Annotated in this window: 51 protein-coding genes and 2 pseudogenes (1 of these 53 running past the window's edge); 22 read left to right on the top strand and 31 right to left on the bottom strand. The window is 72.3% G+C overall.

Going from position 1 to position 52,420, the window contains the following annotated elements:
- Window positions 1–150: 150 nt before the first annotated feature.
- A complete protein-coding gene (gene ssuE, locus ACZ55U_RS01640) occupies window positions 151–705 on the bottom strand; it encodes an NADPH-dependent FMN reductase (protein WP_465521237.1) in 555 nt (184 codons plus the stop codon).
- 744 nt (window positions 706–1,449) lie between these two features.
- Here ssuE and ACZ55U_RS01635 point away from each other — a divergent pair.
- Both ACZ55U_RS01635 and ACZ55U_RS01630 read left to right on the top strand, forming a co-directional pair.
- A complete protein-coding gene (locus ACZ55U_RS01635; protein ID WP_465521235.1) occupies window positions 1,450–2,418 on the top strand; it encodes an LCP family protein in 969 nt (322 codons plus the stop codon).
- Between the two features lie 40 nt (window positions 2,419–2,458).
- A complete protein-coding gene (locus ACZ55U_RS01630; protein WP_465521233.1) occupies window positions 2,459–2,944 on the top strand; it encodes an LbetaH domain-containing protein in 486 nt (161 codons plus the stop codon).
- Window positions 2,945–2,972: 28 nt separating this feature from the next.
- Here the strand turns inward: ACZ55U_RS01630 and ACZ55U_RS01625 are convergent, their stop codons facing one another.
- The 3 genes from ACZ55U_RS01625 to ACZ55U_RS01615 all read right to left on the bottom strand — a co-directional run bounded on the left by ACZ55U_RS01625 (window position 2,973) and on the right by ACZ55U_RS01615 (window position 5,088).
- Window positions 2,973–3,548: a hypothetical protein gene (locus ACZ55U_RS01625; protein WP_465521231.1), complete on the bottom strand. Its 576-nt coding sequence runs from the start codon at window positions 3,546–3,548 to the stop codon at window positions 2,973–2,975.
- 313 nt (window positions 3,549–3,861) lie between these two features.
- On the bottom strand, window positions 3,862–4,365 hold the full coding sequence (locus tag ACZ55U_RS01620; RefSeq protein ID WP_465521229.1) for a peptidylprolyl isomerase: 504 nt from the start codon (window positions 4,363–4,365) through the stop codon (window positions 3,862–3,864).
- Window positions 4,366–4,434: 69 nt separating this feature from the next.
- Window positions 4,435–5,088 (bottom strand): class I SAM-dependent methyltransferase, encoded by a 654-nt coding sequence (locus ACZ55U_RS01615; protein WP_465521227.1) that lies wholly within the window; start codon window positions 5,086–5,088, stop codon window positions 4,435–4,437.
- Between the two features lie 70 nt (window positions 5,089–5,158).
- Here ACZ55U_RS01615 and ACZ55U_RS01610 point away from each other — a divergent pair, with 70 nt between their 5' ends.
- Window positions 5,159–5,755, top strand: a complete 597-nt coding sequence (locus tag ACZ55U_RS01610; protein WP_465521225.1) for an NAD(P)H-dependent oxidoreductase — start codon at window positions 5,159–5,161, stop codon at window positions 5,753–5,755.
- Here ACZ55U_RS01610 and ACZ55U_RS01605 read toward each other — a convergent pair.
- Both ACZ55U_RS01605 and ACZ55U_RS01600 read right to left on the bottom strand, forming a co-directional pair.
- Window positions 5,748–6,236, bottom strand: a complete 489-nt coding sequence (locus ACZ55U_RS01605) for a GNAT family N-acetyltransferase (RefSeq protein WP_465521223.1) — start codon at window positions 6,234–6,236, stop codon at window positions 5,748–5,750. The two genes, ACZ55U_RS01610 and ACZ55U_RS01605, sit on opposite strands and share 8 nt — an antisense overlap.
- A gap of 233 nt (window positions 6,237–6,469) precedes the next feature.
- Window positions 6,470–7,636 (bottom strand): acyl-CoA dehydrogenase family protein, encoded by a 1,167-nt coding sequence (locus tag ACZ55U_RS01600; protein WP_465521221.1) that lies wholly within the window; start codon window positions 7,634–7,636, stop codon window positions 6,470–6,472.
- A gap of 218 nt (window positions 7,637–7,854) precedes the next feature.
- Here ACZ55U_RS01600 and ACZ55U_RS01595 point away from each other — a divergent pair, with 218 nt between their 5' ends.
- Both ACZ55U_RS01595 and ACZ55U_RS01590 read left to right on the top strand, forming a co-directional pair.
- Complete coding sequence (locus ACZ55U_RS01595; RefSeq protein ID WP_465521219.1) at window positions 7,855–9,192, top strand: UDP-glucose dehydrogenase family protein; 1,338 nt, start codon at window positions 7,855–7,857, stop codon at window positions 9,190–9,192.
- Window positions 9,193–9,325: 133 nt separating this feature from the next.
- Window positions 9,326–9,745: a CoA-binding protein gene (locus ACZ55U_RS01590; RefSeq protein ID WP_465521217.1), complete on the top strand. Its 420-nt coding sequence runs from the start codon at window positions 9,326–9,328 to the stop codon at window positions 9,743–9,745.
- Here the strand turns inward: ACZ55U_RS01590 and ACZ55U_RS01585 are convergent.
- From ACZ55U_RS01585 to ACZ55U_RS01575, 3 genes are read right to left on the bottom strand one after another with little or no spacing between them, the layout of a single operon-like run.
- Window positions 9,742–10,950: a dipeptidase gene (locus tag ACZ55U_RS01585; RefSeq protein WP_465521215.1), complete on the bottom strand. Its 1,209-nt coding sequence runs from the start codon at window positions 10,948–10,950 to the stop codon at window positions 9,742–9,744. The genes ACZ55U_RS01590 and ACZ55U_RS01585 overlap by 4 nt on opposite strands.
- Before the next feature lie 31 nt (window positions 10,951–10,981).
- On the bottom strand, window positions 10,982–11,512 hold the full coding sequence (gene purE / locus ACZ55U_RS01580) for a 5-(carboxyamino)imidazole ribonucleotide mutase (RefSeq protein ID WP_465521213.1): 531 nt from the start codon (window positions 11,510–11,512) through the stop codon (window positions 10,982–10,984).
- Window positions 11,509–12,648: a 5-(carboxyamino)imidazole ribonucleotide synthase gene (locus ACZ55U_RS01575; protein WP_465521273.1), complete on the bottom strand. Its 1,140-nt coding sequence runs from the start codon at window positions 12,646–12,648 to the stop codon at window positions 11,509–11,511. The genes purE and ACZ55U_RS01575 overlap by 4 nt, the downstream gene beginning before the upstream one ends.
- A 259-nt stretch (window positions 12,649–12,907) precedes the next feature.
- Here ACZ55U_RS01575 and ACZ55U_RS01570 point away from each other — a divergent pair, with 259 nt between their 5' ends.
- Window positions 12,908–13,498 (top strand): GtrA family protein, encoded by a 591-nt coding sequence (locus ACZ55U_RS01570; protein ID WP_465521211.1) that lies wholly within the window; start codon window positions 12,908–12,910, stop codon window positions 13,496–13,498.
- 113 nt (window positions 13,499–13,611) lie between these two features.
- Here the strand turns inward: ACZ55U_RS01570 and ACZ55U_RS01565 are convergent, their stop codons facing one another.
- Window positions 13,612–14,856, bottom strand: a complete 1,245-nt coding sequence (locus ACZ55U_RS01565; protein ID WP_465521209.1) for an ATP-binding protein — start codon at window positions 14,854–14,856, stop codon at window positions 13,612–13,614.
- A 93-nt stretch (window positions 14,857–14,949) separates the two neighbouring features.
- Window positions 14,950–15,624: a response regulator transcription factor gene (locus tag ACZ55U_RS01560; protein WP_030058577.1), complete on the bottom strand. Its 675-nt coding sequence runs from the start codon at window positions 15,622–15,624 to the stop codon at window positions 14,950–14,952.
- A gap of 329 nt (window positions 15,625–15,953) precedes the next feature.
- On the opposite strand from ACZ55U_RS01560, the gene ACZ55U_RS01555 reads away from it, so the two are divergent.
- The 3 genes and pseudogenes from ACZ55U_RS01555 to ACZ55U_RS01545 all read left to right on the top strand — a co-directional run bounded on the left by ACZ55U_RS01555 (window position 15,954) and on the right by ACZ55U_RS01545 (window position 20,452).
- Window positions 15,954–17,477: a peptide MFS transporter gene (locus ACZ55U_RS01555; protein WP_465521207.1), complete on the top strand. Its 1,524-nt coding sequence runs from the start codon at window positions 15,954–15,956 to the stop codon at window positions 17,475–17,477.
- A gap of 104 nt (window positions 17,478–17,581) precedes the next feature.
- Window positions 17,582–19,609, top strand: coding sequence for a prolyl oligopeptidase family serine peptidase (locus tag ACZ55U_RS01550; protein ID WP_465521205.1), 2,028 nt, complete (start codon window positions 17,582–17,584; stop codon window positions 19,607–19,609).
- Between the two features lie 308 nt (window positions 19,610–19,917).
- Window positions 19,918–20,452 (top strand): annotated as a pseudogene (locus ACZ55U_RS01545) (NUDIX domain-containing protein).
- Here the strand turns inward: ACZ55U_RS01545 and ACZ55U_RS01540 are convergent.
- From ACZ55U_RS01540 to ACZ55U_RS01525, 4 genes are all read right to left on the bottom strand, one after another.
- Window positions 20,453–20,797, bottom strand: coding sequence for a hypothetical protein (locus ACZ55U_RS01540; protein ID WP_465521203.1), 345 nt, complete (start codon window positions 20,795–20,797; stop codon window positions 20,453–20,455).
- A 156-nt stretch (window positions 20,798–20,953) separates the two neighbouring features.
- The gene (locus tag ACZ55U_RS01535) at window positions 20,954–22,132 is read right to left on the bottom strand and encodes a methyltransferase domain-containing protein (protein ID WP_465521201.1); all 1,179 of its coding nucleotides are present in this window, start codon (window positions 22,130–22,132) and stop codon (window positions 20,954–20,956) included.
- Entirely contained in the window at window positions 22,129–22,272 is a 144-nt protein-coding gene (locus ACZ55U_RS01530; RefSeq protein ID WP_380703748.1) for a hypothetical protein, read from the bottom strand. Before ACZ55U_RS01530 ends, ACZ55U_RS01535 begins: the two co-directional genes overlap by 4 nt.
- Window positions 22,273–22,746: 474 nt before the next feature.
- Complete coding sequence (locus tag ACZ55U_RS01525; protein WP_465521199.1) at window positions 22,747–23,634, bottom strand: helix-turn-helix domain-containing protein; 888 nt, start codon at window positions 23,632–23,634, stop codon at window positions 22,747–22,749.
- 278 nt (window positions 23,635–23,912) lie between these two features.
- Here ACZ55U_RS01525 and ACZ55U_RS01520 point away from each other — a divergent pair, with 278 nt between their 5' ends.
- On the top strand, window positions 23,913–24,572 hold the full coding sequence (locus ACZ55U_RS01520; protein ID WP_465521197.1) for a pentapeptide repeat-containing protein: 660 nt from the start codon (window positions 23,913–23,915) through the stop codon (window positions 24,570–24,572).
- Here ACZ55U_RS01520 and ACZ55U_RS01515 read toward each other — a convergent pair.
- Window positions 24,569–25,435 (bottom strand): aKG-HExxH-type peptide beta-hydroxylase, encoded by an 867-nt coding sequence (locus tag ACZ55U_RS01515; RefSeq protein WP_465521195.1) that lies wholly within the window; start codon window positions 25,433–25,435, stop codon window positions 24,569–24,571. The genes ACZ55U_RS01520 and ACZ55U_RS01515 overlap by 4 nt on opposite strands.
- A gap of 98 nt (window positions 25,436–25,533) precedes the next feature.
- On the bottom strand, window positions 25,534–25,680 hold the full coding sequence (locus ACZ55U_RS01510) for a hypothetical protein (protein ID WP_465521193.1): 147 nt from the start codon (window positions 25,678–25,680) through the stop codon (window positions 25,534–25,536).
- 183 nt (window positions 25,681–25,863) lie between these two features.
- On the opposite strand from ACZ55U_RS01510, the gene ACZ55U_RS01505 reads away from it, so the two are divergent.
- The gene (locus ACZ55U_RS01505) at window positions 25,864–27,186 is read left to right on the top strand and encodes a helix-turn-helix domain-containing protein (RefSeq protein WP_465521191.1); all 1,323 of its coding nucleotides are present in this window, start codon (window positions 25,864–25,866) and stop codon (window positions 27,184–27,186) included.
- Here the strand turns inward: ACZ55U_RS01505 and ACZ55U_RS01500 are convergent.
- The 3 genes from ACZ55U_RS01500 to ACZ55U_RS01490 all read right to left on the bottom strand — a co-directional run bounded on the left by ACZ55U_RS01500 (window position 27,183) and on the right by ACZ55U_RS01490 (window position 28,892).
- Complete coding sequence (locus ACZ55U_RS01500; RefSeq protein WP_465521189.1) at window positions 27,183–27,995, bottom strand: alpha/beta hydrolase; 813 nt, start codon at window positions 27,993–27,995, stop codon at window positions 27,183–27,185. The genes ACZ55U_RS01505 and ACZ55U_RS01500 overlap by 4 nt on opposite strands.
- A gap of 271 nt (window positions 27,996–28,266) precedes the next feature.
- On the bottom strand, window positions 28,267–28,533 hold the full coding sequence (locus tag ACZ55U_RS01495) for a hypothetical protein (protein WP_465521187.1): 267 nt from the start codon (window positions 28,531–28,533) through the stop codon (window positions 28,267–28,269).
- Complete coding sequence (locus tag ACZ55U_RS01490) at window positions 28,530–28,892, bottom strand: ATP-binding protein (protein WP_465521185.1); 363 nt, start codon at window positions 28,890–28,892, stop codon at window positions 28,530–28,532. Before ACZ55U_RS01490 ends, ACZ55U_RS01495 begins: the two co-directional genes overlap by 4 nt.
- A gap of 283 nt (window positions 28,893–29,175) precedes the next feature.
- Here ACZ55U_RS01490 and ACZ55U_RS01485 point away from each other — a divergent pair, with 283 nt between their 5' ends.
- Window positions 29,176–30,036 (top strand): helix-turn-helix domain-containing protein, encoded by an 861-nt coding sequence (locus ACZ55U_RS01485; RefSeq protein ID WP_465521183.1) that lies wholly within the window; start codon window positions 29,176–29,178, stop codon window positions 30,034–30,036.
- Window positions 30,029–30,211 carry a DUF397 domain-containing protein gene (locus ACZ55U_RS01480; protein WP_465521181.1) on the top strand — a complete coding sequence of 61 codons (183 nt, stop codon included), beginning with the start codon at window positions 30,029–30,031 and terminating at the stop codon, window positions 30,209–30,211. Before ACZ55U_RS01485 ends, ACZ55U_RS01480 begins: the two co-directional genes overlap by 8 nt.
- A 59-nt stretch (window positions 30,212–30,270) precedes the next feature.
- Here the strand turns inward: ACZ55U_RS01480 and hutI are convergent, their stop codons facing one another.
- From hutI to hutU, 4 genes are read right to left on the bottom strand one after another with little or no spacing between them, the layout of a single operon-like run.
- Complete coding sequence (gene hutI / locus ACZ55U_RS01475) at window positions 30,271–31,437, bottom strand: imidazolonepropionase (protein WP_465521179.1); 1,167 nt, start codon at window positions 31,435–31,437, stop codon at window positions 30,271–30,273.
- A gap of 34 nt (window positions 31,438–31,471) precedes the next feature.
- The gene (locus ACZ55U_RS01470; RefSeq protein WP_465521271.1) at window positions 31,472–32,824 is read right to left on the bottom strand and encodes a formimidoylglutamate deiminase; all 1,353 of its coding nucleotides are present in this window, start codon (window positions 32,822–32,824) and stop codon (window positions 31,472–31,474) included.
- Window positions 32,821–34,002: an allantoate amidohydrolase gene (locus tag ACZ55U_RS01465; RefSeq protein ID WP_465521269.1), complete on the bottom strand. Its 1,182-nt coding sequence runs from the start codon at window positions 34,000–34,002 to the stop codon at window positions 32,821–32,823. Before ACZ55U_RS01465 ends, ACZ55U_RS01470 begins: the two co-directional genes overlap by 4 nt.
- Before the next feature lie 20 nt (window positions 34,003–34,022).
- Complete coding sequence (gene hutU, locus ACZ55U_RS01460) at window positions 34,023–35,708, bottom strand: urocanate hydratase (RefSeq protein WP_465521267.1); 1,686 nt, start codon at window positions 35,706–35,708, stop codon at window positions 34,023–34,025.
- 182 nt (window positions 35,709–35,890) lie between these two features.
- Here hutU and ACZ55U_RS01455 point away from each other — a divergent pair, with 182 nt between their 5' ends.
- Window positions 35,891–36,463: a Uma2 family endonuclease gene (locus ACZ55U_RS01455; RefSeq protein ID WP_465521177.1), complete on the top strand. Its 573-nt coding sequence runs from the start codon at window positions 35,891–35,893 to the stop codon at window positions 36,461–36,463.
- Between the two features lies 1 nt (window position 36,464).
- Here ACZ55U_RS01455 and ACZ55U_RS01450 read toward each other — a convergent pair whose 3' ends face one another.
- Together ACZ55U_RS01450 and ACZ55U_RS01445 are read right to left on the bottom strand one after the other, a co-directional pair.
- Window positions 36,465–36,788, bottom strand: coding sequence for a hypothetical protein (locus tag ACZ55U_RS01450; protein WP_465521175.1), 324 nt, complete (start codon window positions 36,786–36,788; stop codon window positions 36,465–36,467).
- An 88-nt stretch (window positions 36,789–36,876) separates the two neighbouring features.
- The gene (locus tag ACZ55U_RS01445; protein WP_465521173.1) at window positions 36,877–37,746 is read right to left on the bottom strand and encodes a MurR/RpiR family transcriptional regulator; all 870 of its coding nucleotides are present in this window, start codon (window positions 37,744–37,746) and stop codon (window positions 36,877–36,879) included.
- A 272-nt stretch (window positions 37,747–38,018) separates the two neighbouring features.
- Here ACZ55U_RS01445 and ACZ55U_RS01440 point away from each other — a divergent pair, with 272 nt between their 5' ends.
- Window positions 38,019–38,432, top strand: coding sequence for a hypothetical protein (locus ACZ55U_RS01440; RefSeq protein ID WP_465521171.1), 414 nt, complete (start codon window positions 38,019–38,021; stop codon window positions 38,430–38,432).
- A 58-nt stretch (window positions 38,433–38,490) separates the two neighbouring features.
- On the opposite strand, the gene hutH is transcribed toward ACZ55U_RS01440, so the two are convergent.
- Both hutH and ACZ55U_RS01430 read right to left on the bottom strand, forming a co-directional pair.
- Window positions 38,491–40,068, bottom strand: coding sequence for a histidine ammonia-lyase (gene hutH / locus ACZ55U_RS01435; protein ID WP_465521169.1), 1,578 nt, complete (start codon window positions 40,066–40,068; stop codon window positions 38,491–38,493).
- Window positions 40,069–40,176: 108 nt separating this feature from the next.
- Entirely contained in the window at window positions 40,177–41,343 is a 1,167-nt protein-coding gene (locus ACZ55U_RS01430; RefSeq protein WP_465521265.1) for a macrolide family glycosyltransferase, read from the bottom strand.
- A gap of 123 nt (window positions 41,344–41,466) precedes the next feature.
- Here ACZ55U_RS01430 and ACZ55U_RS01425 point away from each other — a divergent pair, with 123 nt between their 5' ends.
- Complete coding sequence (locus ACZ55U_RS01425) at window positions 41,467–42,087, top strand: TetR/AcrR family transcriptional regulator (RefSeq protein WP_465521167.1); 621 nt, start codon at window positions 41,467–41,469, stop codon at window positions 42,085–42,087.
- Window positions 42,088–42,922: 835 nt separating this feature from the next.
- On the opposite strand, the pseudogene ACZ55U_RS01420 reads toward ACZ55U_RS01425, so the two are convergent.
- The 3 genes and pseudogenes from ACZ55U_RS01420 to ACZ55U_RS01410 form a co-directional block, all read right to left on the bottom strand.
- A pseudogene (locus ACZ55U_RS01420) lies at window positions 42,923–44,056 on the bottom strand (GGDEF domain-containing protein); the annotation flags it as partial.
- 467 nt (window positions 44,057–44,523) lie between these two features.
- Window positions 44,524–45,648, bottom strand: a complete 1,125-nt coding sequence (locus tag ACZ55U_RS01415) for an adenylate/guanylate cyclase domain-containing protein (protein ID WP_465521165.1) — start codon at window positions 45,646–45,648, stop codon at window positions 44,524–44,526.
- 173 nt (window positions 45,649–45,821) lie between these two features.
- Window positions 45,822–46,715, bottom strand: a complete 894-nt coding sequence (locus ACZ55U_RS01410; RefSeq protein ID WP_465521163.1) for a biotin--[acetyl-CoA-carboxylase] ligase — start codon at window positions 46,713–46,715, stop codon at window positions 45,822–45,824.
- A gap of 247 nt (window positions 46,716–46,962) precedes the next feature.
- On the opposite strand from ACZ55U_RS01410, the gene ACZ55U_RS01405 reads away from it, so the two are divergent.
- The 6 genes from ACZ55U_RS01405 to ACZ55U_RS01380 form a co-directional block, all read left to right on the top strand.
- Window positions 46,963–48,552: an acyl-CoA carboxylase subunit beta gene (locus ACZ55U_RS01405; RefSeq protein WP_465521161.1), complete on the top strand. Its 1,590-nt coding sequence runs from the start codon at window positions 46,963–46,965 to the stop codon at window positions 48,550–48,552.
- 29 nt (window positions 48,553–48,581) lie between these two features.
- Complete coding sequence (locus ACZ55U_RS01400) at window positions 48,582–48,803, top strand: acyl-CoA carboxylase subunit epsilon (protein WP_465521159.1); 222 nt, start codon at window positions 48,582–48,584, stop codon at window positions 48,801–48,803.
- Between the two features lie 128 nt (window positions 48,804–48,931).
- Window positions 48,932–49,072, top strand: a complete 141-nt coding sequence (gene mmpB / locus ACZ55U_RS01395) for a morphogenic membrane protein MmpB (protein ID WP_380700291.1) — start codon at window positions 48,932–48,934, stop codon at window positions 49,070–49,072.
- A 60-nt stretch (window positions 49,073–49,132) separates the two neighbouring features.
- Window positions 49,133–49,735 carry a nucleoside triphosphate pyrophosphatase gene (locus tag ACZ55U_RS01390; RefSeq protein WP_465521157.1) on the top strand — a complete coding sequence of 201 codons (603 nt, stop codon included), beginning with the start codon at window positions 49,133–49,135 and terminating at the stop codon, window positions 49,733–49,735.
- 64 nt (window positions 49,736–49,799) lie between these two features.
- Window positions 49,800–50,534: a hypothetical protein gene (locus ACZ55U_RS01385; RefSeq protein WP_465521155.1), complete on the top strand. Its 735-nt coding sequence runs from the start codon at window positions 49,800–49,802 to the stop codon at window positions 50,532–50,534.
- 236 nt (window positions 50,535–50,770) lie between these two features.
- A protein-coding gene (locus tag ACZ55U_RS01380; RefSeq protein WP_465521153.1) for an acetyl/propionyl/methylcrotonyl-CoA carboxylase subunit alpha crosses the window boundary here: on the top strand, window positions 50,771–52,420 show its 5' portion. The gene runs 123 nt beyond the window's last position; 1,650 of the gene's 1,773 nt are visible here — the first part of the coding sequence; it begins with the start codon at window positions 50,771–50,773; the stop codon falls past the right edge of the window.

The following is a 52,420-nucleotide window of genomic DNA, read 5'->3' as shown; positions in this document are numbered from 1 at the left end:
TGGCGAGGGAGTCCAGATCAGGCGTCACAACCGATCTTTGGACTCCCTCGCTTCATGTCATGCGCGCAGGCGAGCCCTTGGCATCAGTCATCTAGGGGTCGCCGCGGCCCGTCTCGGGGACGCCCCGTACGGGCCCGCGGCGACGGTGCGTCAGCTCGCCAGCGCGGATGCGGCCAGCCGCTCCAGGGCGGTGGCGAAGCCCGTCACGACCGGGTCCAGCGCGGCCTCGGTCTCGCGCTCCACCAGGGTCGTCCCGTCCTCCCGGGCGGTGATGTGGCGGTCGAGGACGAACCAGCCCTGGGTGACGTGGCCGGCGCCCATCGAGCTGAGCACCGGGCGCAGCGCGTAGTCCACCGCGAGGACGTGGGCGGGCGAGCCGCCGGTGGCGAGCGGCAGGACGGCCTTGCCGGCCAGCGCGTACTGCGGGAGCACGTCCAGCAGGGCCTTCAGCAGGCCCGAGTAGGCGGCCTTGTAGACGGGGGTGCCGATGACCACGCCGTCGGCGCGGTCGAACAGCTCGGTGAGGGCGACGATCTCGGGGTGGCCGAAGTCGCCCGACAGCAGCGCGTGCGCGGGCAGGCTGCGGGCCTCGAAGGGGACGACGTGGTGGCCGCGATCCGCGAGCCGCGCGTCGACGTGGCGCAGCAGGCGGGTGGTGCGGGAGGTCGGGGACGGGGAGCCGGAAACGGACAGGACGACGGCCATGGGTTCACCTCTGGCAGGAAGCGGGGCGGCGCGGCGCGGCGGAGCGGGGGCGCCACGGTGGGGCCGGTGCCGGGCGTGGGACGGGAAGGGGCCCGGGCCGGGCGTGGGGGAAGGAGGTTCGGCGGGCGCGTGTCAGCCGCGACAGAGCGAGCAGGCCACACCGCGCCGCAGGTCGACGTGCCGCCGACGCGTGAGTGCCCGAAGCTGGTCCATGTCCGGAATGCAAACACGCTGCGTTCGAGCTGGTCAAGAAACGTTTCAGCAGGCGGAACGCCGGATGTCCGGACGTTACGGCGGAACGATCCGGTACGTGCATCAAAACTGCTACAAGAGGCCCGGTGGGCACCCCGGGGGGAGTCAGCCCGGGCGGGGTCGGGCATCCTCGTCGGCATGAACACGTGGCAGGAGGGCCGCCCGGGGGGCGGCGGGAACCCGTACGGCGGCAGCGGTGGGGGCGGTTCGGCCGAGCCGCCGCTGCCGGCCTCGCTGAACCCGCGCGGGCCGGGGGCGCCCGCGCCGCGGCAGCCGGGGCGGCCGGGGGCGTCCCGGTCCGGCGGCGTCCCGCCGCAGGGGGCCGGCGCACCCGGCGCGCGGCCCGGCGGCCCGGGGCGGAGCGGTGGCCCCGGGGGACCCGGGGGACCCGGCCGACCGGGCGGTCCTGGCGGGCCCGGGGGTGCCGGCGGGCCCGGGGGTGCCGCCCGCCCAGCCGCGGCCCGAGCCCGGCGCTGGCCGCGGGGGCGGATCGTGAAGTGGTCGGTCTTCGGCGTGCTGATCGCCGTCATGGCGACCGCCGTCTCCACCTGGTTCTGGGCGGACTCCAAGCTCAACCACGAGGACGTGCTCGCCGACTACCCCGGCCGCCCGGCCGCGGGCAAGGGCACCAACTGGCTGATCGTCGGCTCCGACAGCCGCCAGGGCCTCACCGACGCCGAGCAGGACGACCTGCACACCGGGCACGACACCGAGGGCAAGCGCAGCGACTCGATGATGATCCTGCACGTCGGGGACCACGGGAACACCCTGATGAGCATCCCGCGCGACTCCTGGGTGCCGATCCCCGAGCACCCGGGCGGCAACGGCAAGCCGGTCAAGGGCACCACCGCGAAGATCAACTCCGCCTTCGGCAGCGGCGGCGGCCGGCTGCTGGTCCAGACCGTCGAGCAGAACACCGGCCTCCGGATCGACCACTACGCCGAGATCGGCTTCGGCGGCTTCGTCGGCGTCGTCGACTCGATCGGCGGCGTGGAGATGCACATCGACCAGGACGTCAAGGACAAGGACTCCGGCCTCGACCTCAAGGCCGGCGACCAGACCCTGACCGGCAAGCAGGCCCTGGCCTTCGTCCGCCAGCGCCACCAGATGGCCGACCAGGACCTCGGCCGGATGCGCAACCAGCAGAAGTTCCTCGGCGCCCTGGCCCACCAGGCCGCTTCCCCGGGCAACCTGCTGAACCCCTTCACCTTCTACCCGCTGGTCGACTCCGCGCTCGGCACCCTGATCGTCGACGAGGACTGCGGGCTGACCGACCTCGGCTCCTTCTTCCTCGCCATGAAGGACGTCAACGGCGGCAGCGGCAAGTCGCTGACCGTGCCGATCGGCAACCCGGACTACCACACCAAGACCGGCGAGTCCGCCGTGCTCTGGGACACCGGCAAGTCCAAGCAGCTCTTCGACGCCTTCAAGAACGACACCGCCGTGCCGGAGTTCAAGTGAGCGCACCCACCCAGGGTGACCGTTCCGCCACAATGGGTGGATGCCACTCGTCACCGCGCTGATCCGCCACCGCCGCCACCGCCTCCTGGGCCGCCTGGTCCAGGAGGCGCTCGCGCTCTACGGGATGGAGGTGCCCGCCGCCTGCGAGATCGGGCCCGGGCTGCTCGTCTTCCACCGCGGCTTCGGCACGGTGCTGCACCCCTACACCACCCTCGGCGCCGGCGTGACGCTCTACAACGGCGTGACCATCGGCCGGGCCGACCCGTGGGTGCCGCAGGAGGAGAGCGCGATGCGGCGGGTGGTGGTCGGGGACGGCGCGGTGCTGTGCGCGGGCGCCAAGGTGGTGTGCAAGGAGGGCGTGCTGACCGTCGGCGCGGGCACCGTCGTCGGGGCCAACGCGGTGCTCACCCGCTCGACCGGGCCCGGGGAGATCTGGGCCGGCGTGCCGGCGCGGAGGGTCGGCACGCGGGCGGGCGACTGGGGGGCCTCGCCGCTACCGGTCCAGCCCGCGCCGAGCACCCCCTGAGCAGTACCCCTGAGCCGCCCGGCGGGCCCTACACGTACGGCAGCAGGCCGGTGCCGCACTCCGGGAAGCGGACCAGCCACTCCCCCTCGCCGCCGGCCTCCTCGACGGCGCCCGAGAAGCCGTAGTGGATCGGCTGCCGGACGCCGGTCAGCCACCGGGCGTGGGTCAGCTGCACCGACACCGAGGCCGGGCGGTACGGGCCGGCCCCCGGCCCGGCCGGGGCGGGCTGCTCCAGCACCAGCTCGTGCTCGGTCTCGCCGGGCCGGAAGGTCACCACGGTCTCGGTGCTCGGGCGGCGCGGGAAGGCGCCCGCCGGGTCCGTCCAGTACGCGGCGACCATCACCGCGAGGGTGCCGTCCAGGCTGCCGGCGTCCGGCCGCACGTACTCCTCGTCCGCGACCCAGCGGGCGTGGTGGCGGACCTCGTCCGCTCCCCACCGCTCGTCCCAGCGCACCCAGTAGCCCGCCACCCGCTTGACGGTCATGCCCTCGCGGGCGACCCGGACGGCGAACCGCGCCGGGCCGACCGGCTCGCAGCCGGCCAGGGAGACCACCGTCACCTCTTCGTAGGTCACCTCGCCGTCGTCGGCGCCCTGCTCCATCATCGGTCAACCACCTTGCCGCAGAGTCGAGTTCGGACGCGGCTGGGACCGCGTCCGAGTCGAGCGTATGGCCTGCGCCACAGTGGGTGCCGCGATTGCCCGGTTCCGGCCCGGAGGGCGGCGCTCCGGGCTACCCTGCCCGCCGCACGTCCGCACGTCCGCACGTCCGCACGTCCGCCGGTGAGCTGCCCGTGCCGCCGGTGCCGTCGTGCTGCCGTGCCGTCGTCCGGGGACGGAACCGCCCCGGAGCGGGAGGCCGGAAGCTCCGACGTCCCGCTCCGGGGCGGTGGGTGTGCCAGGCGGCCGCTCGGCCTGGTTACTCGGCCGCCTCGACCACGCCGGACTTGGCGATGGTGATCTTGGCCGAGGTGCGGCCGCTCTGCGAGCCGAGCGACTCGATCTTCTTCACCAGGTCCATGCCCTCGACGACCTCGCCGAAGACGACGTGCTTGCCGTCCAGCCAGTCGGTGACGATGGTGGTGATGAAGAACTGCGAGCCGTTGGTGTTGCGGCCGGCGTTGGCCATCGACAGCAGGCCCGGGCGGTCGTGCTTGAGGGTGAAGTTCTCGTCCGCGAACTTCTCGCCGTAGATGCTCTTGCCACCGGTGCCGTTGTGGTTGGTGAAGTCACCGCCCTGGAGCATGAAGGCCGGGATCACGCGGTGGAAGCCGGAGCCCTCGTAGCCGAAGCCGTTCTGGCCGGTGGCCAGCTCGCGGAAGTTGCGGGCGGTCTTGGGAACGACGTCGTCGTACAGCTTGAAGACGATCCGGCCGGCCGGCTCGTCGTTGATCGTGATGTCGAAGAAAACGTTGGAAGACATGCAGGGATCATGGCACGACTGCCCGTACCCCGCGCGTCGCCCCCGGGCTGAGGCCGCCCGGAGCGGCCCTCAGGCCGCCGGCTTGCGGGCCAGCAGGTAGGCCTGCGGCGTCGGCTCCGCCCCCTCCGGCTCGCGGACCGTACGGGAGGTGACCGGCAGGCCCGCCGTCCGGAGCAGTTCCTCGACCCGCTCCGGCCGCAGCCGGCGGAAGTCCAGCGACACCGGGTGGCCGAAGGGCCGCTCCTGGCGCGAGGGCCGGTCGCCGACCTGGAAGGCGAGCAGCAGGTGGCCGCCGGGGGCCAGCACCCGGGCGAACTCGGCGAACACCTCCGGGAGCCGCTCCGCCGGGGTGTGGATGATCGAGTACCAGGACAGCACGCCGGTCAGCTCCCCGTCCCGGAACGGCAGGTCGAACATCGAGCCGACGCTGAACGGCACCTCCGGGTGGGCCTGCCGGGCCAGCTCGACCATCCGCGGCGAGAGGTCGATGCCGTGCACGTCCACACCGAGGCGGTGCAGCGGGCCGGTCATCCGGCCCGGACCGCAGCCGACCTCGGCCGTCCTGGCGTCCGGCCGCTCGGCGCGCACCAGGTCGGCGAAGAGCGCCAGCATCGCCCGGTCCACCGGCATCCGGCTCAGCGCGTCCCGGAACATGTCGGTGTACTCGGTCGCGACGGCGTCGTAGAACGCCCTGGTCTCGGTGAGGAAGTCCGGCTCAGTCATGGTTCGGGACCCTACCGGGCGCCCGTCCCCGTAGCATCGATCAGGCCAACCAGCCTGAGGGGGAGGGAAGATGAGCAGGATCGGGGTCTACCTGGCGCATCCGCGGCCGGACAGCTTCAACCACGCGCTGTACGAGGCGGTGGTGGACGAACTGCGCGCTCGCGGCTGCGAGGTGCGCGCCCACGACCTCTACGCGGACGGCTTCGCACCGCTGCTGACCGCCGAGGAGACCGGGACGGTGGTGGCGGCGGGGCGGTCCGTCGATCCGCAGCTGGCCCTGCACCGGGCCGAGGTGGCCACCCTGGACGCCCTGGTGCTGATCCACCCCAACTGGTGGGGCATGCCGCCCGCGGTGCTCACCGGCTGGGTGCAGCGGGTGCTGGCCCCCGGCGTCGCGTACAAGCTCGGGACGGCCGACGGCGAGCCGGCCGGGCTGCTGCGGGCCGGGCGGGCGCTGGTGCTGAACACCTCGGACACCCCCGAGGCCCGGGAGCGCGAGGAGTTCGGCGACCCGCTGGAGCGGATCTGGACGGCCTGCGTGCTGCCGTACGTCGGGGTCGCCGACGTCCGGCGGACGGTCTTCCGCACCGTCACCGACTCCCCCGCCGCCGAGCGCGCGCAGTGGCTGCGACAGGCGCGGGAGCAGGCGGCGGCCCTGCTCAGCTGAGCGGCGGCAGGTCGAGCTCCGCCACCGCCTGGGTGCCGCTGGTCTCGCCGGTGGGACGGAAGCCGAGGCCGGCGTAGAACCCGGCCGGGCCGTCCGGGCCCGGGTGGTAGGTGACGGTGGCGCGGCTGCCGCCCCGGCGGCGGATCTCGGCGCAGACCTGCTCGACGGCGAAGCGGCCGTAGCCGCCGCGCTGGTGCTCGGCGTCGATCAGCAGCCGCCACAGGCCGGAGCGGGGGCGGTCGCCGGGGCGGTCCGGGTGGAAGGCGCGGTCGAAGAAGGCCATCACGAAGCCGACCGGCCGGTCGCCGTCCAGGATCAGCCGGGGCCAGGCCGCCTCCCCGTAGGCGTAGGCCTCGGCCAGCGACGTCACCACCGGCGCGACCAGGTGCTCCTGCTCGGGGCGGACCCGCAGGGCGAGGGCGGCGTCGACGTTCTCGGGGGTGATCACGGCCAGGCTGAGCCCGGAGGGCGAGGAGGACATGGCGGGCAGCCTACGGAGCGTGGCGCCCGCCGTCGCGCGGTTTTCCCGCAGGGCTGCCCGCCTCCCCGTGGGCAGCCGTCCGGATCTCCGCCTGTCCGGTTGTGGCGCCGAGGAGTTGACGGCCATCCCTACGCCGCCACCGCCGGGCCGCCGGTCGGACGCCGGAAACGCCGGAGCCCCCGGCCGCGTGCCGGATGCGGCCGGGGGCTCCGGAAGTCCGGAGCGGGAGGGGGTTACGGGAGGTTGCGGGCCATCACGATCCGCTGGACCTGGTTCGTCCCCTCGTAGATCTGCGTGATCTTCGCGTCCCGCATCATCCGCTCCACCGGATAGTCCCGCGTGTACCCGTACCCACCCAGCAACTGCACCGCGTCCGTCGTGATCTCCATCGCCGCGTCCGACGCATAGCACTTCGCCGCCGCCCCGAAGAACGTCAGATCCCCGTCCCCCCGCTGCGACCGCGCCGCCGCCGCGTACGTCAACTGCCGCGCCGCCTCCAGCTTCATCGCCATGTCCGCCAGCATGAACTGCACACCCTGGAACTCCGCGATCGCCTTCCCGAACTGCCGGCGCTCCCTCACGTACCCCTTCGCGTAGTCCAGCGCCCCCTGCGCGATCCCCACCGCCTGCGCCGCGATCGTCACCCGCGTGTGGTCCAGCGTCCGCATCGCCGTCGCGAAACCCGTCCCCTCCGCACCGATCATCCGCTCCGCCGGAATCCGCACGTTGTCGAAGTACACCTCACGCGTCGGCGAACCCTTGATCCCCAGCTTCCTCTCCGGCGCACCGAACGACACCCCCTCGTCGCCCTTCTCCACCACGAACGCCGAGATCCCCTTCGACCGCTTCTCCGGATCCGTCACCGCCATCACCGTGTAGAACTCCGACACCCCCGCATTGGTGATCCAGCGCTTCACCCCGTTCAGCACCCAGAAGTCCCCGTCCCGCACCGCCCGGGTCCGCATCCCCGCCGCGTCACTGCCCGCCTCCGGCTCCGACAGGCAGTACGAGAACATCCCCTCCCCACGCGCCAGCGCCCCCAGGTACCGCGCCTTCAACTCCTCCGAACCCGCCAACTGCACCGGCAGCGACCCCAGCTTGTTCACCGCCGGGATCAACGAGGACGACGCACACACCCGCGCCACCTCCTCGATCACGATCACCGTCGCCAGCGCGTCCGCCCCCGCACCCCCGTACTCCTCCGGCACGTGCACCGCGTGCAGATCACTGCCCCGCAACGCCTCCAGCGCCTCCTGCGGGAACCGCCCCTGCTCGTCCACCTCCGCCGCGAACGGAGCGATCTTCGCCTCGGCCAGCGAACGCACCGCCTCACGGAGCATCCCGTGCTCCTCGGAGATACGGAAGAGATCGAAGTCCGCCGCCCCTGCGCTGCCCGCCATGATGCCTGCCTCGTCGTCCAGTGGCCGAAGTCCGGCCGGAGCCCGAACCGAGTCCGATCGCCGTCGGATCCGCGGTTAACTACCGTTCAGTAGAGATCCTAGGGCGCCGACCTGCGGCTGCCTAGCGTCCCGGGTGTGCAGGTGATCCCGACGCGCCCCCGGGGTGCGGATAGCATCAGGGCATTCGCACTGGTCGCGTCCGCATCCAAGGAGAACCCGTGACCCTCCGCATCTCCGTGATCGGCACCGGCTACCTCGGCGCCACCCACGCCGCCGCGATGGCCGAGTTCGGCTTCGAGGTGCTGGGTCTGGACATCGATCCCGACAAGATCGCCATGCTCACCGCCGGCCGGGTGCCGATGTACGAGCCCGGGCTGTCCGAACTGCTGCTCAAGCACGTGGCCGGACACGAAGGTTCGACCGGCCGGCTGCGCTTCACCACCTCCGCCCAGGAGGCCGCGGAGTTCGGCGACGTGCACTTCGTCTGCGTCAACACCCCGCAGCGCAAGGGCGAGTTCGCCGCCGACATGTCGTACGTCGACGCCGCGATCGACGGACTCGCGCCGTACCTGACCCGTCCCACCCTGGTGGTCGGCAAGTCCACCGTCCCGGTCGGCTCGGCGGCCCGGCTGGCCGAGCGGCTGGCCTCGCTGGCGCCGGTCGGCGAGGGCGCCGAACTCGCCTGGAACCCGGAGTTCCTGCGCGAGGGCTTCGCCGTGCAGGACACCCTGCGGCCGGACCGGATCGTGGTCGGCGCCCAGAGCGAGCGGGCCGAGCGGGTGCTGCGCGAGGTGTACGCGGAGCCGGTCTCGGCCGGGGTGCCGTTCATGGTCACCGACTTCGCGACCGCCGAACTGGTCAAGGCGGCCGCCAACTCCTTCCTGGCCACCAAGATCTCCTTCATCAACGCGATGGCCGAGGTCTGCGAGGCGGCCGGCGCGGACGTCACCCAGCTCAGCCGGGCGCTCGCGTACGACGAGCGGATCGGCGGCAGGTTCCTCAACTCCGGCCTCGGCTTCGGCGGCGGCTGCCTGCCCAAGGACATCCGCGCGTTCATGGCCCGGGCCGGCGAACTCGGCGCCGACCAGGCGCTGACCTTCCTGCGCGAGGTCGACTCGATCAACATGCGGCGCCGCTCCCGGATGGTGGAGCTGGCCCGCGAGCAGTGCGGCGGCGGGTTCCTGGGCCGCCGGGTGGCCGTCCTCGGCGCCGCCTTCAAGCCCGACTCGGACGACATCCGGGACTCCCCCGCGCTCAACGTGGCCGCCCAGATCCAGCTCCAGGGCGGCCAGGTCACCGTCTACGACCCGAAGGCCGTGGACAACGCCCGCAAGATGTTCCCGTCCCTCGCCTACGCCCACTCGGCCCTGGAGGCCGCCGAGGGCGCCCACGTCGTCCTCCACCTCACCGAGTGGGCCGAGTTCCGCGAGCTGGACCCGGCCGAGCTCGGCGCGGTGGTCGCCGAGCGCCGCCTGCTCGACGGCCGCAACGTCCTGGACGCCGACGCCTGGCGCGCCGCCGGCTGGACCTACCGCGCCCTGGGCCGCCCCAGCTGAGCCACCCCCACCCACAGGCGCCGCCCGCCCCCGCACCCCGGAGGCGGGCGTTTCCGTCATCCACGGCCCCCTGCGGCACCCGGAACCCTTCCCGTCCAGGAATCCCCCGCCCCCGCCCGGCGTTCCCACCGGCATGACGAGCTACGGCGACCAAGCGACGGTCCGCGAGATCCTCACCGGCACGGGCGACACCTGGGCGGTGGTGGGGTTGTCCAGCAACACCGCCCGGGCGGCGTACGGGGTGGCGCAGGTGCTCCAGCGGTACGGCAAGCGGATCGTGCCCGTCCACCCGAAGGCCGAGACGGTCCTCGGCGAGCAGGGCTACGCCTCGCTCGCCGAGGTGCCGTTCCCGGTCGACGTGGTGGACGTGTTCGTCCGCTCCGAACTGGCCGGGGAGGTGGCCGACCAGGCGGTGGCGGCCGGGGCGAAGGCGGTCTGGTTCCAGCTGGGCGTGGTGGACGAGGCCGCCTACGCGCGGACCCGGGAGGCCGGGCTGGCCATGGTGATGGACCGGTGCCCGGCCATCGAGATCCCGCGGCTCGGCCAGGCCTAGGAGTCCGTGCCGTCCAGCTGGGCGAGGGTGGCGATGGACGGGCGGCGGCTGGCGCGCAGCCCGGCGGCCACCGACTCGGCGTCGCGCAGGACGCGGACGGCGTTGTGCCAGGTGAGCTTGGCCAGGTCGGCCTCCGACCAGTGGCGGCCGAGGAGTTCGGCGACCAGGTTGGGGTAGCCGGCCACCGAGTCGAGGCCGTCCGGCAGGAAGGCGGTACCGTCGAAGTCGCCGCCGATGCCGATGTGGTCGATGCCGGCCACCTCGCGCATGTGGTCGAGGTGGTCGGCGACGGTGGCCGGGGTGGCGATCGGGCGCGGGTGGGCGGCCTCGAAGGCGCGCTGGCGCTCCATGGCCGGCGGGGTGGTGTCCAGCGGGTGGAAGCCGTGGGCGCGCATGTTCTCGTCGGCGGCCAGGGTCCAGTCGACGGCGGCGGGCAGGATGAACTTCGGGACGAAGGTGGCCATCGCGACGCCGCCGTTGGCGGGCAGCTGGGCGAGCACGTCGTCCGGGATGTTGCGCGGGTGGTCGCAGACGGCGCGCGCGGAGGAGTGGGAGAAGACGACGGGCGCCTCGGTGACCCGCAGGGCGTCGCGCATGGTGTCGGCGGAGACGTGCGAGAGGTCGACCAGCATGCCGAGCCGGTTCATCTCCCGGACGACCTCCTCGCCGAACCTGGTCAGCCCGCCGGCCACCGGCTTGTCGGTCGCGGAGTCCGCCCACGGCACGTTGTCGTTGTGGGTGAGCGTCAGGTACCGCACGCCCAGCTCGTACAGGGCGCGCAGGGTGGCCAGCGAGCAGTCGATGGAGTGGCCGCCCTCGGCGCCCATCAGGGAGGCGATCCGGCCCTCGGCGCGGGCGGCCTCGACGTCGTCGGCGGTGCGGGCGAGGCGCAGCCGGTCCGGGTAGCGCTCGGCCAGGGCGTGGACGAAGTCGATCTGCTCCAGGGTGGCGCTCACCGCGTGGTCGCCGGCCAGCGAGGCCGGGACGTAGACGGACCAGAACTGCGCGCCGACCCCGCCCTCCGCGAGGCGGGCGAGGTCGGTGTGCAGGCGGTCGCTCTGGTCGGCGGCGAGGTCGAGCGCGCCGAGGTCGTACCCGACCTGCTCGCGCATCGCCCAGGGGAGGTCGTTGTGGCCGTCCACCACGGGGGCGGTGCGCAGCAGGGCGCGGGCGCGGTCCAGCGGGGTGAGGGAGTCCGAAGTCATACGGGCTGTTCTACCCCACCCCGCTCCCGGGCTACTTGCCGAACCCGAAGGAGGTGGAGCCGGCCACCTTGGCCCGGAGCTTCGCGCCCTTCTCGGTGGCCTGGTTGTTCAGCTCGGCCTGGAACTCCGTCATCTTCTCGGTGAGTTCGGGGTCGAACGCGGCGAGCATCCGCACCGCGAGCAGACCGGCGTTGCGCGCTCCGGCCACCGAGACGGTCGCCACCGGCACGCCGGCCGGCATCTGGACGATCGACAGCAGGCTGTCCATGCCGTCCAGGTAGCGCAGCGGCACCGGCACGCCGATGACCGGCAGCGGGGTGACGGACGCCAGCATGCCGGGCAGGTGGGCCGCGCCGCCGGCGCCCGCGATGATCGCCTTCAGGCCGCGCCGGTGGGCCTGCTCGCCGTACGCGACCATCTCGCGCGGCATCCGGTGGGCGGAGACGACGTCCACCTCGTAGGGGATCTCGAACTCGTCGAGCGCCTGGGCGGCGGCCTCCATGACCGGCCAGTCGGAGTCCGAGCCCATCACGATGCCGACGACGGGGGCAGCAGAGGTCATTCGGTGATCGTTCCTCGCAGGTAGGCGGCCGCGTGGCGGGCGCGCTCGCGGACGTCTTCGAGGTCGTCCCCGAAGACGTTGACGTGGCCGACCTTGCGGCCGGGCTTCACGTCCTTCCCGTACATGTGGATCCGCAGGCCGGGGTCACGGGCCATGCAGTGCAGGAAGGGGCGGTACATGTCCGGGTAGTCGCCGCCGAGGACGTTGACCATGACGGTCCACCCGGCGCGCGGTCGCGGGTCGCCGAGCGGGAGGTCGAGGACGGCCCGCAGGTGGTTCTCGAACTGCGAGGTGACGGCGCCGTCCTGGGTCCAGTGCCCGGAGTTGTGCGGGCGCATGGCCAGTTCGTTGACCAGGATGCGGCCGTCCCGGGTCTGGAACAGCTCGACGGCGAGGTGGCCGACGATGCCGAGCTCGCCGGCGATCCGCAGGGCGAGCTGCTGGGCCTCGTCGGACAGGGCCGGGTCGAGGTCCGGCGCGGGCGCGGTGACCTCGGCGCAGACGCCGTTCTCCTGGACGCTCTCCACCACGGGGTAGGCGACGGCCTGGCCGCTGGGCGAGCGGACCACGTTGGCGGCCAGCTCGCGGACGAAGTCGACCTTCTCCTCGGCCAGCACCGCGACGCCGGCCAGGAACGGGGCCTGCGCCTGCTCCTCGTCGTCGACGACCCAGACGCCCTTGCCGTCGTAGCCGCCGCGGACGGTCTTCAGGACGACGGGGTAGCCGGTGCCCTCGTTCGCGAAGGCGGTGACGTCGGCCGGGTCGGCGACGATCCGGTGCCGGGGGCAGGGCACGCCGATGGAGTCGAGCTTGGCCCGCATCACGCCCTTGTCCTGGGCGTTGACGAGCGCGTCCGGGCCGGGGCGGACGGCGACGCCGTCGGCCTCCAGGGCCCGCAGGTGCTCGGTGGGGACGTGCTCGTGGTCGAAGGTGATCACGTCACAGCCGGCGGCGAAGGCGCGCAGGGTGTCGAGGTCGCGGTAGTCACCGAGGACGACGTCGGAGACCACCTGTGCGGCGGAGTCCTGGGGCGTGTCGGCGAGGAGTTTGAACCTGACTCCGAGCGGGATGCCCGCCTGGTGTGCCATGCGGGCCAGCTGCCCGCCACCGATCATGCCCACCACTGGAAAATTCACATTGCCCGGGGAAGTCACGCGGCCCAGGATATCCGGGCCGGTCGGGGGCGGTGGAGGCGCCGGTGGGGCCACCCGGACGGACGCGCGTAGATGTCAACCTGCCGCCCTCCGGGCTGAGCCGTTCGGTGGAACGGGGTAGCCTGGACGGCCAGGTCCTGGTCTGCGCGGTCCGATCATGTGCGTGCACGCAGGGCTCAAGGGGTGTCCGCGCCGCCGTGGGCAGCCCTTTCGTCCCGCAGGCACATGGAGGCAGTCCGGTATGGCGACGACCGCAGCTTCGAAACCCCCGCTCGCGCAGAAACTGCGCGGACTCACGGGCGAAGTCGTGAAGTTCGGGATCGTCGGCCTGAGCGGCGTGGTGGTCAACTTCGCCGTCTTCTGGGTCTGCATCAACGGCATGGGCCTGGCCTCGGTGCGGTCGAACATCGTCGCGACGGTGATCGCGATCGCCACCAACTACCTGGGCTACCGCTACTGGCTGTACCGGGACCGCGACGCCGCCTCCCGCAAGCGCGAGATCACCCTCTTCCTCGTCTACAGCGGCATCGGCATGCTGATCGAGACCGGGGTGCTCGGCTTCTCGGTGTACGTGCTGGGCCTGGACTCGCACTTCGAGCAGATGGGCGCCAAGGTGATCGGCCTCGCGGTCGCCACCGTCTTCCGCTTCGTCTCCTACCGCACCTGGGTGTTCAAGGCCGTGCCGGCGCCGGTCGCGGCGCCCGCCCCGAAGCAGCAGCCGACGGTGCCCGCCCAGCAGCAGCCCGCGGCGCCCGTCGCCGGCCTGGAGCTGGCCGCGCAGGCCGAACGGATGCTGGCCCCGGAGCAGGTCCGCTTCGCCCAGGCCGAGTAGGCGGGCCCGGAACCGAGGAGCCCCGGCGGGCCGAACCGGCCGCCGGGGCTCACTGCTGTCCGGGGAGGGCTCCGCAAGGCCCTCGCGGCCCCGCTCAGCCGTCGTGGCTGCGCTCAGCCCTCGTGGCTGCGCCCGAGGAAGAGCGCGAACACCGCCGGCTTCAGCGAGAGCAGTTCGAGCCGCCCGCCGTCCGCCTCCGCGAGGTCCCGGGCGACGGCCAGGCCGATGCCGGTGGAGTTGCGGCCGCTGACCGCGCGCTCGAACACCCGGTTGCCGAGGTCCGGCGGCACGCCGGCGCCCTGGTCCTGGACCTCGATCACCACCGAGGTGCCGGACGGCCGGACCCGCAGGGTGATCGTCCCGGCGCCGTGCATCAGCGAGTTCTCGATCAGGGTGGCCAGCACCTGGGCCACCGTCCCCGGGGTGCCGACCGCGGTGACGCCGTGCAGCCCCTCCAGGGACAGCACCCGGCCCTGCTCCCGCAGCGTCGGGCCCCACTCCTCCACCTGCTGCTTGATCACCTCGTCGAGGTCGAAGGCCACGGCGGTGGGGCTGCGCGGGTCGCGCTGGGTGGTGAGCAGCCGCTGGACCACGTCGGTGAGCCGCTCGACCTGCTGGAGGGCGATGGTCGCCTCCTCCCGGACGGTCTCCGGCTCCTCGGCGAGGGCGTTGATCTCCTCCAGCCGCATGGAGAGCGCGGTGAGCGGGGTGCGCAGCTGGTGCGAGGCGTCGGCGGCGAGCCGGCGCTCGGCGGTGAGCATCCGGGCGATCCGCTCGGCGCTGGTGTCCAGCACCTCGGCGACCCGGTCGAGCTCGGGCACCCCGTAGCGCCGGTCGCGCGGGCGCGGGTCGCCGGAGCCCAGCCGCTCGGCGGTCTCGGCGAGGTCGGTGAGCGGCCGGGCGAGCCGCTTGGCCTGCCAGACGGCGAGCGCCACCGCGGCCTGGACGGCCAGCAGGGCGACCACGCCGAGCAGCAGCAGGTTGTTGGCGATCTCGTGGTCGACGTCCTCGCGGGACTGCTCGACGGTGACGGTCTCGCCGCTGTTGCCCCGCTCGACGGCCTTCAGCAGGTGGTTCCCGGCCGGGCGCTCGCCCGCCGAGACCACGGGCTGGCCGGGCACCTGCACCTCGACGTAGCTGCCCTCGGTGACCTGGCTCTCGAACGCCCGCCCGGTAACCGGCTCACCCGCGGCGAGCCGGCTCTCCACCAGGGCGAGGACCCGGACGGCGGCCGCGTCCACCCGGTCCTGCGCCGAGTTCACGATGGTCCGCTTCTCGACCAGCGCGAGCGGCACGCAGAACACCACGACCACCACCAGGACGACGCCCAGCAGCGAGTTGATCATCCGGCGTTTCACGCTGCCGCTCCCCGAGGTGTTCCGTTCCACCGGACGCCGCCCCCGTCGGGCACCGTCCGGCCCCGATCTCTCTCGGGGTGATCTCCGACGGGGTCAGTTCTTCTCGAACCGGAACCCGACACCGCGCACGGTGGCGATGTAGCGCGGGTTGGCCGCGTCGTCGCCGAGCTTCTTGCGCAGCCAGGAGATGTGCATGTCCAGGGTCTTGGTGGAGGTCCACCAGGTGGTGTCCCAGACCTGCCGCATGATCTCCTCGCGGGTGACCACCCGGCCGGCGTCCCGGACCAGGACGCGCAGCAGCTCGAACTCCTTGGCGGAGAGGGTGAGCTCCTCGTCGCCGAGCCAGGCGCGGTGCGACTCGATGTCGATCTTCACGCCGTGCGCGCCGGTGGTGAGCTGGTCGACGTTGCCGCGCCGGAGCAGGGCGCGGACGCGGGCGAGCAGTTCGGCGAGGCGGAAGGGCTTGGTGACGTAGTCGTCGGCGCCCGCGTCCAGGCCGACCACGGTGTCCACCTCGTCGGCGCGGGCGGTGAGCACCAGCACGGGGCAGCTCTTGCCGTCGGCACGCAGGCGGCGGCAGACCTCCAGGCCGTCCATTTCGGGCAGGCCGAGGTCCAGGACGACGAGGTCGACCTCCTCGGTGAGGCCGGCGGCGAGTGCGGTCGGACCGTCCTCGCGGACGAGCACCTCGTAGCCCTCGCGTCGTAGGGCCCGGGCGAGCGGTTCGGAGATCGCCGGATCGTCCTCGGCGAGCAGCACACAGGTCATGTGGTGATGGTAGTCCGCCGGGGTAAGCCCGTACGCCCTGTGAGGTAGTTCACAGAGCGTGATCGTTATACAAGCGGCCGATCACACCCAACAAGGCGGGAGGGACCGGCGGTTCGGTGAAGATTTTCCGCTTGGATCTTTGAACCGAAGGAAGACACGCCCGTCTACCATCGATAGGTCGGGCGAATGTGTTGCCAACTTAGCCATTCCCACACCTGATTCGTGGCCTTTGTCATCTGATAAAGCCAAATGTCGCCACGTAGAGTGGTTCTGTCCACGTCCGCCGCAACACCCCCGGGCGGACGCTGTCAGGCAAGGAACCACTACTCATGGCGTCTAAGACCCTGGACACCGACGTCTCGTCGGCCAATCCCAGCGGCAAGACCTTCCTCGGGCACCCCCGGGGGCTCGCCACCCTGTTCATGACCGAGATGTGGGAGCGCTTCTCCTACTACGGCATGCGCGCCCTGCTCATCTACTACCTGGTCTCCGGTGGCGCCGACGCTGCCGTCGGCAGCCAGGGCGGTGGCCTCGCCATGAAGGCGACGACGGCGACGGCGATCTACTCCGTCTACGTCTCGATGGTCTACCTCATGGCCTACCCGGGCGGTTGGTTCGGTGACCGGGTCTGGGGCGCCCGCAAGACCGTCGCCATCGCCGGGTTCGTGATCATGTCCGGCCACATCGCGCTGGCCGTCCCGGGCCAGGCGGCGTTCTTCGTCGGCCTGCTCCTGGTCGCGCTCGGTTCCGGGCTGCTGAAGGCCAACATCTCCACGATGGTCGGCCAGCTCTACAACGGCCCGGACGACCCGCGCCGCGACGGTGGCTTCACCGTCTTCTACATGAGCATCAACCTCGGTGCCTTCGTCGCCCCGTTCGTCATCGGGACGATCGGCAAGGAGTACAACTGGCACCTGGGCTTCGGCCTGGCCGCGGTCGGCATGGCGTTCGGCCTGACCCAGTTCCTGCTGGGCAGCCGCCACCTGAGCGCCCAGAGCAGCGAGGTGCCCAACCCGCTGCTGACGGAGGAGCGCAAGCGCCTGCTGGTCAAGGGCGGCCTGGTCCTGCTGGCCGTCGCCGCCTTCTACGGCGCGGTCGCCGGCCTGGGCTTCTACACCCTGAACTGGGCCCTCGTCCCGCTGACCCTCGCCGGCCTGCTGATCCCGGTCACCGTGCTGGCCCGGATCAAGCGCGACAAGGACCTGACCTCCGACGAGCAGTCCAAGATGTCCGCGTACATCTGGTTCTTCGCCGCGGCCGCGATCTTCTGGATGATCTACGACCAGGGCGGCTCGACGCTCTCCCTGTTCGCGGACAAGAAGACCGCCGACAACCTGTTCGGCTTCGGCTTCTCGGCCACCTGGTACCAGTCGCTGAACCCGCTGTTCGTGATGGCCTTCGCGCCGGTCTTCGCCTGGCTGTGGCTGTGGCTGGCCCGCCGGAACAAGGAACCGAACACCATCGTGAAGTTCTCGATCGGCCTGCTCCTGGTCGGCGTCTCGTTCTTCCTCTTCATCATCCCGATGACGATGGCGGACGGCGGCACCCTGGTCTCCCCGCTGTGGCTCGTCTCGATCTACCTGATCCAGACCATCGGCGAGCTGTGCCTCTCCCCGGTCGGCCTCTCGGTCACCACCAAGATGGCGCCGCGCAAGTACGCCTCCCAGATGATGGGCGTCTGGTTCCTCGCCGTCACCGCCGGTGACTGCACCACCAGCCTGCTCTCGCTGGCCGGCGTCAGCCTCAACGGCACCGGGATCATCGCGATGGAGGCCTCGCTCGCGGCCCTCGCCGGGTTCGCCGTCTTCACCTACCGCAAGAAGGTCCAGTCCCTCATGGGCGCCGTGCACTGACGCCCGGCCCCACCCGCTCGGGGCCGCCGTGGATTCCAGGATCCGCGGCGGCCCCGGGCGTTTTTCTCGACAACCCCGCTCGGGCCGTGCCTATCGTGCCCGGCATGACGACCGACTCGTTACCCCGCCGGCTGGCCCGCACCCGACGGTTCACCCTGGGCGTCCCTGTCCAGCCCGAGCCCTCGCCGGACGGCGCCACCGTGCTCTTCCTGCGCGGCCGCGGCGGCACCGACCCGCTCACCTGCCTCTGGGCCCTGGACACCGCCACCGGCGGGGAACGGCTGATCGCCGACCCGGCCGCCCTGGGCGCTGCCGAGGGCATCGCCGGGTACAGCACCGACGCCACCGGCTCGCTCGCCGTCTTCGCCCTGGGCGGCGCCCTGTGGCTGGCCGACACCGCCCGGGGCACCGTCCGCGCCGTCCCCGTCCCGGGCCCGCCGCGGGACCCGCGGCTCGACCCGACCGGCCGCACGATCGCCTACGTGAGCCGCGGCGCCCTGCGCGTGGTCGGCACCGACGGCACCGACGACCGCCCGCTCGCCGAACCCGAGGCCGAGGACGTCGGCTACGGGCTCGCCGAGTACGTCGCCGCCGAGGAGATGTTCCGCGACCGCGGCCACTGGTGGTCCCCCGACGGCACCGCCCTGCTGGTCGCCCGGGTCGACGAACGCGCGCTCACCCGGCTCTTCCTGGCCGACCCGACCGACCCGCACCTGCCGCCGCGCGCCATCCGCTACCCGCTGGCCGGCACCGCCAACGCCGAGGTCTCGCTCCGGCTGCTCGGCCTCGACGGCACCACCACCGAGGTCCACTGGGACCGCGCCGCCTTCGAGTACCTCACCGCCGTCGGCTGGGACGCCCACGGCCCGTACGCCGCCGTGCAGAGTCGCGACCAGCGCACCGTCCGCACCCTGGCGATCGACCCGGACGGCACCACCCGGGTGCTCGCCGAGCGGCAGGACGAGCACTGGGTCGAACTGCTCCCCGGCCTGCCGGTCCGGACCGCGAGCGGCGCCCTGGTCGACACCGCCGACGACGGCGACACCCGGCACCTGACCGTCGACGGCAAGGAGGTCACCCCGGCCGGGCTCCAGCTGCGCGCGGTGCTCGGGACGGAGGGCGAACAGGTGCTGTTCACCGCCTCCGAGGAGCCCACCGAGACCCACCTCTGGACGTACGAGCCGGACACCGGCCTCCAACGGCTGAGCAGCGGCCCGGGCCTGCGCACCGGCCTGCGGCGCGGCGGCACCCTGGTGCTCACCACCCGCTCCCCCGGCCACCCCGGCGGCCGCTCCACCGTCCACCGCGAGGGCCGCCCGGTGCTCCCGCTCCCCTCCCGCGCCGAGCCGCCGCCGTACACCGCCGCGCCCGAACCGCTCCGGCTCGGCCCGCGCGAACTGCGCGCCAACCTCTTCCTCCCGACGGGCCACCGCCCCGGGGCCGGCCCGCTGCCCGTGCTGCTCGACCCGTACGGCGGGCCCGCGACGCAGAAGGCCACCACCGGCGGCCTCTGGTGGGACCAGGTCTCCCAGTGGTTCGCCGACCAGGGCTTCGCGGTGCTCGTGGTGGACGGCCGCGGCACCCCCGGACGCGGGCCGCGCTGGGACAAGGCCGTCTACGGGGACAAGGCCACGTTCCCGCTGGCGGACCAGGTCGAGGGCCTGCGGGAGGCCGCCCGGCTGCGGCCCGGGCTGCTCGACCTCGGCCGGGTCGCCATCCGCGGCTGGTCCTACGGCGGCTACCTCGCCGCCCTCGCCGTGTTGAGGCGCCCGGACGTCTTCCACGCCGCCTCGGCAGGGGCCGCGCCCACCGACTGGCGCCTCTACGACACCCACTGGCAGGAGCGCTTCCTCGGCCACCCCGACGAGCACCCCGGGCACTACGACAGCGGCTCGCTGATCGCCGAGGCCCCGAAGCTCAGCCGACCGCTGCTGCTGATCCAGGGCCTCGCCGACGACAACGTCCACCCGGCCCACACCCTGCGGCTGTCCAGCGCACTCCTCGCCGCCGGCCGCCCGCACGAGGTCCTCCCCCTGCGCGCCACCGACCACCGGCCGACGGACGAGGCGGTGGTGGAGCACCTGCTGTGGCACGAACTGGACTTCCTGCGGCGGTCGTTGGGCCTGTCATGAGCGAACGGCCCGGCCCCGCCGAACCCCGGCGCCGGGCCTGACCACTTCGTCCCGTCGAGCCGAGCCGGCTCGACGGGACGAAGCACGACGGTGGAATGCCCGACGGATCAGCGGGGCGACGCAGCCACGCACTCGGGCCGGGGACTCGACGACCCGCGACGATCGCGCCAGGTGATCTTCCGGCGGCTCCTCAGCCGAAGCACCACAGCCGCGAGGCCACTATCCGTCAAAATGACGCAAATTGCCGGAACCCGCCTTCGGCGCTCCGGGGCTGACATGCTGAAGATCCGTCGAGAGGGGCCGCAAGCATGCAGTGGAAGATCCACGGGGAAACGTCCGATCTACGAGAACCCTTGGGTGAACCTGTGGCTGGCTGACGTCGAGCAGCCCGACGGGCACCGCTGGGAGTACCACGTGGTCAAGCTGCGGCACTTGGCCGTTGCCGCCGTCGTGAACAGCGAGAAGCAGGTGCTCATGATGTGGCGGCACCGCTTCATCACGGACACCTGGGCCTGGGAACTCCCCATGGGGCTGGTCGAGTCGGACGAGACCCCGGCGGCGGCCGCGGCCCGCGAGGCTCTGGAGGAGACCGGCTGGAAGGTCGGCGAGGTGAAGCCGCTGATCTACGCCCAGCCGGCGAACGGGATCACCGACTCCGAACACTTCGTCTTCCGGGCCGATGCCGTCGAGCACGTGGGCCCGCCGACCGAACGCAACGAGTCTGACCGGATCGAGTGGATTCCCTTGTCCGAGCTGCGCGGCATGATCGACCGTCGCGAGATCGTCGGCAGTGGCACTCTCGTGGGCGTGCTTTACCTGCTGCTGGACGAGGCCGGTCTGTGATCAGTCGGCCGCGCAGGTGATCCGTTCCACCAGCATCGCTACCGAGGCGTTGGCCCGGTAGGGCTTGAGCAGGTGGCGGAACTCCTGGAGGTGGGCACCCACTCGGGGGGACTCGATCACTGCCGCGAGATCGAGGGCTTCCGTGGCGGTCGAGCATGCCAACTCAACCTGCCGCCGCTGGAGTTGGGTACGCGCAAGCCAGAAGCTGTGGAACGCGCGGCCAAGATCCATGGGGCCGGCCCTAACGAAGGCGGAGCGCGGGGCGCGCTCGAACGCGCCCCGCCACTCCTCGCCCAGCGCGCCGGCCTCGGTGAGGTCCGCGAGCAACTGCGCGTACTGGTCCATCAGTTCGGGCTCACTTCTTCTTCGGCTGGTTGGTAACGGGCTTGGTCCACTGGCCGTCACCAACTGGACTTACTGTGGCGGTCGTTGGGCGTGGAACAGGAACACCTCCGCCCCGTCGAACCGAGCCGGCTCGACGGGACGAAGCGACGAAAGGACTCAACCGCAGAGCGGCACCGGGTTCTCCGGGCTGTCCAGCCACACGGTGTGGCCCTCGGGCCCGACCGTCAGTCCGAATCTCGCGAAGCCGGGGCGGCCCCGGTCGTTCCACCAGTGCCAGGCGGCCTCCACCTCGTCCCAGAGGTTCCGGGGGCCGGACTGGTAGACCTCGTATTCCGTGCGACTGTGCTCGTAGTCGGCGGACGCCCACGACCGGGTGTCCCGGCTGTAGAGCCACAGCGTGTACGCGCCGTCGTCGTAGCGCTCCGCCCGCCAGAACGCCCCGGGGACGGCCACTCCGATGAGGAACTGCTCGAACCAGCCGCCGGTGTCCGGCGGGGCCAGCGCGGTGGTGCTTCTCACCCCGTCCGCGGGCCACTCCCGGCCGCGCAGGTAGTCCTCGAAGGGCGGCCGGTCGGTGCGCTGCTGGCGCAGTCGCATGAACGCCGAACTCCGGGTGAACCTGCCGCTCGCACTGGTCCCGTCGTCGTTCACGGTCAGCCGGACGATCTGCTCGCCGCCGTACTCGGTGCCGAAGGGCGCGACGATGATCCCGCCGGGGGCCGTCTGCGCCAGCCACGCCGAAGGAATCTCCAGCAGGGAGCAGGTGGCGATGATCCGATCGTACGGAGCACCCTCCGACCAGCCCTGCCGTCCGTCGCCCTCGACCACGGTCGGCGCGAGTCCGGCCCGAGCCAGGTTCGCCCGGGCGCCGCGGGCAACGTCCGGGTCGAACTCGACGGTCACGACGTTGGGGCCGCCCAGGCGGTGGGCGAGGAGGCCCGCGTTCCACCCCGTGCCGGCTCCGACCTCCAGCACCCTGTGGCCTGGGCGGACGCCGAGGTCCTGGAGCATCGAGAACACCATTGTGGGCATGGAGTTGGAGGACGTCGGCGTTGTCCCGAGCCCGTCCCCCGCGTGGTCGCCGTCGTCCCACTGCGTGGTCAGCGGGATGTCCGAGTAGACCGCTCTCCGCCACGCTTCGGGGTCCTGCGACCGGTACACCACGGGGTTCTGGCGGGTGCCGTCCGCGATGCCCGGCCAGATGCGATCCGGGACGAACAACTCACGGGGTACGGCTTCGAAAGAAGCAAGCCAGTCCGAGGAAAGGGCTCCGCCGGCCACCAGCGCGGAGGCGAGCCCCTGAGGGCCCGCCTCCTGGTGCGTCTCGCCGGTCACTTGCCGCCCGCCGGGGACGAGCCGTCGGAGGTGTTGCCGCCCTCGTCGGACCCACCGCCGCCGTGCCCGGCGCCCTTGTTGCTGTCGTCCTGCTGCCCGCCACCCTTGCCGTCGCCCGAGCCGCCGCCGTGTTTGCTCATGTCAGTACCTCCGTGCCGGTCAGGCCCAATGGGCGGTTGCCCGTTGGGTGGTGCTGCCCGCCCCGCGTCTTCCCCAGACGGGACGGGAGTCTGTGAGGCCCAAGTGGACCGGCTGTCGGTCAGCGCCACCGGTGGTTGGCCGCGCAGCCTGGCGAGCAAATCCGCCCGCCGGTCGCGCTCCTCCAGCATCAACGGGGCCTCCCTGAACTCCTCCGGGAAGACGAACCGGACGTGCTCAGCGGGCCGCGCGGGAGGCCCATGGCGGACTTGGCGGGCTCGCGCAGCGCGATCTCCCGCAGCGTCGCGGGAGATCCGTCGTCGTGGTCGTCCGCAAAGTCTCCGCTCGCCCTCGACTTACGCGTGCTGGTACTGACTGCTATGCCGGCCACTCCCTCGGATTCGCTGGAACCGATGGCAACACGCTAGGAAATCAGGGGAGTTGGCATCCACGCGATTCTACGAGATTGCACGATTTCACCCGATCGCATCAATGGCAGCCGTGATCAACGCACGAGCCTTCGAGCCATGGACCGCCATGTCCGCCAGTGTCGCGAACGTGTCGGCGTACATGGCCACTTCGCTGGGCTGCGTCAGGGTGAGATGCCCGGAGACGAGCTCCACGTTCACCTGAGCCGTGTCGAAGATCCAGAACCCTTCCACCGGCATCCGCGCGCGGTGCAGCCGAGCAGGAACGATCCCGACACTGACATTCGGCAGACCGCCCACCGCGATCAGCCGCTCAAGCTGCTCGGCTTGAGTGTCGGCATCACCAAGCCCGTTGCGAAGTACGGACTCCTCAAGCAGGAACGCGAAACGCCGTTGCCCCTCGCGGAGCACGCGTTGTCGTTCCATCCGAACGGCCACGGCGGCGGCCACGTCATCGACCGGGACTCGCCTCAGCTGGACGGCACGCAACACGCCTTCGGTGTATCCGTGCGTCTGGAGGAGTCCCGGAACGAGCCACGACGAGTAGGCCCGGAACCAGTGCGTTCGCTCGAACAGAGGCAGAACGGCTTCCTGCGCCCTCCGAAGCCCCGCACGCTCCATGCGGCGCCATTCCACCCACATGCCTTCCACGGCTTGCAGAGAGGAGACCAGATCCGCCGTCTGGTCTTCCCTCCCGCACGCACGGCACCACGCGCGCACATCGTCAGCGGACGGCGACGTCTTGCCGGTGGAGATCCGAGACACCTTGGACGGATGCCAACCGCACAGCGCCGCAAGCTGCTTGCCGTCCAACCCGGCGTCCTTGCACATCTCCCGAAGGCGATCCGCAAGGACGCGCTCGAACGCGCCCCGCCACTCCTCGCCCAGCGCGCCGGCCTCGGTGAGGCCTGCGAGCAACTGCGCGTACTGGTCCATCAGTTCGGGCTCGCTTCTTCTTCGGCGGGTTGGTGACGGGCTTGGTCCACTGGCCGTCCGACTCCTTCGGGGACTGCTTCTTGTCCCCGGACTCGCCGCCCTTGCCGTCTCCGTGCTCGCCCATTTCAGCACGGTGACCTTGCGCAGGATCGGCCGAGTAGCTACCGGCTTTCAAGACCTGTGTATTTTCAACTGCCTTTCTGGATATGGCAGTTGAATGCTAGCGTTCTTTCGTCCACTCCAGCGGCTACTGTGAGGTGCCCGTTATGACTCAGGCCATGCCTCGCCAGAAGAACCCCATGACCCCGCGCTTTCAGGTGGCCTTGCGACCTGCGGAGTTGCCCGACCACGACTTCGAGGACGACGCCACCATCAAAGGCAGGAAATACAGCGGGCTGAGTCTTACCGGCCGAGCGGGTGAAGCGATCGAAGTCGAGCAATGCGCCTTCGAGAACGTCCGGTTCACCGGGATGCACCTGGTCCGGTCGGTGCTCGCTCACGTCGCCTTCGATACCTGCGATTTCGCCACGGTCCGGACACAGGACGTGTCCGTCCTCCGAAGTACGGTGACCGGATGCCGACTTACCGGTTCGTCCTGGAGCAACGGCAGTTTCCGCGACGTCCTCTTCGAGGGCACTCGGACAGACAGCACGCTGTTCCGCTACGCGAAGTTCAAAACGGTGGCCTTCAGGGAGTGCAATCTCTCCCAGGCTGACTTTCAGTTCGCCGAACTCCGCGATGTCCGATTCGAGAAGTGCGATCTGACGGGGGCCCAGTTCGCCAACGTGGTCATTCAGTCCGGTGTCAGCTTCGACAACTGCACATTGATCGACCTCAGCGGTGCCGCGCACCTCAAGGGTGTCACCGTGCGAGGCCCGGGGTCCATGGAGCTGGCCCTGAGCCTCGCCAGGGAGGCCGGCATCGTATTCGAAGCCTAGGCTGCGGCAGGCAGGTCGTAGTGCGCGAACTCCCGGCCCGAGATCGACCGGGTGACGAGATCGAAGTCGATCGTCTCGGCGAAGTCCGCGAGTTCGCGCACCATCCCCTGGCCGTACGGCGTGAACAGGTCCAGCTTGTCCAGCAGGCCGTCCGTACACTCGCGGATCGAGTGACGGAATTTGCCCACCAACTCCGTCTCGCCCCTCAGATGCTGCATGAGCATGAGGGGCGGGGCCACCACCGCGCTGTGGAAGGCCTTGTCCAACGGACGCATCTGCCCGAACTTCACCGCAGAGACGACCCGGTGCTCGCCGGCCGCCAGCTCCTTGGCCGGCCGCGTGTAGAGGCGGTACACCATGTCCGCCAGGAAGACGTTCAGGTGCACGGTCTCATGTACCAGAGACTCGGCGTAGTCGTGGGGCCGCCACTCGTCGCCGGGGCTCATGCTCACCAAGCCAGGAAGCGTCGAACCGGTGCCGCCGCCCTTGTTGGTCGAGCTGAACATCACGACGTCGGTGACCACCAGGTCCACGAGCGCCCCCAGGTCGGGGACGAGGTCCCTGGTGTGCAGAAGGGCCACGGAGAAGTCACGCTCCCACCGCTCCCTCAGGTCGACCGGGGTGTCCTCCAAGCCCTCGAAGATGTTCTCGAAGGTCCTGTTCTCGATCAGGTAGCTGCCCCACTCGCTGTCCTTGAAGGAGAGCGTGATGCCCTCGCCCTCGACCGGCAGGGGGCGGAGGGCGGAGACGACGCTCCGGTATGCGGCCGGGAGGGCGGCGACGGTCGGCGGGGGCTGCCCGTTGACCGCGCTGACGAGTCGGCCGATCGTCTCACGGGCGTGGTGGATGTTGAGGAATCGCATGGACGCTCGCTCCTTCACTGGGATGCTTGGAACCGCACGCCCGGCCCCAGTTGAGGTGGGGCCGGGCGCACGACTACTTCAGGTGCTCAGGCCGGCTGTCAGTTGGTCCAGCCGCCCATCATCGAGGTGTTGTCCTCGCCCAGGAACGCCCGGACATTGCCCCGGATGGTGTTCGTGGCGCTCTCGTCGAGCGTCACGGACTCGGCCGCCTCGGTGTTCTCGGTGTCGCTGGCGATCACGGACATTGCGATCTCCCTTCACTGGATGGATGGAGCAGCCTCCCCGGAGGTGGCATGCATTCAGTCAACCCCTGGCAGCATTGAGTGACGAGGCCGTACCGCAGGACACTTCACCGGACACATCAACGTGGTTGTGGCCTCTCACCCCGACCGGGGAAAGTGACTGCCGTGGATGTCGTGGGAGCGCCCATGTCCGAACCAGCACACGGGAACACGCGCTTCGTAGCAGCACGTGTCGAACGGGGATGGCACACGCAACAGGACTTCGCGGATGCATACGACACCAAAGCGGAGTCGCTCGGCGAAAAAGCCAGGATCTCGGTGCGTCAGGTCCGACGCTGGGAGTCAGGACAGCCCACCTGGCCCAACCGGGACGCTCGGCGAGTCCTGGACGCGATGTTCAGCGTGCCCCTGGAAGACCTCGGGTTCGTCCGCCCACCTCACCCGGCAGGCCGGCGAGCGTCCGGGACCGAACAGAACCAAGGTGCGGAGACGAACGCGCTTCGCCGCATCTTCCTTAGAGGCGGGCTCGCCGCCGCAGCACCGGTCCTCGACCTCGCCGCCCTGGATCACCTCATCGCTGCAAGCCGCGACGCGCGCCGCTACAACGACGACCAGCTCGTCGCACACCTGCGGACCGCCCTTGACGAAACCGCCCGCGCCGACGGCCTGGCTGGCCCTCACACCGCCCTGCCGGCCGCTCTCGGTCTGATCACCGCGATCGACTCCAGAGCCCGCGAAGCCGACCCGGCCGTACGCCACCAGCTCCTCAACGTCGGCGCCCGCGCCTCGGAACTCGTAGCCTGGCTCTACCGCGATGCCGGAGCGCCCGCCCACACCATCGCCTACTGGCACGCGCAGGCGAAGGAATGGGCGACCCTCACCGGCGACGGCGCGATGCACGCCTACATCCTGCTCAGGCAGGCCCAGGCCACGGACCGCTCAAACGCCGCCCGGATGCTCGACCTCGCCCGCGCCGCCACCAACGGCCCCTGGACGCTCCCACCACGGCCCCGCGCGGAGGCGTACCAGCAGGAAGCCCGCGCCCTTGCCATGACCGGCGCCAACAGCGGCCAAGTCACCCGCGTTCTCGACCTCGCCCGCGCCACCCTCGACCAGGCAGACCCGGTCCAGGCGCCACCCAGCTGCACCGGACCGCTCGGCGAGAGCTACACCGCCGACCGGCTCATGGTTCAAAGTGCGATCTGCTACCGCGAAGCCCACCAGCCCAAGCGCGCCGTCGTACTCTTCCAACGACACCTGGCCGACGGGACCTTCACCCCACGCGACCGCGCGTTCTTCACCGCCCAATTGGCCGGCACCCTCTCCGAGGCAGGCGAACCTGACGAAGCCGCCACTGTCGCTCTCGAAGCCCTTGGTCTCGCCGCTGGCGCTCGCTTCGGCCAGGCCCTCGCCGAGCTGAGCCGCACCGCCGATACGCTGCGTCGCTGGTCCCGGCGACCGGCGGTCCGGGACTTCCAGGAACGGATCCTGGTCTTCACCGCCGGCTAGGCAGCCAGGAACTCCCGCACCCGGTCGATCACCTGTCGCTGCCACGCCTGCGACTGCGGATCGAGATAGCCAGGGTCGTCATGGACTGCGAACCCGTGCTGCGCGCCGTCGAGTTCGAGGAGTTCCGTCGGACCGCCGAACATCGGCCGATGGCGGTACGTGGACTCGATCGGGACGAACGTGTCCTTGGTGCCGTGGACCATCAGCACGGGGGCGTGGACGGCTGCGAGGATCGCGGGGGTGTCGAGGTAGAAGACTTCGTTCAGCAGCGCTCGGTTCAACTGGAACGGCGACTTCTCGGTGTAGCCCTGGCGGTCGAGGAGCGTCGCGGCGGCAGGAGACAGGTAGTCGTCGCTCCAGCCTGGGCGACTGGTGACGTAGCGCTCGCGGTAGTCCAGACGTGGGTTCAGGAGCACCAGGCGGTTGACGTCCTCGGGCCGGTGGGCAGCGTGCAGGGCCGCCGCGCCGCCGGAGAAGGAAGCCGCGATGACATGGACGGCCCCGGCGGTGCCTGTGTGCGCTCGCAGATGATCACCGGCAGCACGAATGTCGTTGGCGACGGACGCGATGGTGAGGTCCGCTTCGCGGCCGGCGCTCTCCCCGTGCGCGCGAAGATCGAAACGCAGGCTGGTGATCCCGGCCTCGGCGAGCCGAGCAGCGAGGCGGGTGAAGAATCCGCCTTCTTCACGGGTGACGCCCGAACCGTGGACCAGGACCGCGAGTGCCTCAATGGGTGCTGTCGAACTGCCGATCGTCCCGTAGAGCGCAGTGCCGTCAAGGGACCGGAACGCCGTCTCGTGATCAACCATGCACTCATGGTAGCCGCCGACCTTGCAGCCGCGGATCCCTACGGCGCGACGTAGCCGGCGCATCAGTCAGCGGGGCCTCCCAGTTGGCGCTGGCGGAGATGTCAGCGGTGCGCGGGCGCTCGCGAGGCCCTCGCCCTGGGTGGGCGAGGGCCTTCGCGTGTTCAGTCTCCGCCGTCAGGCCGCCGCATCTTGAGGATGGCGATGACGCCGAGGGCCACGGTGGCGATCGCGAGGGCGAGGAGGGCGAGGAGGGCCACGCCGATGACGAACCTCACCGGCGCCACGCCTCGTCGCCATCGTCATCGTCATCGTCCAGGTCGCGGAGCAGGTGGAGGAGGTTGATCAGCGTGCTCACCGGAGCGTTCCCGAAGTCGATCAGGACGCGTCCGTCGATGGTGGTCTCGCCCGGCGAGGCGGACCCCCAGAGGAGTCCGCGCGGCAGGCCGCGCCGGTGCAACTCGCCCAGGAGGGCCATGAGGTGGGGCTTGGTGTAGGCGCGCATCCGGGGGTCCTCCGGCACGATGGGGTCGCGGGTCACGCGGCGCAGTCCAGCTCATACCAGATGCTTTTGCCGCGCTTCTGCGGGTCGACGCCCCAGCGGTGGGTGAGGCCGGCGACGAGCTGGAGGCCCCGGCCGGACTCGGCGGAGTCGGCGGGGTTCCGCTGTCGCGGGAGGGCGTCGCTCTCGTCGGAGACGGTGACCCGGAGGGTGTGGCCGAGGACGGAGAACCAGACGACGGGCGCGGGGGTGTCGCCGTGCCGCCAGGCGTTGACGATGAGCTCGCAGAGGGCGAGTTCGGCGTTGAAGATGGTGTCGGCGTCCCAGCCGTTGCGGGTCATGGCGTCCCGCAGGGCCTGGCGGGAGAGGGTCAGCGAGGGGGTGTTACGGGTGCACACGGGAACCTCCGTGAGGCTGTGGTGTGGGGAGGGGGATGACGGCCGTCGCCGTGAGCCAGGCCGGACAGCGGCTGCTCTTCGGTGCGCGGGCAGCAGGCGCCTACTGCCCTGAGTGCAGGAGTTACTGACGATCCGTCGGATCGAGCTGTGAATGACAGTAGCGCACCCCCTCTTTAATTAAAGCCAAACGGGAGAAGGTTCCCCCTCACGAGGGAAGGAGCCCGGATGGATCCGCAGGCGACCAGCGCGGCACACTAGCCTCTGCACCTGCTGAGAGGACGCCATGGCCCTTCGAGTCCCCACTCTCCGCCAGCGACGCCTCGGCGCCGAACTACGGAGGATGAGAGAGCAAGCCGGCTTCGGCGGCAGCCAGCTCGCCCGGCTGCTCGGCGTGACTCCCGCCTTGGTGAGTCAGATGGAGATCGGGAAGTCAGCCGTCACCGTGGCGCGCCTGCACGAGATCGCAGAGGCCTGCATGTGCGCCAACGCGCCCTTGGTCGAAGCGCTTGCCGACATGGCCAGGGAGCGAGACTCGGCCTGGTGGGACGAGCATCGATCGGTACTCGCAGCCGCCCCGATCGATGTGGCAGAAATGGAAGGTCACGCGAAGAGGATCAAGAGCTTCACCATTGGCATCGTCCCGGGACTGCTTCAGACGAACTCGTATGCAACTGCGGTGTTCGGGAGCGGTTTCACCCCTCTCCCGGATCGCGAGATCAATCGCAGGGTGAACTTCCGCCTACGGAGACAACAGATCATCCGGTCCGGCGAGACGCCCTACCTGGCGCTCATCCACGAGGCGGCGTTGCGCATCCAGTACGGCGGGCCTGCGGTGCTCAGAGACCAGCTCGATTCACTCATCAGCGACTCCGAGCTCCCCGACATCTCACTGCGAGTCGTGCCCTTTGCCGCGGCCGACTTCCCTGGTCCCAGTGAGAATCTGATCTATGCGGAGGGACCAGTGCCCGAGCTGGACACGGTCCAGGCCGACTCGTCTCACGGCTCCCACATCTTCGACTCGCCCGCCCAGCTGGCGGGCTACCGCGCAATCTTTGAGCGCATCGAAGCCGTCGCACTCCCGGAGGGCGAGTCGCGAGATCTTATCCGCTCGATCATGAAGGAAATGAACGACAAGTATGAATAGCACCGAGTGGCAGAAGTCCAGCTTCAGCGAAGCAGCCAACAACTGCGTCGAAGTGCGCACACGTGAAGGGCTGGTCGAACTCCGGGAGTCCGACGACGCGGACGTCATAGTCCGCACCACCCGCCTCAACCTTGCCGACTTCCTCCAGGGCGCCAAGGCCGGCGAGTTCGACTAGCGAAGAGCCCCCGTGCCCCCGCCATCGCGGGGCACGGGGGCCTTCCACCGTCCGAAGACTCAGACCTCCCGAACGCCCGCGCGCCAGACCGCCGCCGTGAGCGGCACGCCCGGGCGGTAGGCCAGGTGAACATGCGAGGGGGCGTCCAGCAGCAGCAGGTCCGCGCGGGCTCCAGGAGCGATCACCCCCACATCACTGCGCCGAAGCGCCCGGGCGCCGCCCGCCGTGGCCGCCCAGACCGCCTCGTCCGGCGTCATCCCCATCTCCCGCACCGCCACCGCGATACAGAACGCCATCGAACTCGTAAAACTGGAGCCCGGGTTGCAGTCCGTCGACAGCGCCACCACCGCGCCCGCGTCCAGCAGCCTGCGCCCGCTCGGGTACTCAGCGCGCGTCGAGAACTCCGCCCCCGGCAACAGCGTCGCCACCGTCGCCGACCCCGCCAGCGCCGCCACGTCCTCGTCCGTCAGGTGGGTGCAGTGGTCCGCCGAGGCGGCCCCCAGCTCCACCGCCAGCTGCACGCCCGGCCCGTACGTCAGCTGGTTGGCGTGCACCCGGGGCGTGAGGCCCTTCTCGATCCCCGCCGTCAAAACAGCCCGCGCCTGGTCCCCGTCGAAGGCGCCCTTCTCGCAGAACACGTCCACCCAACGGGCGTGCGGCGCACAGGCGTCGAGCATCTCGCCGGTGACCAACTCCACGTACCCCGCCGGGTCCTCGGCGTACTCGGGGGCGACCACATGCGCCCCCAGGTACGTCGTCTCCGGGGTGTGCACGGCCGCGATCCGCAGCGCTCGCGCCTCGTCCTCGACCGTCAGCCCGTAGCCGGACTTGCACTCGATGGTGGTGGTGCCCTGGCGCACCGCCTCCCGGACGAACCGGGCCAGGTTGGCGTCCAGTTCGGCATCCGAAGCGGCCCGCGTAGCCGCCACCGTCGTCCGGATGCCGCCCGCCGAGTACGCCTGGCCGGACATCCGGGCGTTGAACTCGGCCGTACGGTCCCCCGCGAACACCAGGTGGGCGTGGGAGTCGACGAAACCGGGCAGCAGCGCCCGGCCCCCGGCGTCGAAGCGCTCGTCCGCGGCCGGGGCGTCGGCCGCCGGGCCGACCCAGGCGACGGCGTCGCCGTCGACCACCACGGCCGCGTCGGCCAGCAGGCCGAGCGGCCCGGTGCCGCGCCCGGGGTCGTTGGTGACCAGGCTGCCGATGCCGGTGATCAAGGTGCTCACAACAGGACCTTCCGAGGGGGGTTGGGGGAACGGGTCAGCTGCTCAGCGCGCCGATCGCGGAGCGCAGCGCGCCCGGCACGTCGTCCACCAGCAGGTGCACGCCGTCCCGGACGACGTGCCGGCCGCCGACCACCACGTGCCGCACGTCCGCCGCCGAGGCCGCGAAGACCGCGATCTCGGCGCCGAGCCGGGGCGGCGGCCCAGCCGTACGGACGGTGTCCAGCGCGATCACCGTGAAGTCGGCGAGCGCCCCGGTCTCGATCCGCCCGGCATCCGGCCAGCCCAGCGAGGCGTGCCCGTCCTCGGTGCCGGCCCGCAGCAGCGCGTTCGCCGTCCAGTGGCCCCGGGTCCGGGTGCGCAGCCGCTCGTCCAGCTCCAGCGCCCGGGCCTCCTCGAACGGGTCGATCACCGCGTGGCTGTCGCTGCCCAGGCTGATCGGGCTGCCCGCCGAGGCCAGTCGGCGGGCCGGGCCGATGCCGTCGGCGAGGTCCCGCTCGGTGGTGGGGCACATGCAGACGGTGGTGGCGGAGCCGGCGAGGAGTTCGACGTCCTCGTCGGTGAGGTGGGTGGCGTGCACGGCCGAGGTGCGCGGGCCGAGCACGCCGTGGTCGGCGAGCAGCCGGGTCGGGGTGACGCCGTGCGCGGCCAGGCAGGCGTCGTTCTCGGCGGTCTGCTCGGACAGGTGGACGTGCAGCGGCGCCTCGCGCATCGCCGCCCAGTGCGCGACGGTGCCCAGCTGCCCGGCCGGGACGGCCCTGACCGAGTGGATGGCGGCGCCGATCCGGGCGTGCTCGCGCGGCTTGAGCGCGTCCGCCCGGACGGCCCAGGCCTCGGCGTCGCCGTCGCTGAACCGCTGCTGGGGCTTGGTCGGCTCGGCGCCGAAGCCGGAGGACAGGTAGCAGGTGTCCAGCAGGGTGATCCGGATGCCGGCCCGGGCGGCGGCCTCGATCAGCGCCTCGCCCATCGCGTTCGGATCGGCGTACGGGACGCCGCCGGGCGCGTGGTGCAGGTAGTGGAACTCGCCGACGGCGGTGATGCCGGCCAGCGCCATCTCGGCGTAGACGGCGGTGGCGAGCTCCAGGTAGCTGTCCGGGTCCAGCGCGCCGGCGAACCGGTACATGGTGTCGCGCCAGGTCCAGAAGGTGCCGGAGCCGACCTGCACGTGCCCGCGCAGCGCCCGGTGGAAGGCGTGCGAGTGGGCGTTGGCCTGGCCGGGCAGCAGCAGCCCGTCCAGGCGGACGGCGCCGGGCGGGCAGGGGCCGCTGTCCGGGGTGACGGCGGCGATCCTCCCGTCGGGGCCGGTGGTGATCAGCACGTCCTGCTCGACCACCGGTCCGGTGTCGTACGGCAGCCAGGCGTACCGCGCCCAGTACGTCGGCGGGGTCAATGACACGCCAGGTCCTCCAGTACGTCGGCGAGGGCGGCGACCCCGGCCAGGCAGTCGGCCCGCTCGGCGTGCTCGGCCGGAGAGTGCGAGACGCCGGTGGGGTTGCGCACGAACAGCATGGCGGTCGGGACGGCGGAGGCCAGGATGCCGGCGTCGTGTCCCGCGCCGGTGGGCAGCACCGGGGCGTCCAGCAGCCCGGCCAGCCGGTCGCGCAGCGGCCCGTCGAAGTCCACCACCGGGGTGTAGGACTCGCGGGTCAGCTCGACCCGGACGCCGTCGCGCTCGCCGCGCTCGGCGGCGGCCCGCTCGATCTCGGCGACCAGCTCGGTGAGGGTGCGCTCGTCGGCCGCCCGGGAGTCCAGCCAGCCGCGCACCAGCGAGGCGATCGCGTTGGTGCCGTTGGGCTCGACCGCGACCTTGCCGAAGGTGGCCAGCGCGCCCGCCAGCTTCGCCTTCTTGCGGGCGGCGAGCACCGTGTTGGCGTACGTCAGCATCGGGTCGCGGCGGTCCTCGATCCGGGTGGTGCCGGCGTGGTTGGCCTCGCCGTGGAAGTCGAACCGCCAGCGGCCGTGCGGCCAGATCGCCCCGGCCACACCGACCGGCTGCCCCTCGGCGAGGCAGCGGCCCTGTTCGACGTGGAGCTCGACGAAGGCGCCGATCCGGGCCAGCCGCTCGTCGTCCGCGCCGATCGCGCTCGGGTCGTAGCCGGCCCGCTCCATGGCGTCGGGCAGCCGGACGCCGTCGGCGTCGCGCAGTTCGTACGCCTGCTCGCGGCCGAGCACGCCGGAGGTCAGCCGGGAGCCGATGCAGGCCACGCCGAACCGGGCGCCCTCCTCGTCGCCGAAGTTGACGATCGCCAGCGGCTTGCTGAACTCGGCGCCACGGGCGCGCAGTTCGTCCAGTGCGGCGAAGGAGGAGACCACGCCGAGCGGGCCGTCGAAGGCGCCACCGTCCGGGACGGAGTCCAGGTGCGAGCCGGTGACGACCGCGCCCTGACCATGAGGGTCGCCCAGCCAGGCCCACTGGTTGCCGTTGCGGTCCAGCTCGTACGCCAGGCCGCGGTCGCGGGCCTGCTGCTCGAACCAGGCGCGGCACTCGGCGTCGGCGGAGTTCCAGGCGAAGCGGCGGTAGCCGCCGGAGGCGGCGGAGCGGCCCACCGGGAGCAGCTCCGCCCACATCTCCTCGAAGGACGAGGCCGTCACAGCTCACCCGTCGGGCCGTGCTGGTTCATGGGGACGCGCACCCCGCGCTCGTCGGCGACCTCGGCGGCCCGGTCGTACCCGGCGTCCACGTGCCGGATGACGCCCATGCCCGGGTCGTTGGTGAGCACCCGGCGGATCTTCTCCCCGGCCAGCGCGGTGCCGTCGGCGACGGTGACCTGGCCGGCGTGGATCGAGCGGCCGATGCCGACGCCGCCGCCGTGGTGGATGGAGACCCAGGAGGCGCCGGAGGCCACGTTGACCATGGCGTTGAGCAGCGGCCAGTCGGCGATCGCGTCCGAGCCGTCCAGCATCGCCTCGGTCTCCCGGTACGGGGAGGCGACCGAGCCGCAGTCCAGGTGGTCGCGGCCGATCACGATCGGCGCGGACAGCTCGCCGGAGGCGACCATGTCGTTGAAGCGCTCGCCGGCCTTGTCGCGCTCGCCGTAGCCGAGCCAGCAGATCCGCGCCGGCAGGCCCTGGAAGTGCACCTTCTCCTGGGCCATCTTGATCCAGCGGGCCAGGGACTCGTTCTCCGGGAAGAGGTCGAGGACGGCCTTGTCGGTCTTGTGGATGTCCTGCGGGTCACCGGACAGCGCCGCCCAGCGGAACGGGCCCTTGCCCTCGCAGAACAGCGGGCGAATGTACGCCGGAACGAAGCCCGGGAAGGCGAACGCGCGGTCGTACCCGGCCAGTTGGGCCTCGCCGCGGATCGAGTTGCCGTAGTCGAAGACCTCGGCGCCGCGGTCCAGGAAGCCGACCATCGCCTCGACGTGCCGGGCCATCGACTCGCGCGCCCGCCGGGTGAACTCGGCGGGCTCGGCGGCCGCGTAGTCGGCCATGTCCTCGAAGGCGACGCCCTCCGGCAGGTAGCTGAGCGGGTCGTGGGCGCTGGTCTGGTCGGTGACGATGTCGATCGGCGCGTCCATCGCGAGCAGTTGCGGGACCAGCTCGGCGGCGTTGCCCAGCACGCCGATGGAGAGCGGCCGCCGCTTGTCGCGGGCCTCCACGGCCAGCTGGAGCGCGTGGGCGAGGTCCTTGGCCTCGACGTCCAGGTAGCGGTGCTCGATCCGGCGGGCGATCCGGGACGGGTCGCAGTCGACGCAGATCGCGACGCCGCCGTTCATGGTGACGGCCAGCGGCTGGGCGCCGCCCATCCCGCCGAGGCCGGCGGTGAGGGTGATGGTGCCCTCCAGCGTGCCCCCGAAGCGCTTGTTGGCGACGGCCGCGAAGGTCTCGTAAGTGCCCTGGAGGATGCCCTGGGTGCCGATGTAGATCCACGAGCCGGCGGTCATCTGGCCGTACATGGTGAGCCCGAGGCTCTCCAGCCGGCGGAACTCCTCCCAGTTGGCCCAGTCGCCGACGAGGTTGGAGTTGGCGATCAGCACCCGCGGCGCCCACTCGTGGGTCCGCATGACGCCGACCGGGCGGCCGGACTGGACCAGCATGGTCTCGTCCTGCTTCAGCCCCTCCAGCGTCCTGACCATGGCGTCGAAGGACCGCCAGTCCCGCGCCGCCTTGCCCGTCCCGCCGTACACCACCAGCTTCGACGGGTGCTCGGCCACCTCCGGGTCGAGGTTGTTCATCAGCATCCGCAGGGCGGCCTCCTGCTGCCACCCCTGCGCCGTCAGCCCCGCCCCCCGCGCCGCGCGCACCTCACGCGGCCCGCTCGCCTGCTGCACCATGGTCCCGGCCTCCCTGCGGATGGATTCATTCATGCTCGACTTCGCTGAATATATCCAAACAATCACGACGCGGCCAGACCACGGAACAATCCGATCAGCCACGGCACCGGCCGACTTGGCGCGCTAGCCTGAACCCGGCGGACACCAGCCACTCGGCCCAGCGCCAAGGAGCGGAGGACACGATGACGGCCATCACCGTGCGGCCCGGCAGACTCCGGGATGTGGCGGAGGAGATCGAGCACAACACGGGACTTCGCGTCCAGATCATCGGAGGAACCCTCGTGATGTCCCCGACGCCCCGCGGTAAGCACGCGGGAACCGTGCGACGGCTGCGCATCCAACTGGATCCCCGACTGCCCGATGATCTCGGCGCCTACGAGGTGTCGTCCGTCTACATGCCAGGCAACGACGAGGACTACGCCACACCCGACCTGATCGTCCTCCCCACGGACTGGGAGAACGACGACCGATGGCTCGCCGATCCCCATGAGGCAGCCCTCGTCGTCGAGGTGATCTCCAACTCGGAGGGCGTGAAGGCCGTCTCCACCAAGACGGACTGGTACGCGAGCGCCGGTGCTCCGGTACTGCTCGCACTCGACCCGCGCAACGGCACCTGGACGCTCCACACCCATCCGCGCGACGGGGCGTACCAAGGCGTCCTGCTCGGCAAGTACGGCGAGCCCGTCCCGCTGCCCGCGCCACTGCCCGCCGAGCTGGACACCTCCGGCCTTCCGCTCTACGCCCCGCGCCGCTGAGTCACGCCGCGGCGTCGCCGCCGTCCCAGTCGATGCCGATCTCGGCGAGCCAGCGGCGGTCGTCGGCGTCGGGGGCGGGTCGGGACGGCGGGCGGGGGACGTTCTGGACGGGGCCGAGGCCGTACTTCTCGGCGACCGCCGCGGAGCGGGCGTCGGGTTCGATGACGCCGACGTGGACGGCGGACTCGTCGCCCGGGTCGAGGACGGTCAGTTCGGGATCGGGCAGGCGCCGCAGGGTGACGCGGCGTCCGCAGGTGGGGCAGGACCATTCGTCGGCGCCAGAGGCGAGGCGGGCGACGAACTTCATCTCGTGGATCACGCGCATGGGCGGCACCCCCTGTAGGAGGGGATGCCCGGGTTCGTGACGAGTACTCCAGGCCGCCGCTCCGGGCCGCGGCCGTTCCGGGCCGCGCCTACTCCAGGAAGAGCCCGCGCGCCGCCGCCGAGTGCTCGATCGCCTCCAACCGGGCCTCGGCGCCCGGGAGTTCGTCACACATGGACTGCAACAGCACCCGGCCGAGCATCATCGGCGCGCACGCGGTGTCGAAGACCAGCCCGGTGCCGACGGCGGCCGGCAGCATCAGGTCGGACAGCTTGGCGACGGGCGCGAAGGCGCTGTCGGCCACGGTGAGCACCGTCAGCCCGCACTCGCGGGCCACCGTCAGCGCGTCCATCAGCTCCCTCGGGTAGCGCGGCAGCGCGAAGCAGAGCAGCGCGCTCGCCCCGGCCGCCCGGGCCTGCTCCAGCCGGTCGGCGAGCATGCTGCCGCCCTCGTCCAGCAGCCGGATGTCCGGGTGCACCTTGGAGGCGAAGTACGCGAAGCCGCGCGCCTGGGCCGAGGCGGCCCGCAGCCCGAGCACCGGCAGCGGGCGGGAGGCGGCGAGCAGCCGGGCGGCCCGGATGATCGGCTCCGGGTCGGCGAGGAGTTCGGCGAGGTGGCGCAGGTGGGCGATCTCGGCGAGCACGGCCTGCTGGTGCTCGTTGCGCACCGCATCGTCGGGGCTCTCCGGCGCGGCCGGCTCGCCCCCACCGAGTTCGCGCAGCTGCTTGCGCAGCGCCGGGTAGCCGTCGTACCCGAGCGCGACCGCGAAGCGGGTGACGGACGGCTGGCTGACGCCCGCGAGTTCGGCAACCTCCACGCTGGACAGGAACGGCGCCTCGGTGGCGTGCCGCACCAGCGAGTGGGCGATCCGGCGCTGGGTCGGCGTCAGCCGGTGCCCCTCGAACAGTTGGAGCAGCCGGGCGGAGGGGCCGACGCTGCCGGCCTCGTCGGTGGCGGTCATCAGCGGTACCTCCGGGTGGGAGCGGTTCGGACGACGACTGTGCAGCAGCGTGCCGTGGCCGGGCAAAGACGTCTCGTACGGCGGGACGCCCGGTGAGACGCGCCCGACGGGTCGGACGCGTCGGACGGACCGGGCGGGTACGACGGCCGGGCGGATCCGGCGGGCCCGCCCGGCCCCGCCGGTTCGGGGAACCCTGATTTGTCCCTGAGTCCGCCCGGATTCCCCCCGCGAACGGATGGACCGGGCGCCCCGGCGGCCCCACCCTGGAGTCCATGGACACTCGTCAGGACGAACTGCGGCGCGACCTCGACGCCACCCTCCAGGCCCGCAAGGAGCTCGGCAAGGAGTACGAGGACGCGCTCGTCGACTCCTTCATGAAGCGGCTCGACGCCCGGGTGGACGCCCGGGTCGCGCGGTCGGTGGCCGAGCGGACGGACGACTACGAGCCGTCCTACCGGGATCGGGACCGCGGCCGTTCCCGGGGCTCCGGCCCGGTCGGCAACCGCCTGGCGGTGGTCTCGCTCGCCCTCGGCATCCCGCTGACCGCGATCGCGAGCAGCGCGGAGACCGGTGGCTTCGCCGGCCTCCTGGCCTGCTGGGCGGGCATCGTCGGGGTCAACTTCGCGGCCGCGCTGAGCAACCGCCGCGATCGCCGGGAGCGCTCGCGGCGGAGCGACTGGGACTAGGCCGTGCCCTCCTCGGACGAGGCCCGAGCCCCCGTCACCCCGCCGCGAGCGCGACACCTCAGGCCAGCGGGCCGGTGACCCGCTCGACCGCCCGCACCAGCCCCCCGGAGGCGACCAGCGCCGCGGCGGCCTCCAGGTCCGGCGAGAGGAAGCGGTCGCGGCCGGCGCCGCCGACCCCGGCCTCCCGGGCGGCGGCCAGCGCCGCCGCGGTGGCCGGGGCGAGCCGGCCGGCCCCGTCGGCCTGCTGACGGATCTCCAGCGCGCGGGCGGCGGCGGTGAGTTCGACGGCCAGGATGCGGCCGAGGTTGGCCACCGCCTGGCGCAGCTTGCGCGCGGCCGACCAGCCCATCGACACGTGGTCCTCCTGCATCGCGGAGGACGGGATCGAGTCGACCGAGGCCGGGACGGCGAGCCGCTTGTTCTCGCTGACCAGCGCCGCCTGGGTGTACTGGGCGATCATCAGGCCGGAGTCCACGCCCGGGTCGTCGGCCAGGAAGGCCGGCAGGCCGTGCGAGCGGGCCTTGTCGAGCAGCCGGTCGGTGCGGCGCTCGGCGATCGAGCCGAGGTCGGCGGCGGCGATGGCGAGGAAGTCCAGCACGTACGCGACCGGGGCGCCGTGGAAGTTGCCGTTGGACTCCACCCGGCCGTCCGGCAGCACCACGGGGTTGTCCACCGAGGCGGCCAGTTCGCGCGAGGCGACCAGCTGGGCGTGCGCCAGGGTGTCCCGGCCGGCGCCCGCCACCTGCGGGGCGCAGCGGATCGAGTACGCGTCCTGGACCCGCGGCGCGTCGTCCTGGTGGTGGCCGGTGAGGCCGGAGCCCTTGAGGACGGCCAGCATGTTGGCGGCGCTGAGCGCCTGGCCCGGGTGGGGGCGGATCGGGGCGTGCAGTTCGGGGGCGAGCACCTTCTCGGTGCCGAGCAGCGCCTCCAGGCTCATCGCGGCGGTGATGTCGGCGGTGGTGAACAGCCGCTGGAGGTCGGCGATGGCCATCACCAGCATGCCGAGCATGCCGTCGGTGCCGTTGATGAGGGCCAGGCCCTCCTTCTCCAGCAGCTCGACCGGCTCGATCCCGGCGGCGGCGAGCAGTTCGGCGGCGGGCCTCTCCTCGCCGTCCGGTCCGGTGGCGACGCCCTCGCCCATCAGGACCAGCGCGCAGTGCGACAGCGGCGCGAGGTCGCCGGAGCAGCCGAGCGAGCCGAACTCCCGCACCACGGGGGTGATGCCCGCGTTGAGCAGGGCGGCCATGGTCCGGGCGACCAGCGGCCGGACGCCGGTGCGGCCGGAGGCCAGGGTCTTCATCCGCAGGAACATCAGCGCGCGGACCACCTCGCGCTCGACCACCGGCCCCATGCCGGCGGCGTGCGAGCGCACCAGCGAGCGCTGCAACTGGGCGCGCAGCTCGGGGCTGATGTGGCGCACGGCGAGTGCGCCGAAGCCGGTCGACACCCCGTAGACGGGGCGCGGCTCGGCGGCGAGGGCGTCGATCCGGGCACGGGCGGCGGCCATCTCGGCCAGCGCGTCGGGGCCGATCTCGACCCGGGCGCCGTCCCGGGCGACGGCCAGCACGTCCTCCGCGCTGACGTCGGCCTTGCCGACCAGGACCAGCGGAGCATCGGGGGCCACAGCACTGTGCATATCCATATACACCATCACATCAGGTGAATGAAGATATGACAACAGGTGCCGCCCATCCGGATTCTCCTCCCTCCGGACAGCCCCTGGGCCCCCGACCCGCCCCCGGCGCTACCTCACCAGCTCCGCCTCGATCAGGTCCGCCGCCCGGGTGGTGCCGCCCTCGGCCCGGCCGGCCGCGGACAGCTCCCGCAGCCGGTCGGCCACCGCCGGATCGCCGACCAGCTCCAGCAGGGCGGCGCGCAGCGCCTCGGCGGTGGCCTCCCCGGTGTCCAGCCGGCGGGCGACGCCCAGGCCCACCAGGGCGTCCGCGTTGGCGAACTGGTCGGCGGCCTGCGGCACCGCGATCATCGGCACGGCGTGGAACAGCCCCTCGCTGGAGCCGCCCATGCCCGCGTGGGTGACGAAGGCGTCCGCCTGGGAGAGCACCGACAGCTGCGGCACCCAGCGGTGCACCTCGACGGTGTCCGGCACCTCGCCGAGCTCGGCGAGATCGGTGTGCCGGCCGACCTGGAGCACGGTGTGCCAGCCCGGCAGGTCGCCGAAGGCCCGCACGCACTCCCGGTAGAAGGCGGGCTGATGGGTGAAGGCCGAGCCCAGCGAGACCAGCAGCACCCTCTCGGCACCGGCCGGCCGGTGCCACTCCCCCTGGTGGGTCCGGTCGCCGAAGCAGGGCCCGACGAAGCTGATCCGCCGCTCGTCGACCCGGTCGGCGTTGGGCTGGAGAGCGCGCGGGATCAGCGCGATCGCCCGCTCCGGCCGGCCCTTGAAGGCGTCCACGTCGCGCTGCACCGCGCCGGCCCCGGCCAGCCAGTCCGCGAACCGGCGGTAGTGCTCGGCGCCGCCGGGCGCGGCGCGGACCGCCTCGAAGACCTCCGGGAGGTCCTCCTCGATGCCCTCCCAGCCGACGAAGGCGGGCGACAGCTGCACCACCGGCACCCCCAGCCGCTCGCCGAGCGCCCGCCCGGCGAAGCCCGCGATGTCGCAGAGCACCAGGTCCGGGCGGTCCTCCTCGAACGACTCCAGCAGGACCGGCCACATCGACAGCGCGTCGTCCAGGAACACGTCCTGGATCGCCACCGGGTCCTGCGGCCAGCCGCCCGGGTCGTCGGCGAGCGGCAGCTTCGTCGGGTACGGGACGAAGGCCGCGCCGGTGGACTCCACGACCTCGCGGAAGGAGGGGTCGTTGACGTAGCTGACCCGGTGCCCCCGGGCCACCAGCTCGGCGATCACGGCGAGGCTGGGATTGACGTGCCCGTGGGCCGGGACGGAGACCATCAGGACGTGTGCGGGGCGGTTCACGGGCACCTCCGGGGAGCATGGATAAGACGAGACGTTCCGTCTCGCCGCTTCGAGAAGAGACAATACGTCTCGTCTCGCCGTCTCGCCTAGGATTTTCCCATGACCTCCAGAACCGCCCCCGACCCCGGCCGCCGCAGCGAACGCTCGCGCACCGCCGTCCTGACCGCCGCCGCCGCACTGGTCGCCGAGATCGGCTACGGCAAGCTGACCATCGAGGCGATCGCCGCCCGGGCCGGGGTCGGCAAGCAGACCATCTACCGGTGGTGGCCCTCGAAGGGGGCGGTCGTCTTCGACGCCTTCCTCGCCGCCGGCGAGCACGAGGGCGGCCTCGCCCTCCCCGACACCGGCGACCTCGCCGCCGACCTGCGCGCCGTCCTGCGCCCCACCAGCGACGAACTGCGCGACCCCGCCACCGACCGCACCTACCGCGCGCTCGTCGCCGAGATCCTCAACGACCCGGCGCTGCACACCGAGTACCGCACCCGCCTGCTGGACCCGCTGCTGGACGTCACCCGCGACCGCCTCCGCAGCGCCCGCGAGGCCGGCCAGATCGCCCCCGACACCGACCTCGACCTGGCCGTCGAACTCCTCTACGGCCCGATCTACTACCGCTGGCAGTACCGGCTCGGCCCGCTCACCCACGAGCACGCCGACCGCCTGGTCGACGCCGCGCTACGGGCCCTCAACCCGGCCCCGGCCGGCCACGCCCCCGGCACCTGAGCCAGAACACGCCCGGCACCACGGCCAACGGGCGGAGCGGCAGGAGACGCCGAACCGGGTGAGGACAGGCACCGGCTCCGCGGGAGGAGGAGCCGCGCCGAGTCCTGCGCCGCTCCGACGCGGCCGGTGCCGGCGCCGCGACCCGGTGCGCGCCCCGGCCCGCAGCCGGGCTCCCACGCAGGCGCCGTCCGCAGGGCCCGCACCACCACCGCCGCGCGCCGCGCAGGCCGCCCGGGATCCCGCCTCACACCGCCGGCGGCGAAGCCGGCCCCGACAGCGCGACCGCCACCAGCGCCCGCATGGCGCACGCCGCCTGGCCCAGCGGGAGGGTGGCGTCGTCGGCGAAGAGCTCCACCAGCCAGCCGCCGGCCGGGTTCTGCCCGCCTGCGGCGATCATGCCCCGGTAGCCGGAGACGACCAGCACCGCCTCCTCCGCCGGGTCGTTGCCGGCCGCGCCCGCGCGCAGCGCGAAGGCGCCGCCGCGGACGGCACGGCGGGTCATCGGGTAGTGCCGGAGGTCGAAGACCGCGTCGGGGGCCTCGATCTGGGCCCGCTGGGTCTCGGCGCGGGTGCTGCTGGGCCCGCTGGTCATCCGGTAGACGGCGTGCTGGGCGGTGCGCATCAGGTGGGAGCCGGGCGGGACGTACGAGACCCACCAGCCCACGGCGTCCAGCAGCCGGGCGGAGGCCTCGGCGACCACGACCAGCTTGCCGAGGGTGTCCGCCGGGTGGACGGCCCGGACGGCGGCGGCCTGGTCGAGGGAGGCGAGGACGGCGGTGAGCAGCTGCCCCGGGTCGGCGCTGCGGGCGGCGCCGCGGAACCGCCGCCGGTCGGCCGCCCCGGCGCGCCCGTTCGAGCCGCGCCGTCCGTCCGTCCGGTGGTGGGGGTCGGCGGCGTCGGCGAGCAGCACGGTGGGGTCGGGCGAGAAGCCGGGGCCGTGGCTGCGTCCGGCGACCACGGGGTGGGCGGCCCGGGCGGCCTTGGCCCGGTACTGGGCGGCGTCGGCGAGCCGGAACAGCCGGTCCGGGGTGGTGACCGGCCCGATCGAGTCCCCGGTGGAGGCGATGCCGCAGGCCACGCCCTCGCCCTCGGCCAGCGAGAGCGCCCGGGCGCACAGCTCCTCGGCGACGGCGACCACCTCGTCGGCCTTGTGCCCCTCCACCAGCAGGCAGAACTCGTCGCCGCCGAGCCGGGCGGCGAGGCTGCCGGGGAGCTTGGCGGCGGCCACCGAGAGCTGGTGGGCGAAGCGTTCCAGCAGCCGGTCGCCCATCTCGTGGCCGAGCTGGTCGTTGACCCGCTTCAGCCCGTTGACGTCGCAGACCACCAGCGAGACCACGGTGTTGTCCCGGTTGTGGGCCACCAGCGCGCTCTCCAGCCGGGCGTCGACCGCGCGACGGTTGGCGAGGCCGGTCAGCGGGTCGGAGAAGGCGAGCCTGCGCAGGTCGGCCAGGCGCTCGGTCTGCGCCAGCCCGGCCGAGACCTGGGCGGCGAGCAGGGTCGCGTAGTCGGCGTCGGCGTCGGTGAACTCGGGCATCCCGGTCGAGCGGGCGAGGTACAGCTCGCCCCAGGCCTGTCCGTGCAGCACGATCGGCGCGACCACGCAGCAGGCCCGCCCGCGCCGGCGCAGCGCCGCGGCGCGTTCCTGGCAGTACGCGCCGGCGGTCGGGTGCGTGTGCCCGGCGTGCGGCTCGCTGTTCTCGGCGCTCTGCAGCCAGGCGCGCGGCAGCCGCCCGGTGGTCCAGCGCTCCTCCAGGTAGGTGACGATCTCGGGGAAGTCGGCGACGGGGTACGACTCGTCCTCGGGCAGCTCCTCCTCGCCCGGGGCGAGTTCGCCGTGGTTGACCAGCACCCGCAGGCGGCCGGACTCGCGGTCCCAGACGGAGACGGCGGCCATGGTGGCGCCGAGCGCCTCGGTGGCCCGGGCGGCGGCGGCCCGGACGGCCTCCAGCGGGGTGAGCGCGGCGGCCATCTCCTGGGCCAGCTCGACCACGGACTGGAGCCGCAGGTCGGGCAGCGGGTCGGGGCGCCGCTGACCACCGCAGTCACAGTCGCAGTCGCGGTCGCGGTCCATCATGATCGCCTCACTGCTCACCGGCTCGCCTCGCTCCCTGTGCTCGGTCCTGCCGGACCCCCGCCGACCGGCCCCCGTCGGACGACCGCACCCGATCGGCCGCTTGCACCCAGACTAGGGCGATTTCGTTCGGTTATGCCCTGTATGCCCGGAAGGACCCGCAGTAGACCGTACGGGTTTCAACCGCTTGGTGCCCGGAGCGCCGCACCGGCCCACGGGAAACGCCTCCCCGGTCAAACGCCCACGGTCTCCCTCCACCGCGGACGCCTTCCCCGCGTGTCGGCCGCCATTCGGCCGCTGCTCGGCCGTTGTGCGCCACGGCCCGGCCCCGCGCGCGGGCCGACGGAGGACCCGCGGACCCGGCCCTACTCGGCCTTCAGCCGCCGGGTGAGCAGCCACGGCTCGACCAGCCCGAGGCCCCGCACCGGTCTGCGCCACATCGGCTGGAGGTGGAACCGGGCCCCGGCGTCCGGGCCCGGCATCGGCAGCCCGGAGGCGGGCATCCCGGCCGCGGCCGACAGCGCCTCGGCCAGGCCCGGCCCCTCCGAGTCCGCCGGGGCGACGCTGCCGTTCTGCTCCAGCGCGGCGGCGAACTCGCCGTCGATCAGCACCGCGTCCTTGGGCGCGATCGAGGTGAGCCGGCTGGCCAGGTTGACGGTGGTGCCGAAGACGTCGCCCATCCGCGAGGTGACCGTGCCGAAGGCCATGCCGACCCGCAGCGGCGGGATGGTGTCCTCCTCGGCCAGCGCCTCGATCAGGCTGAGCGCGATCTCGGCGGCGGTCGCCGGGTCCTCGGAGACGTAGAGGATCTCGTCGCCGAGCGTCTTGATCACCCGGCCGCCCTGGCCGGCGATCAGGTCCGAGCAGGTGTTCTCGAAGGTCTCGACCAGCTCGCCGAGCTCCTCCTCCTCCAGCCGGCGGGACAGCCGGGTGAAGCCGACCAGGTCGGCGAAGCCGACGGCGAGCCGCCCGCTGGTGATCTCGTGGTCCTCGGCGGCCTGCACCACCCGGCCGGTGACGGCCGCCAGCTGGCGCCGCCAGACGTACACCAGGAACTGCTCCAGCTCCGGCAGCAGCAGCTCGACCAGCGGGTACGCGACGTCGGCGCGGGTCAGCCCGGGTTCGGCGGACTGGGTGAGGTTCTCCAGGAAGGTGTCCATCTGCCAGCCGGCCAGCCGGGCCGTGGTCTGGCCGGTGGAGCGGGCCACCTGGATCGCCATCGACTCGCTGAGCAGCCCGGACTCGACCAGGCCGGCCAGCCGCCGCAGCGCGATCACGTCGCCGTCGGTGAGCGCCCGGGACTGGCCGATGTCGGGGAAGCCCATGGCCCGCCAGAACCGGGTGGCCAGCTCCATCGGGACGTCGGCGGCGCGCGCGGCCTGGTACGGGGTGTAGCGGCGTGGCGCGTCCAGGATCAGGCGTTCCAGTTCGAGCGCGACCGTGGGGTCGTTGTTGCCCGCCGTCGCGCCGCTGCTGCCGTCCTCTGCCACCGGTCCGTCCCCGTGCGATCGCCGCACTCGCCTCGTGTCCTACCTGTCCGGGCGCGCCGTCCGCCACCCGGGCGGGCAGTGGCGCGCCTCACACCGCTGCCAGGTGGAATGTTCGCACGGAATCGTCGGATCCGGGGCATCAGCCCGGGTCAAGGGGAGGTGAAGACTGCCGTTCAGCGGGGTTCGGGGCGCACGTGGACGACGTCCCCGGCACCGACCGCCCGGCGTGCGCCGTCGGGCGTACGGACCACCAGCCGGCCGTCGCCGTCCACCGCCACCGCCTCGCCGACCAGCTCTCGGTCGCCCGGCAGGTGCACCTTCACCCGGCGGCCGAGCGTGCTGCACCGGTCCGCGTAGGCGCGCAGCAGCTCGCTGGTGTGCGGGTCGCCGGCGGCGGCCGTCCACTCCCGGTACAGCACGGCGAACTCGCGCAGCAGGGCGCGCAGCAGGGTGCCCCGGTCGGTGGTCGTGGCCCCGGCCAGCGCGAGCGAGGCGGCGGTGGGGACGGGCAGTTCCTCGGCCCGCAGCGACACGTTCAGGCCCATGCCGACCACCACGGCACCGCCGGCCAGCTCGGTGAGGATGCCGCCGAGCTTGCGCTCCGCGCCGTCGATCTCCACCTGGAGGTCGTTGGGCCACTTCAGCCCGACGTCCACCCCGGCGACCCGGCCGAGCGTGCTGGCCGCGGCCACCCCGACCAGGATCGGCAGCCAGCCGTAGCGCTCGACCGGCACCTCCTCGGGGCGCAGCAGGACGGACAGGAACAGCCCGGAGCGGGCCGGGGCGGTCCACTGCCGGTCCAGCCGGCCGCGCGCGGCGCTCTGCGCCTCGGCCACCAGCACCGCACCCTGCCCCGCGCCCTCCCGGGCCCGGGCGGCGAGGTCGCTGTTGGTGGAGCCGGTCTCGGCGACGACCTCCAGGGAGGTCCACAGGCCGCCGGGGACCAGCAGGTCGCGGCGCAGCGCCTCCTCGTCCAGCGGCGGACGGTCCAGGTCGGTCCAGGGCGACGGTCCGGCGTGGCCGAAGCCGCGCAGTCCACTGCGGCGGGGGGTCTCGGGTGCGGTCATGGTGTCGAGACTAGGGCGTGCCGGAGCGGGCGCGCGCCGGAGGCCGCAATCCGCCCCATCGTCCCGCAGAACGCGATCGGACACACTGTGTCGAGGGCCATAACGCCAGGACGTGCCGGATCGCCCTCCGCGCTGGCTACGCTACCCAGCGGTAGTTCGTCGCGCCGCCCTGCCCTCCCGCGCGGGCCCACCACCCGGCCCCGCGCACTCGAACAGGTCGCGGCCATGGATCAGGGAGAGCCACCGGATGACCGAGGCGCCGTACGACCCCCACACCACCGCGGGCAAGCTCGCCGACCTGCGGCGCAGGCTGGACGAGGCGGTGCACTCCGGCTCCGCGAAGGCCGTGGAGAAGCAGCACGCCAAGGGCAAGCTGACCGCCCGTGAGCGGGTCGTGGAACTGCTGGACGAGGACTCCTTCGTGGAGTTCGACGAGTTCGCCCGGCACCGCTCGACCAACTTCGGCCAGGAGAAGACCCGCCCGTACGGCGACGGCGTGGTGACCGGCTACGGCACCGTGGACGGCCGTCAGGTCGCCGTGTTCGCCCAGGACTTCACCGTCTTCGGCGGCTCGCTCGGCGAGGTGTTCGGCGAGAAGATCGTCAAGGTCATGGACTTCGCGCTGAAGACCGGCTGCCCGGTCATCGGCATCAACGACTCCGGCGGCGCCCGGATCCAGGAGGGCGTGGTCTCGCTCGGCCTCTACGGCGAGATCTTCCGCCGCAACGTGCACGCCTCGGGCGTCATCCCGCAGATCTCGCTGATCATGGGCCCGTGCGCGGGCGGCGCGGTGTACTCCCCCGCGATCACCGACTTCGTGGTGATGGCCGACCGGACCTCGCACATGTTCATCACCGGCCCGGACGTCATCAAGACCGTCACCGGCGAGGACGTCGCGATGGAGGAGCTGGGCGGCGCCCGCACCCACAACACCAAGTCCGGCAACGCCCACTACCTGGCCGCGGACGAGAAGGAGGCGATCGAGTACGTCAAGAGCCTGCTCTCGTACCTGCCCTCCAACAACCTGAGCGACCCGCCGGCCTACCCCGAGCGGGCCGACCTCGCGGTCACCGCCGAGGACCTCGAACTCGACACCATCGTGCCGGACTCGGCGAACCAGCCGTACGACATGCGCAAGGTGATCGAGCACGTCGTCGACGACGGCGAGTTCCTGGAGACCCAGCCGCTGTACGCGGGCAACATCATCACCGGCTTCGGCCGGGTCGAGGGCCAGTCCGTCGGCGTCGTCGCCAGCCAGCCGATGGACCTGGCCGGCTGCCTGGACATCAATGCCAGCGAGAAGGCCGCCCGCTTCATCCGCACCTGCGACTCCTTCAACGTCCCGGTGCTGACCTTCGTGGACGTGCCCGGCTTCCTGCCCGGCACCGAGCAGGAGTGGGACGGCATCATCCGGCGCGGCGCCAAGCTGATCTACGCCTACGCCGAGGCCACCGTCCCGCTGATCACCGTGATCACCCGCAAGGCCTTCGGCGGCGCCTACGACGTCATGGGCTCCAAGCACCTGGGCGCGGACCTCAACCTGGCCTGGCCGACGGCGCAGATCGCCGTCATGGGTGCCCAGGGCGCGGTCAACATCCTGCACCGCCGGGAGATCGCCGAGGCCGAGGCGGCCGGCACCGCCGACGAGAAGCGGGCCGAGCTGATCGCCTCGTACGAGGACACCCTGCTGAACCCGTACCTGGCGGCCGAGCGCGGCTACGTGGACGCGGTGATCGCGCCGAGCGAGACCCGCCGGCACGTCGTGCGCGGCCTGCGGGCGCTGCGCGGCAAGCGCGAGGTGCTGCCGCCGAAGAAGCACGGCAACATCCCCCTGTAGACCCCGTTCCTGTCGGGAGAGAACCAGCCATGTCCCCGATCCACGTGCTGCACGGGCAGCCGACCCCCGAGGAGCTGGCCACCGTCCTGGCGGTGGTCCAGTCCCGGGCCGCCGCCGCGCAGGCCGCCGCCGAGGCGGCGCGCCCGGCCGGCGTCGGCCCGGCTTCCCCCTGGAACGACCGCGCCCGACTGCTCCGCCCCGCCGTCCGCCCGGGCGCCGACGCCTGGCGGACCTCGGGCTGGGCGCACTGAAGTCCCGCCGCGGAGTGGGGAGTCGGCCCCGCCGGCCGCCCACTCCGCACCCCGCGGCGCCCGCCGCGCGCGGAACCTGAGTACGGATACTCAGGCGCCCGCACCCCCGCACGGCGCACTCTGGACGGGTGCTCTGGTCAGACCCCCGCGACGAGCCCTCGCCCGAGGCCCGTCGGATGCAGCAGCGGATGCAGCGGGCCGGCCGGGTGCTCGCCGCCCTGGCGCTGGTGGGCGCCGTGCTGGTGATGATCGCCCGCTCGTTCACCTGAGCCGTTCGCCTGAGACATTCACCCGAACGGCGGACACCGGCACCCCCTACCCTGGTGGGCATGACCGACCAGCGCGCCCTCGTCCTCGCCTCCGCCTCCCCCGCCCGCCTCGGGCTGCTGCGCCAGGCGGGGCTCGACCCGCGCGTGGTGGTCAGCGGCGTCGACGAGGGCGCGATCACCGCCGCGACCCCCGCCGAGCTCGCGCTCGTCCTGGCCGAGGCCAAGGCGAAGGCCGTCGCCGCCGAGCTGACCGGCGGCGAGCTGGTGGTCGGCTGCGACTCCGTCCTGGAGCTGGACGGCCGGGCCCTCGGCAAGCCCGCCGACGCCGCCGAGGCGCTGGCCCGCTGGCGGTCGATGCGCGGGCGGGACGGCGTGCTGCGCACCGGCCACTGCGTGATCGACACCGCGACCGGCCGGCAGTCCTCGGCCACCGCCTCCACCACCGTCCGCTTCGGCACCCCGGACGACGCGGAGATCGCCGCGTACGTGGCCTCCGGCGAACCGCTGTACGTGGCCGGGGCGTTCACCCTGGACGGCCGCTCGGCGCCGTTCATCGACGGCGTCGACGGCGACCCGGGCAACGTCATCGGCCTCTCCCTGCCGCTGCTGCGACGGCTGCTCGCCGACCTGGACGTCCGGCTGGTCGATCTCTGGGCCAACTGACCTGCCGCGCGGGGCGATCGCCCCTCTAAGCTGACCGCGTTCGATCCGGGGGAGGGACGCGGCGGTGAACGACAGCGTGCTCAACGTGCTGCTCGGCCTGGTGGCCAGCGCGATCAGCGCCGGCCTCGGCTGGCTGGCCCAGGTGCTGCGCCGGCGCCGCAGGATCGAGCGGGTGCGGACCTTCTTCGGGCTGCCGAGCGGCGGCGAGTGCCTGATCGTGGTGCCGCGCAGCATCGGGGCCGGCTCGCACGCCCACACCGTGACCCGGCGCGACGCCTACGCGCTGATGTGGCTGGCCGGGCTGGTCGAGGAGTGCGGCGCGCGGCCCGAGCTGGTCGCCCACGACGCCGCGCACCGCGGCCTGGGCACCAAGACCGAGCTGTGCCTGGGCGGCCCGGTCTCCAACGAGCGGATGGCCGCGCACCTGGCCTGGGGCCTGCCCGGGGTCCACGTCACCTCGGGGCCGGGACCGGGCAGCAACGTCATCGTGGTGGGCGGACACGACTACACCGCCGACCAGGAGCAGGCGCACACCCTGCTCGCCCGGATCGCCACCCCGGACGGCGGCCGGCCGGTGTTCCTGGTCTCCGGCCAGACCGGCACCGCCAACCAGGCCGGGGTCCGCTACCTGGTCTCCCACCACCGCGAACTCGCCCGGAAGTACGGGCAGAACGGCACCTTCGCGCTGATCCTGCGGGTGGTCAATCCGCAGGCGTACGGGCCGGACATGGTGGAGCTCGCGGCCGATGTGACGGCCGAGGCGTTGGAGCGGCCCGGCGCCCGCTCCGGTGCCGCCTGAGCGGGCCGCGCGAAAGTGTGGTCCACGCCACCGTCCCCGCCACGCCGCCGCCGGCGCGACCGCCCCGGCTCCGGGGCCCCGACCGCGCCCGCGCCGACCAGCGGCGTCGTCCGCGCGGCGGCCCGCCGGACCGGAAAACGCATCACCCAGCGTGTGGGATAGTTCACAACCCGGGGCTACTCGCCGGTACTGCCCAGGAATCCATAAACTCGACGAGGTTCAAGAAGGGAGCCACAGTGCGCAAGGTGCTCATCGCCAACCGCGGGGAAATCGCCGTCCGCGTCGCCAGGGCCTGCTCGGACGCCGGTATCGCCAGCGTCGCCGTCTACGCCGAGCCGGACCGGGATGCGCTGCACGTCCGCGCGGCCGACGAGGCTTACGCGCTGGGCGGTGACACCCCCGCTACCAGCTACCTGGACATCGCCAAGGTCCTGAAGGCGGCCGCCGACTCCGGCGCCGACGCCGTCCACCCCGGTTACGGGTTCCTGTCGGAGAACGCCGAGTTCGCCCAGGCCGTCATCGACGCGGGTCTGATCTGGATCGGCCCGCCGCCGCAGGCCATCCGCGACCTCGGCGACAAGGTGACGGCCCGGCACGTCGCCCAGCGGGCCGGCGCCCCGCTGGTGGCCGGCACGCCCGACCCGGTCGCGGGCGCCGACGAGGTCGTCGCGTTCGCGCGGGAGCACGGCCTGCCGGTCGCCATCAAGGCGGCCTTCGGCGGCGGCGGACGCGGCCTCAAGGTCGCCCGCACGCTGGAGGAGATCCCCGAGCTGTTCGACTCCGCGGTGCGCGAGGCCGTCGCCGCCTTCGGCCGCGGCGAGTGCTTCGTCGAGCGCTACCTGGACAACCCGCGGCACGTGGAGACCCAGTGCCTGGCCGACAAGCACGGCAACGTGGTGGTCGTCTCCACCCGTGACTGCTCGCTCCAGCGCCGCCACCAGAAGCTGGTCGAGGAGGCGCCCGCGCCGTTCCTGACCCCCGAGCAGAACGCCGAGCTGTACCGGGCGTCCAAGGCCATCCTGAAGGAGGCCGGCTACGAGGGCGCCGGGACCTGCGAGTTCCTGGTCGCGAAGGACGGCACGATCTCCTTCCTGGAGGTCAACACCCGTCTCCAGGTGGAGCACCCGGTCACCGAGGAGGTCACCGGCCTCGACCTGGTCCGCGAGATGTTCCGGATCGCCGACGGCGAGGAGCTCGGCTACGGGGACCCGGAGGTCCGCGGCCACTCCTTCGAGTTCCGCATCAACGGCGAGGACCCGGGCCGCGGCTTCCTGCCCGCGCCCGGCACCGTGACGCTGTTCGCCCCGCCGTCCGGTCCGGGCGTGCGCCTGGACTCCGGCGTGGAGACCGGCTCGGTCATCGGCCCGGCCTGGGACTCGCTGCTGGCCAAGCTGATCGTCTCCGGCCGGGACCGCAAGCAGGCCCTGGAGCGGGCCCGCCGCGCGCTGGCCGAGTTCAGGGTGGAGGGCATGGCCACCGCCATCCCGTTCCACCGGGCGGTCGTCACCGACCCGGCGTTCGCGCCCGAGGTGCACGGCAGCGACGAGCCGTTCAAGGTCTACACCCGGTGGATCGAGACCGAGTTCGACAACACCATCCCGCCGTTCGTCGGCGCGGGCGGTGACGGCGAGGAGGCCGAGACCCGGGAGACCGTGGTGGTCGAGGTCGGCGGCAAGCGGATCGAGGTCTCGCTGCCGTCCTCGCTGGGCGTCGCGGCGGCCCCCGCGGCCGGCGCCACGGGCGCCAAGGCCAAGCGCCGGGTGGGCGCCAAGAAGGCCGGCTCGTCCGTCGGCGGCGACACCCTCGCCTCGCCGATGCAGGGCACCATCGTCAAGGTCGCCGTGGAGGAGGGCCAGGTCGTCGCCGAGGGCGAGCTGATCGTGGTC

The organism is Kitasatospora sp. NPDC034533 (genome assembly GCF_055575155.1).
The sequence above is the reverse complement of the archived record's forward strand: the minus strand, read 5'-3'. Positions and strand labels throughout refer to the sequence as shown.

Coding starts and splice junctions, on each gene's coding strand:
- ACZ55U_RS01485 (WP_465521183.1), top strand. CDS start 29,176: ATGGCCCTTCGAGTCCCCACTCTCCGCCAGCGACGCCTCGGCGCCGAA.
- hutU (WP_465521267.1), bottom strand. CDS start 35,708: ATGGTGCAGCAGGCGAGCGGGCCGCGTGAGGTGCGCGCGGCGCGGGGG.
- ACZ55U_RS01585 (WP_465521215.1), bottom strand. CDS start 10,950: ATGACTTCGGACTCCCTCACCCCGCTGGACCGCGCCCGCGCCCTGCTG.
- ACZ55U_RS01630 (WP_465521233.1), top strand. CDS start 2,459: ATGCCACTCGTCACCGCGCTGATCCGCCACCGCCGCCACCGCCTCCTG.
- ACZ55U_RS01560 (WP_030058577.1), bottom strand. CDS start 15,624: ATGACCTGTGTGCTGCTCGCCGAGGACGATCCGGCGATCTCCGAACCG.
- purE (WP_465521213.1), bottom strand. CDS start 11,512: ATGACCTCTGCTGCCCCCGTCGTCGGCATCGTGATGGGCTCGGACTCC.
- ACZ55U_RS01500 (WP_465521189.1), bottom strand. CDS start 27,995: ATGGTTGATCACGAGACGGCGTTCCGGTCCCTTGACGGCACTGCGCTC.
- ACZ55U_RS01510 (WP_465521193.1), bottom strand. CDS start 25,680: ATGTCCGTGATCGCCAGCGACACCGAGAACACCGAGGCGGCCGAGTCC.
- ACZ55U_RS01405 (WP_465521161.1), top strand. CDS start 46,963: ATGACCGAGGCGCCGTACGACCCCCACACCACCGCGGGCAAGCTCGCC.
- ssuE (WP_465521237.1), bottom strand. CDS start 705: ATGGCCGTCGTCCTGTCCGTTTCCGGCTCCCCGTCCCCGACCTCCCGC.
- ACZ55U_RS01570 (WP_465521211.1), top strand. CDS start 12,908: ATGGCGACGACCGCAGCTTCGAAACCCCCGCTCGCGCAGAAACTGCGC.
- ACZ55U_RS01600 (WP_465521221.1), bottom strand. CDS start 7,636: ATGGCGGGCAGCGCAGGGGCGGCGGACTTCGATCTCTTCCGTATCTCC.
- ACZ55U_RS01410 (WP_465521163.1), bottom strand. CDS start 46,715: ATGACCGCACCCGAGACCCCCCGCCGCAGTGGACTGCGCGGCTTCGGC.
- ACZ55U_RS01390 (WP_465521157.1), top strand. CDS start 49,133: ATGACCGACCAGCGCGCCCTCGTCCTCGCCTCCGCCTCCCCCGCCCGC.
- ACZ55U_RS01605 (WP_465521223.1), bottom strand. CDS start 6,236: ATGTCCTCCTCGCCCTCCGGGCTCAGCCTGGCCGTGATCACCCCCGAG.
- ACZ55U_RS01455 (WP_465521177.1), top strand. CDS start 35,891: ATGACGGCCATCACCGTGCGGCCCGGCAGACTCCGGGATGTGGCGGAG.
- ACZ55U_RS01400 (WP_465521159.1), top strand. CDS start 48,582: ATGTCCCCGATCCACGTGCTGCACGGGCAGCCGACCCCCGAGGAGCTG.
- ACZ55U_RS01425 (WP_465521167.1), top strand. CDS start 41,467: ATGACCTCCAGAACCGCCCCCGACCCCGGCCGCCGCAGCGAACGCTCG.
- ACZ55U_RS01620 (WP_465521229.1), bottom strand. CDS start 4,365: ATGTCTTCCAACGTTTTCTTCGACATCACGATCAACGACGAGCCGGCC.
- ACZ55U_RS01465 (WP_465521269.1), bottom strand. CDS start 34,002: ATGTGGGCGGAGCTGCTCCCGGTGGGCCGCTCCGCCGCCTCCGGCGGC.
- ACZ55U_RS01450 (WP_465521175.1), bottom strand. CDS start 36,788: ATGCGCGTGATCCACGAGATGAAGTTCGTCGCCCGCCTCGCCTCTGGC.
- ACZ55U_RS01530 (WP_380703748.1), bottom strand. CDS start 22,272: ATGAGCAAACACGGCGGCGGCTCGGGCGACGGCAAGGGTGGCGGGCAG.
- ACZ55U_RS01515 (WP_465521195.1), bottom strand. CDS start 25,435: ATGCGATTCCTCAACATCCACCACGCCCGTGAGACGATCGGCCGACTC.
- ACZ55U_RS01540 (WP_465521203.1), bottom strand. CDS start 20,797: ATGGACCAGTACGCGCAGTTGCTCGCGGACCTCACCGAGGCCGGCGCG.
- ACZ55U_RS01610 (WP_465521225.1), top strand. CDS start 5,159: ATGAGCAGGATCGGGGTCTACCTGGCGCATCCGCGGCCGGACAGCTTC.
- ACZ55U_RS01505 (WP_465521191.1), top strand. CDS start 25,864: ATGTCCGAACCAGCACACGGGAACACGCGCTTCGTAGCAGCACGTGTC.
- ACZ55U_RS01625 (WP_465521231.1), bottom strand. CDS start 3,548: ATGATGGAGCAGGGCGCCGACGACGGCGAGGTGACCTACGAAGAGGTG.
- ACZ55U_RS01520 (WP_465521197.1), top strand. CDS start 23,913: ATGCCTCGCCAGAAGAACCCCATGACCCCGCGCTTTCAGGTGGCCTTG.
- ACZ55U_RS01445 (WP_465521173.1), bottom strand. CDS start 37,746: ATGACCGCCACCGACGAGGCCGGCAGCGTCGGCCCCTCCGCCCGGCTG.
- ACZ55U_RS01440 (WP_465521171.1), top strand. CDS start 38,019: ATGGACACTCGTCAGGACGAACTGCGGCGCGACCTCGACGCCACCCTC.
- ACZ55U_RS01555 (WP_465521207.1), top strand. CDS start 15,954: ATGGCGTCTAAGACCCTGGACACCGACGTCTCGTCGGCCAATCCCAGC.
- hutH (WP_465521169.1), bottom strand. CDS start 40,068: ATGCACAGTGCTGTGGCCCCCGATGCTCCGCTGGTCCTGGTCGGCAAG.
- ACZ55U_RS01480 (WP_465521181.1), top strand. CDS start 30,029: ATGAATAGCACCGAGTGGCAGAAGTCCAGCTTCAGCGAAGCAGCCAAC.
- ACZ55U_RS01615 (WP_465521227.1), bottom strand. CDS start 5,088: ATGACTGAGCCGGACTTCCTCACCGAGACCAGGGCGTTCTACGACGCC.
- ACZ55U_RS01590 (WP_465521217.1), top strand. CDS start 9,326: ATGACGAGCTACGGCGACCAAGCGACGGTCCGCGAGATCCTCACCGGC.
- ACZ55U_RS01430 (WP_465521265.1), bottom strand. CDS start 41,343: ATGGTCTCCGTCCCGGCCCACGGGCACGTCAATCCCAGCCTCGCCGTG.
- ACZ55U_RS01525 (WP_465521199.1), bottom strand. CDS start 23,634: ATGGACCAGTACGCGCAGTTGCTCGCAGGCCTCACCGAGGCCGGCGCG.
- ACZ55U_RS01550 (WP_465521205.1), top strand. CDS start 17,582: ATGACGACCGACTCGTTACCCCGCCGGCTGGCCCGCACCCGACGGTTC.